Source organism: Streptomyces sp. NPDC050759, from assembly GCF_044456945.1.
Classification (GTDB): domain Bacteria; phylum Actinomycetota; class Actinomycetes; order Streptomycetales; family Streptomycetaceae; genus Streptomyces.
This window is the reverse complement of record NZ_JBITGI010000001.1, coordinates 286989-342407: the sequence shown is the minus strand read 5'-3', so window position 1 is coordinate 342407 and position 55419 is coordinate 286989. Positions and strand designations below refer to the sequence as shown.

At 71.1% G+C, this 55419-nt stretch carries 53 protein-coding genes and 1 pseudogene (2 of these 54 running past the window's edge); 24 read left to right on the top strand and 30 right to left on the bottom strand.

Translation table 11 applies throughout. From position 1 onward, the window contains the following. The 5 genes from ACIBJB_RS01550 to araD all read left to right on the top strand — a co-directional run. Nucleotides 1-764: the final stretch of a sugar ABC transporter ATP-binding protein gene (locus tag ACIBJB_RS01550; protein ID WP_398925363.1), read on the top strand. 826 nt of this gene lie to the left of the window's left edge; only the last 764 of its 1590 coding nucleotides appear in the window; its start codon lies off the left edge, out of view; its stop codon occupies nt 762-764. Beyond that, the gene (locus ACIBJB_RS01545) at nt 761-1780 is read left to right on the top strand and encodes an ABC transporter permease (protein ID WP_398925360.1); all 1020 of its coding nucleotides are present in this window, start codon (nt 761-763) and stop codon (nt 1778-1780) included. The genes ACIBJB_RS01550 and ACIBJB_RS01545 overlap by 4 nt, the downstream gene beginning before the upstream one ends. 65 nt (nt 1781-1845) lie before the next feature. Next, the gene (gene araB / locus ACIBJB_RS01540; RefSeq protein WP_398925358.1) at nt 1846-3558 is read left to right on the top strand and encodes a ribulokinase; all 1713 of its coding nucleotides are present in this window, start codon (nt 1846-1848) and stop codon (nt 3556-3558) included. Nucleotides 3559-3608: 50 nt separating this feature from the next. Continuing rightward, the gene (araA, locus tag ACIBJB_RS01535; protein WP_398925356.1) at nt 3609-5126 is read left to right on the top strand and encodes an L-arabinose isomerase; all 1518 of its coding nucleotides are present in this window, start codon (nt 3609-3611) and stop codon (nt 5124-5126) included. 34 nt (nt 5127-5160) lie between these two features. Beyond that, a complete protein-coding gene (gene araD / locus ACIBJB_RS01530; protein ID WP_398925354.1) occupies nt 5161-5889 on the top strand; it encodes an L-ribulose-5-phosphate 4-epimerase AraD in 729 nt (242 codons plus the stop codon). A 45-nt stretch (nt 5890-5934) separates the two neighbouring features. Here the strand turns inward: araD and ACIBJB_RS01525 are convergent, their stop codons facing one another. Beyond that, nucleotides 5935-7161, bottom strand: coding sequence for a CdaR family transcriptional regulator (locus tag ACIBJB_RS01525; RefSeq protein ID WP_398925352.1), 1227 nt, complete (start codon nt 7159-7161; stop codon nt 5935-5937). Between the two features lie 280 nt (nt 7162-7441). Here ACIBJB_RS01525 and ACIBJB_RS01520 point away from each other — a divergent pair, with 280 nt between their 5' ends. Genes ACIBJB_RS01520 through ACIBJB_RS01505 form a run of 4 tightly spaced genes read left to right on the top strand, consistent with a single transcriptional unit; the run spans nt 7442 to nt 11216 of the window. Next, nucleotides 7442-8380, top strand: coding sequence for a substrate-binding periplasmic protein (locus ACIBJB_RS01520; protein ID WP_398925350.1), 939 nt, complete (start codon nt 7442-7444; stop codon nt 8378-8380). 9 nt (nt 8381-8389) lie between these two features. Then, the gene (locus tag ACIBJB_RS01515) at nt 8390-9139 is read left to right on the top strand and encodes an amino acid ABC transporter permease (RefSeq protein ID WP_398925348.1); all 750 of its coding nucleotides are present in this window, start codon (nt 8390-8392) and stop codon (nt 9137-9139) included. Then, nucleotides 9136-9930 (top strand): amino acid ABC transporter ATP-binding protein, encoded by a 795-nt coding sequence (locus tag ACIBJB_RS01510; protein ID WP_398925346.1) that lies wholly within the window; start codon nt 9136-9138, stop codon nt 9928-9930. The genes ACIBJB_RS01515 and ACIBJB_RS01510 overlap by 4 nt, the downstream gene beginning before the upstream one ends. After that, entirely contained in the window at nt 9927-11216 is a 1290-nt protein-coding gene (locus ACIBJB_RS01505; protein WP_398925344.1) for an NAD(P)/FAD-dependent oxidoreductase, read from the top strand. The genes ACIBJB_RS01510 and ACIBJB_RS01505 overlap by 4 nt, the downstream gene beginning before the upstream one ends. Before the next feature lie 38 nt (nt 11217-11254). Here the strand turns inward: ACIBJB_RS01505 and ACIBJB_RS01500 are convergent. The 3 genes and pseudogenes from ACIBJB_RS01500 to ACIBJB_RS01490 form a co-directional block, all read right to left on the bottom strand. After that, nucleotides 11255-11579, bottom strand: a pseudogene (locus ACIBJB_RS01500) (M24 family metallopeptidase); the annotation flags it as partial. 17 nt (nt 11580-11596) lie between these two features. Beyond that, nucleotides 11597-11941 carry a MazG-like family protein gene (locus ACIBJB_RS01495; protein WP_398925342.1) on the bottom strand — a complete coding sequence of 115 codons (345 nt, stop codon included), beginning with the start codon at nt 11939-11941 and terminating at the stop codon, nt 11597-11599. Nucleotides 11942-11976: 35 nt separating this feature from the next. Further along, nucleotides 11977-12552 carry a DoxX family protein gene (locus tag ACIBJB_RS01490; RefSeq protein ID WP_398925340.1) on the bottom strand — a complete coding sequence of 192 codons (576 nt, stop codon included), beginning with the start codon at nt 12550-12552 and terminating at the stop codon, nt 11977-11979. A 132-nt stretch (nt 12553-12684) separates the two neighbouring features. Between ACIBJB_RS01490 and ACIBJB_RS01485 the strand changes: the two genes are divergently transcribed. Beyond that, nucleotides 12685-13011 carry a nuclear transport factor 2 family protein gene (locus ACIBJB_RS01485; RefSeq protein WP_398925338.1) on the top strand — a complete coding sequence of 109 codons (327 nt, stop codon included), beginning with the start codon at nt 12685-12687 and terminating at the stop codon, nt 13009-13011. A 56-nt stretch (nt 13012-13067) separates the two neighbouring features. Then, nucleotides 13068-14048 (top strand): aldo/keto reductase, encoded by a 981-nt coding sequence (locus ACIBJB_RS01480; protein ID WP_398925336.1) that lies wholly within the window; start codon nt 13068-13070, stop codon nt 14046-14048. 22 nt (nt 14049-14070) lie between these two features. On the opposite strand, the gene ACIBJB_RS01475 is transcribed toward ACIBJB_RS01480, so the two are convergent. From ACIBJB_RS01475 to ACIBJB_RS01460, 4 genes are all read right to left on the bottom strand, one after another. Continuing rightward, the gene (locus tag ACIBJB_RS01475; protein WP_398925333.1) at nt 14071-14760 is read right to left on the bottom strand and encodes an ABC transporter ATP-binding protein; all 690 of its coding nucleotides are present in this window, start codon (nt 14758-14760) and stop codon (nt 14071-14073) included. 54 nt (nt 14761-14814) lie between these two features. Further along, a complete protein-coding gene (locus ACIBJB_RS01470; protein WP_398925331.1) occupies nt 14815-16272 on the bottom strand; it encodes an ABC transporter permease in 1458 nt (485 codons plus the stop codon). 341 nt (nt 16273-16613) lie between these two features. Then, complete coding sequence (locus ACIBJB_RS01465) at nt 16614-17372, bottom strand: SDR family oxidoreductase (RefSeq protein ID WP_398925329.1); 759 nt, start codon at nt 17370-17372, stop codon at nt 16614-16616. 28 nt (nt 17373-17400) lie between these two features. Then, nucleotides 17401-18435, bottom strand: a complete 1035-nt coding sequence (locus tag ACIBJB_RS01460; protein ID WP_398925327.1) for a Gfo/Idh/MocA family protein — start codon at nt 18433-18435, stop codon at nt 17401-17403. A gap of 116 nt (nt 18436-18551) precedes the next feature. On the opposite strand from ACIBJB_RS01460, the gene ACIBJB_RS01455 reads away from it, so the two are divergent. From ACIBJB_RS01455 to ACIBJB_RS01445, 3 genes are all read left to right on the top strand, one after another. Next, complete coding sequence (locus tag ACIBJB_RS01455) at nt 18552-19853, top strand: multidrug effflux MFS transporter (protein ID WP_398925325.1); 1302 nt, start codon at nt 18552-18554, stop codon at nt 19851-19853. Next, entirely contained in the window at nt 19805-20980 is a 1176-nt protein-coding gene (locus ACIBJB_RS01450) for a serine hydrolase domain-containing protein (RefSeq protein WP_398925323.1), read from the top strand. The genes ACIBJB_RS01455 and ACIBJB_RS01450 overlap by 49 nt, the downstream gene beginning before the upstream one ends. Before the next feature lie 219 nt (nt 20981-21199). Continuing rightward, nucleotides 21200-22192: a small ribosomal subunit Rsm22 family protein gene (locus ACIBJB_RS01445; RefSeq protein WP_398925321.1), complete on the top strand. Its 993-nt coding sequence runs from the start codon at nt 21200-21202 to the stop codon at nt 22190-22192. A gap of 21 nt (nt 22193-22213) precedes the next feature. Here the strand turns inward: ACIBJB_RS01445 and ACIBJB_RS01440 are convergent, their stop codons facing one another. After that, nucleotides 22214-22450: a DUF6243 family protein gene (locus ACIBJB_RS01440; RefSeq protein WP_398925319.1), complete on the bottom strand. Its 237-nt coding sequence runs from the start codon at nt 22448-22450 to the stop codon at nt 22214-22216. A gap of 106 nt (nt 22451-22556) precedes the next feature. Here ACIBJB_RS01440 and ACIBJB_RS01435 point away from each other — a divergent pair, with 106 nt between their 5' ends. Both ACIBJB_RS01435 and ACIBJB_RS01430 read left to right on the top strand, forming a co-directional pair. After that, a complete protein-coding gene (locus ACIBJB_RS01435) occupies nt 22557-23189 on the top strand; it encodes a TetR/AcrR family transcriptional regulator (protein WP_398925317.1) in 633 nt (210 codons plus the stop codon). A gap of 91 nt (nt 23190-23280) precedes the next feature. Further along, nucleotides 23281-24018 (top strand): bifunctional DNA primase/polymerase, encoded by a 738-nt coding sequence (locus tag ACIBJB_RS01430; RefSeq protein WP_398925315.1) that lies wholly within the window; start codon nt 23281-23283, stop codon nt 24016-24018. 15 nt (nt 24019-24033) lie between these two features. Here ACIBJB_RS01430 and ACIBJB_RS01425 read toward each other — a convergent pair whose 3' ends face one another. From ACIBJB_RS01425 to efeO, 4 genes are read right to left on the bottom strand one after another with little or no spacing between them, the layout of a single operon-like run. Then, nucleotides 24034-25032, bottom strand: a complete 999-nt coding sequence (locus tag ACIBJB_RS01425) for a hypothetical protein (RefSeq protein ID WP_398925313.1) — start codon at nt 25030-25032, stop codon at nt 24034-24036. Beyond that, a complete protein-coding gene (gene efeU / locus ACIBJB_RS01420; RefSeq protein ID WP_398925311.1) occupies nt 24992-25864 on the bottom strand; it encodes an iron uptake transporter permease EfeU in 873 nt (290 codons plus the stop codon). The genes ACIBJB_RS01425 and efeU overlap by 41 nt, the downstream gene beginning before the upstream one ends. A 3-nt stretch (nt 25865-25867) precedes the next feature. Continuing rightward, entirely contained in the window at nt 25868-27109 is a 1242-nt protein-coding gene (gene efeB / locus ACIBJB_RS01415; protein ID WP_398925309.1) for an iron uptake transporter deferrochelatase/peroxidase subunit, read from the bottom strand. A 10-nt stretch (nt 27110-27119) separates the two neighbouring features. Continuing rightward, nucleotides 27120-28265, bottom strand: a complete 1146-nt coding sequence (efeO, locus tag ACIBJB_RS01410; protein WP_398925307.1) for an iron uptake system protein EfeO — start codon at nt 28263-28265, stop codon at nt 27120-27122. A gap of 157 nt (nt 28266-28422) precedes the next feature. Between efeO and ACIBJB_RS01405 the strand changes: the two genes are divergently transcribed. Continuing rightward, complete coding sequence (locus ACIBJB_RS01405; RefSeq protein ID WP_398925305.1) at nt 28423-29067, top strand: PhzF family phenazine biosynthesis protein; 645 nt, start codon at nt 28423-28425, stop codon at nt 29065-29067. A gap of 12 nt (nt 29068-29079) precedes the next feature. Here ACIBJB_RS01405 and map read toward each other — a convergent pair whose 3' ends face one another. Next, on the bottom strand, nt 29080-29937 hold the full coding sequence (map, locus tag ACIBJB_RS01400; protein WP_398925303.1) for a type I methionyl aminopeptidase: 858 nt from the start codon (nt 29935-29937) through the stop codon (nt 29080-29082). A gap of 58 nt (nt 29938-29995) precedes the next feature. Here map and ACIBJB_RS01395 point away from each other — a divergent pair, with 58 nt between their 5' ends. Beyond that, the gene (locus ACIBJB_RS01395; protein WP_398925301.1) at nt 29996-30226 is read left to right on the top strand and encodes a hypothetical protein; all 231 of its coding nucleotides are present in this window, start codon (nt 29996-29998) and stop codon (nt 30224-30226) included. On the opposite strand, the gene ACIBJB_RS01390 is transcribed toward ACIBJB_RS01395, so the two are convergent. Together ACIBJB_RS01390 and ACIBJB_RS01385 are read right to left on the bottom strand one after the other, a co-directional pair. Then, nucleotides 30227-31525, bottom strand: coding sequence for an MFS transporter (locus ACIBJB_RS01390; protein ID WP_398925299.1), 1299 nt, complete (start codon nt 31523-31525; stop codon nt 30227-30229). A 51-nt stretch (nt 31526-31576) separates the two neighbouring features. After that, nucleotides 31577-32179, bottom strand: a complete 603-nt coding sequence (locus tag ACIBJB_RS01385) for a hypothetical protein (RefSeq protein WP_398925297.1) — start codon at nt 32177-32179, stop codon at nt 31577-31579. A gap of 308 nt (nt 32180-32487) precedes the next feature. On the opposite strand from ACIBJB_RS01385, the gene npdG reads away from it, so the two are divergent. After that, nucleotides 32488-33195: an NADPH-dependent F420 reductase gene (npdG, locus tag ACIBJB_RS01380; protein WP_398925295.1), complete on the top strand. Its 708-nt coding sequence runs from the start codon at nt 32488-32490 to the stop codon at nt 33193-33195. A gap of 60 nt (nt 33196-33255) precedes the next feature. Then, the gene (locus ACIBJB_RS01375) at nt 33256-33435 is read left to right on the top strand and encodes a hypothetical protein (protein ID WP_398925293.1); all 180 of its coding nucleotides are present in this window, start codon (nt 33256-33258) and stop codon (nt 33433-33435) included. On the opposite strand, the gene ACIBJB_RS01370 is transcribed toward ACIBJB_RS01375, so the two are convergent. After that, on the bottom strand, nt 33420-34187 hold the full coding sequence (locus ACIBJB_RS01370; protein ID WP_398925291.1) for a site-2 protease family protein: 768 nt from the start codon (nt 34185-34187) through the stop codon (nt 33420-33422). The two genes, ACIBJB_RS01375 and ACIBJB_RS01370, sit on opposite strands and share 16 nt — an antisense overlap. A 223-nt stretch (nt 34188-34410) precedes the next feature. Here ACIBJB_RS01370 and ACIBJB_RS01365 point away from each other — a divergent pair, with 223 nt between their 5' ends. Further along, nucleotides 34411-37755 carry an AfsR/SARP family transcriptional regulator gene (locus ACIBJB_RS01365; RefSeq protein WP_398925289.1) on the top strand — a complete coding sequence of 1115 codons (3345 nt, stop codon included), beginning with the start codon at nt 34411-34413 and terminating at the stop codon, nt 37753-37755. A gap of 19 nt (nt 37756-37774) precedes the next feature. Here the strand turns inward: ACIBJB_RS01365 and ACIBJB_RS01360 are convergent, their stop codons facing one another. The 6 genes from ACIBJB_RS01360 to ACIBJB_RS01335 all read right to left on the bottom strand — a co-directional run bounded on the left by ACIBJB_RS01360 (nt 37775) and on the right by ACIBJB_RS01335 (nt 45173). Next, nucleotides 37775-38590 carry an ABC transporter permease gene (locus ACIBJB_RS01360; protein ID WP_398925287.1) on the bottom strand — a complete coding sequence of 272 codons (816 nt, stop codon included), beginning with the start codon at nt 38588-38590 and terminating at the stop codon, nt 37775-37777. Continuing rightward, nucleotides 38587-39612 (bottom strand): ATP-binding cassette domain-containing protein, encoded by a 1026-nt coding sequence (locus tag ACIBJB_RS01355; protein ID WP_398925285.1) that lies wholly within the window; start codon nt 39610-39612, stop codon nt 38587-38589. The genes ACIBJB_RS01360 and ACIBJB_RS01355 overlap by 4 nt, the downstream gene beginning before the upstream one ends. A 131-nt stretch (nt 39613-39743) precedes the next feature. After that, nucleotides 39744-40964 carry an MFS transporter gene (locus tag ACIBJB_RS01350; RefSeq protein WP_398925283.1) on the bottom strand — a complete coding sequence of 407 codons (1221 nt, stop codon included), beginning with the start codon at nt 40962-40964 and terminating at the stop codon, nt 39744-39746. A 104-nt stretch (nt 40965-41068) separates the two neighbouring features. Beyond that, complete coding sequence (locus ACIBJB_RS01345; RefSeq protein WP_398925281.1) at nt 41069-42118, bottom strand: endonuclease/exonuclease/phosphatase family protein; 1050 nt, start codon at nt 42116-42118, stop codon at nt 41069-41071. A gap of 223 nt (nt 42119-42341) precedes the next feature. Next, nucleotides 42342-42965, bottom strand: coding sequence for a TetR/AcrR family transcriptional regulator (locus ACIBJB_RS01340; protein WP_398925279.1), 624 nt, complete (start codon nt 42963-42965; stop codon nt 42342-42344). 621 nt (nt 42966-43586) lie between these two features. Further along, nucleotides 43587-45173 carry an MFS transporter gene (locus ACIBJB_RS01335; protein ID WP_398925277.1) on the bottom strand — a complete coding sequence of 529 codons (1587 nt, stop codon included), beginning with the start codon at nt 45171-45173 and terminating at the stop codon, nt 43587-43589. A gap of 181 nt (nt 45174-45354) precedes the next feature. Between ACIBJB_RS01335 and panB the strand changes: the two genes are divergently transcribed. Then, the gene (panB, locus tag ACIBJB_RS01330) at nt 45355-46221 is read left to right on the top strand and encodes a 3-methyl-2-oxobutanoate hydroxymethyltransferase (RefSeq protein ID WP_398925275.1); all 867 of its coding nucleotides are present in this window, start codon (nt 45355-45357) and stop codon (nt 46219-46221) included. An 84-nt stretch (nt 46222-46305) separates the two neighbouring features. On the opposite strand, the gene ACIBJB_RS01325 is transcribed toward panB, so the two are convergent. Further along, on the bottom strand, nt 46306-48348 hold the full coding sequence (locus tag ACIBJB_RS01325) for an NAD(+) synthase (RefSeq protein ID WP_398926797.1): 2043 nt from the start codon (nt 48346-48348) through the stop codon (nt 46306-46308). Nucleotides 48349-48450: 102 nt separating this feature from the next. On the opposite strand from ACIBJB_RS01325, the gene ACIBJB_RS01320 reads away from it, so the two are divergent. After that, nucleotides 48451-48879 carry a hypothetical protein gene (locus ACIBJB_RS01320; RefSeq protein ID WP_398925273.1) on the top strand — a complete coding sequence of 143 codons (429 nt, stop codon included), beginning with the start codon at nt 48451-48453 and terminating at the stop codon, nt 48877-48879. 78 nt (nt 48880-48957) lie between these two features. Here the strand turns inward: ACIBJB_RS01320 and ACIBJB_RS01315 are convergent, their stop codons facing one another. The 3 genes from ACIBJB_RS01315 to ACIBJB_RS01305 form a co-directional block, all read right to left on the bottom strand. Continuing rightward, nucleotides 48958-50898, bottom strand: coding sequence for a protease pro-enzyme activation domain-containing protein (locus tag ACIBJB_RS01315; protein ID WP_398925271.1), 1941 nt, complete (start codon nt 50896-50898; stop codon nt 48958-48960). 171 nt (nt 50899-51069) lie between these two features. Continuing rightward, nucleotides 51070-51672 carry a DUF305 domain-containing protein gene (locus tag ACIBJB_RS01310; protein ID WP_398925269.1) on the bottom strand — a complete coding sequence of 201 codons (603 nt, stop codon included), beginning with the start codon at nt 51670-51672 and terminating at the stop codon, nt 51070-51072. 11 nt (nt 51673-51683) lie between these two features. Next, a complete protein-coding gene (locus ACIBJB_RS01305) occupies nt 51684-52343 on the bottom strand; it encodes a DUF3105 domain-containing protein (RefSeq protein ID WP_398925267.1) in 660 nt (219 codons plus the stop codon). A 339-nt stretch (nt 52344-52682) separates the two neighbouring features. On the opposite strand from ACIBJB_RS01305, the gene glnA reads away from it, so the two are divergent. Beyond that, nucleotides 52683-54044: a type I glutamate--ammonia ligase gene (glnA, locus tag ACIBJB_RS01300; RefSeq protein ID WP_057611816.1), complete on the top strand. Its 1362-nt coding sequence runs from the start codon at nt 52683-52685 to the stop codon at nt 54042-54044. 48 nt (nt 54045-54092) lie between these two features. Here the strand turns inward: glnA and ACIBJB_RS01295 are convergent, their stop codons facing one another. The 3 genes in view from ACIBJB_RS01295 to ACIBJB_RS01285 are tightly spaced (at most 49 nt apart) and all read right to left on the bottom strand, a layout consistent with a single transcriptional unit that may run on beyond the window. Then, on the bottom strand, nt 54093-54527 hold the full coding sequence (locus tag ACIBJB_RS01295; protein WP_398925265.1) for a VOC family protein: 435 nt from the start codon (nt 54525-54527) through the stop codon (nt 54093-54095). A 49-nt stretch (nt 54528-54576) separates the two neighbouring features. Beyond that, nucleotides 54577-55086, bottom strand: coding sequence for a pyridoxamine 5'-phosphate oxidase family protein (locus ACIBJB_RS01290; RefSeq protein WP_398925263.1), 510 nt, complete (start codon nt 55084-55086; stop codon nt 54577-54579). Beyond that, on the bottom strand, nt 55086-55419 hold the final stretch of the coding sequence (locus ACIBJB_RS01285; RefSeq protein WP_398925261.1) for a LuxR C-terminal-related transcriptional regulator. 410 nt of this gene lie beyond the right edge of the window; 334 of the gene's 744 nt are visible here — the last part of the coding sequence; the start codon falls outside the window, past its right edge — the gene reads right to left on this strand; the stop codon is at nt 55086-55088. The genes ACIBJB_RS01290 and ACIBJB_RS01285 overlap by 1 nt, the downstream gene beginning before the upstream one ends.

Here is a 55419-nt window from a genome sequence, read left to right as displayed (position 1 = left end):
GCCCGGTCCTGCTCCAGGCCGAGGGCCTGACCGCGGAGGGCCTCGGACCGGTCGACCTCGACGTGCGTGAGGGCGAGATCCTGGGCGTGGCCGGGCTGATGGGCTCGGGCCGCAGCCGCCTGGTTCACACCATCGCCGGGGCACAGCCCTCGACCGGCGGCCGGATGCTGCTGGGCGGCACGCCCTACCGGCCGCGGGGCGCGGGTGACGGCGTGGCGGCCGGGATCGCGCTGATCCCCGAGGACCGCAAGGAGCAGTCGCTCGTCCTGTTCGCGTCCATCCGGGCGAACGTCGTCGTCTCGGTGCTCAAACGGATCAGCACCCGGGGTCTGCTCGCACCGGGCCGGGAACGCGCCGAGGCCCGGAAGATCACCGAGAACGTCAACGTGCGGATGCAGTCGGTGGAACAGCCGATCGGCTCGCTGTCCGGCGGCAACCAGCAACGCGCCATCTTCGGCCGGGCGTTCGCCGCCGAACCGCGCCTGCTGCTGCTCGACGAGCCGACCCGTGGCGTGGACGTGGGTGCGAAGGCGGAGATCTACAAGCTGATCGACCAGGCGGCTGAGCAGGGCATGGGGATCGTGGTCGCCTCCTCCGAACTGGAGGAGCTGCTGTGGATCTGCCACCGCATCGCGGTGATGAACCACGGCCGGGTGGTCACGGTCATCGACCGGGCCGACGCCACCAAGGAGCGGATCATGACGGCCGCGGCCGGCACCGCCCCTTCCGACAACCACCACGTGACGAACGGAGTTACAGCATGAGCGCGCAGACCACGCTCGCCCCGAACGAGGTCGCGCCGCCGTCCCGTTCGGCCGCATCGACCCTCGCCCGCAGACTCGCCGCCTCCCCGGAGGCCGGCGTGATCATCGCCTGCGTGGTGGTGTTCGTGGCCATCGCCGCCAACGCGGAGACGTACACGGCGGTGGGCAACCTCCAGGTGATGGGCCGCGACCTCTCGCAGGTCGGGATCCTCGCGATCGGCGAGGCGCTGGTCATCCTCACCGGTGGCATCGACCTGTCGGTGGGCGCGCTGGCCGGTCTGGCCGGCATCCTGGCCGGCTGGATGAACGTCAACGAGGGCCTGCCCGCCCCCCTCGCGATCCTGCTCACACTGGTGATCACCGCCGCCGTCGGTCTCTGGCACGGCGTCATGGTCACCCGCCTCAACGTGCCGCCCTTCGTGATCACCCTGGTCACCTACACCGTCGCGCAGGGCACGGCGCTCGCCATCACCAGCGGCTCGCCCATCAACAACCTCGACCCGATGTTCAGCAACCTGAGCCAGTACTACCTCGGCGAAATACCGGTCCCCGCCCTGTTCTTCGTCGGCGCGGCGGCCGTCGCCTGGTTCGTCCTTGAGCGTACCTACGTGGGCCGCCAGATCTACGCGGTCGGCGGCAACAAGGAGGCCGCCCGGCTGGCCGGCATCCCGACCGCGCGCCGGATCACCTCCACCTACGTGGCCAGCGCGGCCCTCGCCGGCCTGGTCGGCGTCCTGGTGATCGGCCGTATGAACGTGGCCGACCCCTCGGTCGGCGCCGGCTGGGAACTGACCGCGATCGCCGCCGCGGTGGTCGGCGGGATGTCACTCTCGGGCGGTGAGGGCCGTATCGCGGGGATCGCGGCGGGCGCGATCCTGCTGGAGTTCATCACCAACGGCCTGCTCGCCCTCAAGGTCAGCCCCTACGACCAGCAGGTCGTCCAGGGAGCGGTCCTCGGCGTCGCCATCCTGCTGGACCGGGCGCGCGCTCGTTACTTCGGCAGGAGCCGGAGTTAGTACGGCGGGCATCGGTAGGGAAGTCGCCCGCGTCCCCAGCTTCTGGAAATCGAACGTAGATCGATATGTCGAACACCTCAGTGTGGAGGAGGCCGCCGGTGAACGCCGGACGAGAGACAGCCGCGCACCCGGAACCCTGTGTCGTAGGAGTCGACTTCGGGACGCTGTCCGGACGGGCCGTGGTGGTCCGCGTGCGCGACGGCGCCGAGTTGGGGACGGCCGAGCACGCGTACCGGCACGCGGTCCTGGACCGGGAGCTGCCGGACGGTACGGGACTGCCCCCGGACTGGGCCCTCCAGGTCCCGTCGGACTACGTCGACGTGCTCCGCCACGCGGTACCGGCAGCGCTCGCGGCAGCCGGTGTGCGCCCCGAGCAAGTGATCGGCATCGGCACGGACTTCACCGCCTGCACGGTGTTGCCGGTGCTCGCCGACGGCACACCCCTGTGCGAGCTGCCCGGGTACGCCTCCCGCCCGCACGCCTACGTCAAACTCTGGCGTCACCACGCGGCCCAGGCCCAGGCCGACCGGATCACCGCACTGGCCGCCGAACGGAAGGAGCCGTGGCTGCCGCGGTACGGCGGGAAGATCTCCTCCGAGTGGGAGTTCGCCAAGGCCCTCCAGGTGCTGGAGGAGGACCCCGAGATCTACGACCGCACCGAGCGGTGGGTGGAGGCGGCGGACTGGATCGTCTGGCGGCTGTGCGGCACGTACGTCCGCAACGCCTGCACCGCCGGCTACAAGGGCCAGCTCCAGGACGGCGCCTACCCCTCCCGTGCCTACCTGGAGGCGCTCAACCCCGGCTTCGCCGACTTCGTGACGGAGAAACTGGAGCAGCCGATCGGCCAACTCGGCGGTCTGGCCGGTGGGTTGACGGCCGAAGCGGCGGCCTGGACCGGACTGCCCGAGGGCATCGCGGTCTGCGTGGGCAACGTCGACGCCCATGTGACGGCACCCGCGGCCGGTGCGGTGGAGCCGGGGCAGATGGTGGCCATCATGGGCACCTCGACCTGCCATGTGATGAGCTCCGACCGCCACGAGACGGTGCCCGGCATGTGCGGCGTGGTCGACGGCGGCATCCTGCCGGGGCTGTGGGGTTACGAGGCCGGGCAGAGCGGCGTCGGCGACATCTTCGGCTGGTTCGTCCGCACCGGATTCCCCGCCGCGTACGCCGAACAGGCCGCCGCCCTCGGCCGCGACGCGCACGAACACCTGACGGCTCTCGCGGCCGGGCAGCGGGTGGGCGAGCACGGGCTGATCGCGTTGGACTGGCACAGCGGCAACCGCTCGGTGCTGGTCGACCACGACCTCAGCGGTGTGATGGTCGGCCTGACGCTCTCGACCCGGCCCGAGGACGTCTACCGCGCGCTGCTGGAGGCCACCGCGTTCGGCACCCGCACCATCATCGAGGCGTTCGAGACGTCCGGGGTGCCGGTCGGCGAACTGATCGTCGCGGGCGGTCTGACGAAGAACGCCCTGTTGATGCAGATCTACGCGGACGTCACCCGCCGCCCCCTCGGCGTCATCGGCTCCGCCCAGGGCCCGGCGCTCGGCGCCGCGATGCACGCCGCGGTGGCGGCAGGGGCGTACCCCGACATCCAGGCCGCCGCCCGGTCCATGGGCAAGGCCGACCGCGGCGTCTACCAGCCGGACCCCGAACGCGCCGCGGCCTACGACCGCCTCTACGCCGAATACCGGCTCCTGCACGACTACTTCGGCCGCGGCGCCAATGAGGTCATGCACCGGCTACGGCGTCTGCGTGCCGAGGTCTCCGCCTGAAGGGTCCCAACTCCGGTCCCCAGCAATCCCGTTCGAAAGGAACCTCCGTCATGACCGCTCCCGAAATACCGTCCACCGGCCAGGAGATCTGGTTTCTCACCGGCAGCCAGGGCCTGTACGGCGAGGAGACCCTGAGCCAGGTCGCCCACCAGGCACGGAAGATCGCCGAACGACTCGACGCGGCCGAGCCGATCCCTCTGCGGATCGTGTGGAAACCGGTGCTCACCGACGCCGACGCGATCCGGCGGCTGTGCCAGGAGGCCTCATCCTCCGACAGCTGCGTGGGGGTGATCGTGTGGATGCACACCTTCTCCCCGGCCAAGATGTGGATCGCGGGCCTGAGCGCGCTGGACCGTCCCGTGCTGCATCTGCACACCCAGTACAACCTGTCGCTGCCCTGGTCGAGCATCGACATGGACTTCATGAACCTCAACCAGGCCGCCCACGGGGACCGCGAGTTCGCCCACATCGAGTCCCGGATCGGCGTCGACCGCAAGATCGTCGCCGGGCACGCGACCGAGCCCCGCGTGATCCGGCGGATCGCCGCCTGGACGAGAGCCGCCGCGGGCCGCCAGGCGGCCCGCACCCTGCGCCTGGCGCGCTTCGGCGACAACATGCGCGATGTCGCGGTCACCGAGGGCGACAAGGTCGAGGCCCAGCTGCGGTTCGGGTTCTCGGTCAACACCTACGCGGTCAATGACCTGGTGGCCGTGGTCGACGTGGTGGAGGACAAGGCGGCCGCCGAACTCGCCGCCGAGTACGTCGAGTCCTACGACGTCGTGCCCGCCCTGCGCCCCGGCGGCATCCGCCACGACTCCCTGCTGTACGCCGCCCGCCAGGAACTGGGCCTGCGCACCTTCCTCACCGAGGGCGGCTTCACCGCCTTCACCACCAACTTCGAGGACCTCGGCGGCCTGCGCCAACTGCCAGGGCTGGCCGTCCAGCGCCTGATGGCCGACGGCTACGGCTTCGGCGGCGAGGGCGACTGGAAGACCTCCGCCCTGCTGCGCACCATGAAGGTCATGGGCGCCGGACAGCCCGGCGGCACCACCTTCATGGAGGACTACACCTACCACCTCGGCCCGGGCACCCCGCGCGTTCTCGGCGCCCACATGCTGGAGGTCTGCCCCTCGGTGGCGGCCGCCCGGCCCCGCTGCGAGATCCACCCCTTGTCGATCGGCGGCCGCGAGGACCCGGTCCGCCTGGTCTTCGACGCGGCCGAGGGCCCCGCCGTCGTCGTCGGCCTCTGCGATCTCGGTGACCGCTTCCGGCTGACCGCCAACGCCGTCGACGTCGTCGGCCCCAGCGAGCCCCTGCCGCACCTGCCCGTGGCCCGGGCGGTGTGGAAGCCGCGCCCCTCACTGGCGGAGTCCGCCGAGAGCTGGCTGCTGGCCGGCGCCCCGCACCACACCGTGCTCAGCTCCGCCGTCGACATCGAGACGCTGACCGACTACGCCGCCATGACCGGCGTCGAGCTCCTCACCATCGACGAACACACCAGCACCGACCGGTTCGCCAAGGAAATCCGCTGGAACGCCGCCTACCACCGCCTCGCCCAGGCCCTGTGACCATGACCGACGGCCGCGTCGAAGGAGCCGAGCGATGACCGTACGAGTCCGCGACGGCCTGCGGGAGGAGGTCCTGAGGGCGAACCTCGCCATCCCGCAGGTAGGCCTGGCGACCCTGACGTGGGGCAACGTCAGCGGAGTCGACCGCGAGGCGGGCGTGTTCGTCATCAAGCCGTCGGGCGTGCCCTACGAGGATCTCGCTCTGGACGACCTGGTGACGGTGAGGCTGTCCGACGGCGCGGTGGTAGAGGGCGATCTACGCCCCTCCACCGACACCGAGACCCACCGCTGCCTCTACCGCGCCTTCCCCTCCATCGGCGGCGTCACCCACACCCACTCCACCCACGCCGTCGCCTTCGCCCAGGCCCGCCGCGACATCCCCGTCCTCGGCACCACCCACGCCGACACCTTCAACGGCCCCATCCCCGTCACCCGCGACCTCACCGCAGAGGAGTGCGCCAAGGACTACGAGTACAACACCGGCGTCGTCATCGTCGACACACTGCACGAAGACGACCGGAAAGCGAGCGAGGTCCCGGCGGCCCTCGTGGCCAACCACGGCCCCTTCACCTGGGGGCCAACCGCCCGCAAGTCCCTGGAACACGCGATCATCTGCGAGGCGGTCGCCGACATCGCCCTCCACACCCTGTCCCTGTCCCCGGCCGCCCCACCGCCCAGCCACCTGCTCGACCGCCACTACACCCGCAAACACGGGCCCGACGCGTACTACGGCAACCCGGAGGTGACCACGCCCTCCGGCTGACCGGGGCCATCGGGTGATCGGGTGATCGGTGATCGGGCCGGAGACTCACCCGCCACCGCCACCGCCACCGCCCCCACCCCCGTCGCCGGCCCCCGTCCCTCCGCCCAACCGATCCGCCAGACACGCCAGATACAACGCCATCGTGGTCCGGTGGTCCCGCAGTGGCCGGCCGGTCGCCTGCTCGATCTTGTTCATCCGGTAGACGACGGTGTTCCGGTGGATGTGCAGGGCCTCGGAGGCGCGGACCAGGTTGAATCCGCTCTCGCACCATGCCGTGATGGTGTCGCGCAGGACCGGCCAGTCCGGCTGGCCGCGCAGGCTCGCGGTGGTGCGTTCGATCAGGCGGTTGCGGGCGGACTGGGACACCGCCGTGAGGGCCTGGTGGACGCGCAGGTCGGTGATCAGGTGGACGGGGGAGTCGCTCGCCACGCGCGCCCCGAGGCGGAGCGCGTCGCAGGCGTCCTGGTAGGAGTCGTGGAGGCCGCTCACGGAGGCGGCCGGTTCGCCGATACCGGCTCGGGCGACGAGACCGTCCTGCGCGGCGATGACGTCGGTGGTCCGCCGGCAGTCGTCCAGCAGGGAGGTCACCGGGCGCCGGTCCGGGAGTCTGCGCAGGACGCCGATCCAGCCGGGAGCCGTGGAGGCGATGATGTCCTGGGGGTCGGCGAAGACCTCGCGGACCGTGCGCAGCAGTTCCGAGCGGACCAGTGCCATGTCCCGGGTGGGCGCCCCCTGGCGGCGGGCGCCCGCGTCGGGGACCCGTACCTCGATGGCGACCGCGACCCGCCGCAGCCGTAGGTCGAAGCCCAGCTCGGCGGCCCGGAACAGCAGGAAGTCGCCCTCCACGACCTGCGGGTCGTACGACGCGACGTCGGCCAGCAGCTTCTCCGCCGCCCGCTCGGCGAGCAGGCGGGAGCGCAGCATCACGGACTCCCTGAGCAGGATCTCCGTCTGGCGTTTGACGAGCAGCCCGAACCGGCGCACCTGCGCGGGCGTCCCGGTGATCCCGACCGTGCCCACGGCCTTTCCGTTCGCGACCAGGGGCAGGGTGACTCCCGGGCGTACTCCGCGCAGTTGCTGTGCCTGGGACGCGTTGTGCGTGGCGGGTTCCTGGGTGCGGACGACCTCGACGGACGCCTCGTGGAAGCTGCCCACCCGGCTGCTGTCGCCGCTGCCGATGACCACGCCGCCCGCGTCGGTGATCAGCACGTTGAAGCCGATGACGGCGGTGGTGTCGGAGGCGATCTCCTGCGCGAGTGACGGGCTCAGCATGAGCGGTTCTCCCGTCGACGGGCATGCCTGGGTGGACGAACCGTACAGGGGATCGATCGAATTCGGCCACAAGTCTGTACGGAGTACACGGTGACGTAACCGAGGCCGGTTCGTAGCGTATGGCCCCAAACGCATCCCCGATCGCATCCGCAATCACCTCCCCGATCCGGATCCCTGGATCTCGATCGCTCGATCCATCCCCCTCACATCCCCGCCGGGGGCACAGCGCGGTGAGTCGGCGGGCTCCCCTCCGCTCCTTCAGCATCGTTACGGAAGGCCCATGCCGATGATCCGTATGCGTCCGCTTGCCGTCGCTCTGTCCGCCACCCTCCTGCTCCTCGGGACCGCCGCCTGCGGCTCCGGTGACGACGGCGGCCCCAAGAACGTGTCGGCGAAGACCGCCGCGCTGGGCACCCTCACACCCGGCGTCATCAAGGTGGCCGTACAGCCGTACGCCCCCTACACCAGCGTCCAGGGCGACAAGATCGTCGGCCTGGACGGCGACATCCTCAACTACGTCGCCAAGAAGCTCGGCCTGGAGGTAAAACCCCAGGTGACGGACTTCGCCGGCATGCTCGCCGGGGTGCAGTCCCGCCGCGTGGACATCACCGTCGGCGGTGTCGCCTGGTCCGCCGACCGGCAGAAACAGGGGCTGTTCACCGACCCGCCCTACTACTCGCCCCCGGCGATGGCCGTCCGCAACGGCAAGACGTACAAGACCGTCGACGACCTCGAGAACCTGAGCCTCGGCACCGTCGAGGGCTATGTCTGGGTCAAGTCGATCCAGTCCGTCCCCGGCGCCAAGCTGCACGCCTACCCCGACGCCAACGGCGTCTTCGACGACCTCGGCGCGGGCCGCGTCGACGTCGGCTTCCTCGACCCGCTCCTCATCATCGCGGCACAGAAGGAACGCCCGGAGCTGAAGATCAGCACCCAGTACCTGACCCCGCCGACCGCCGCCCAGGTCAAGGCGAAGCCCGCGTACGCCTACTTCCAGTCGTACCAGACCGGCTTCTACCTGCCCAAGAAGGCCACCAAGCTGGAGCAGGCGATCTCCGCGCAGATCGACGCCATGTACACGAACGGCGAGATGGCCAAGCTCGTCGAGAAGTACGGCGGCGACCCCGAGCAGTTCCTGAAGCCGGCCGCCGACGTCGCCACCGCGCGCCGCGGCGTGGACCGGCCGCAGGACTGGAACCCGCCGACCATCGCGAAGTGAGGGGACGACATGTCCGGTCTCTTCCAAGTCCCCTGGTCCGACTACCAGTCCGACCTGACCGACGCGCTCTGGCGCACCGTCTCCTACACGGCCGTGAGCTTCGTCGGCGCGGTCCTGCTCGGTCTCGCGGTGGCGCTGCTCCGGCTCAGCAGAGCGTGGCCCGCGCGTGCCGTCGCCGCCGTCTACACCGAGGTGTTCAAGAACGTCCCGCTCCTCGCCATCATCTTCCTCACCTACTTCGGGCTGGCCTCGGCGGGCATCCGGCTGGACGTCTTCACCGCCGGCTGCCTCAGCCTCGTCGTCTTCTACGCCGCCTACCTGTCCGAGATCTTCCGCTCCGCGATCAGCGGCGTGCACGCCGGACAGACGGAGGCCGGGGAGGCGCTGGGCCTGGGCAGGGTGGGAATCTTCGGGCACATCGTGCTGCCGCAGGCCGTACGGCAGGCGCTGCCCGGCACCAACACCATGCTCGTCGACCTGCTGAAGTCCACCTCGCTGCTGGTCACCGTCTCCGCCGCCGAGCTGATGTCCGAGGGGCGGCTCATCACCTCGGCCACCTTCCGGGCCCTGGAGGTGTACCTGGTCATCTCGGCCATCTACTTCGCCCTGTGCTACCCGCTCTCCCAGCTGCTCCTGCTCCTCGAGCGCAAGGTGCGGGCGGGCATCCCCCTCTCCCCGTGGCGGCGACGGCGCCTGAAGGCGGCACGCGCCCTGCTCGCCCCGGCCGTGGAGGCCGACATGAAGGCAGGTGCCGTATGACCGAGTCGGTCACCACCCCGCAGACCACGCCTCGGACACCGACAGAGGCCGTCGTACGGATCAACGGGCTGAGCAAGTCCTTCGACGGCCGCCTCGTCCTCGACCAGGTGGATCTGGAGGTCGACCGCGGCCGGATCGTCAGCGTCATCGGACAGAGCGGCGGCGGCAAGACGACCCTGATGCGCTGCGTCAACCTGCTGGAACGGCCCGACCACGGCACGATCGAGGTCGCCGGAGAGGTGGTGCACAGCGACGGCCGCACGGTCTGCCGCGACCTGCCCCGGCTGCGCCGTACCGTCGGCATGGTCTTCCAGCGGTTCCACCTCTTCCCCCACCTGACCGCCGTGGAGAACGTCGTCCTGGCCCAGCGCACGGCGGGCGTCCCGGAACAGGAGGCGCTGGAGCGTGCCGTCACGCTGCTGCGCCGGGTCGGCGTCGCGCACCGCGCCCTCGGCCGGCCCGAGCAGCTGTCCGGCGGCGAACAGCAACGCGTCGCCATCGCGCGGGCCCTCGCCCTCAAGCCCGAGCTGCTGCTCTTCGACGAGCCCACGTCCTCCCTGGACCCCGAGGCGACCCGGGAGGTACTGAGCGTGATGCGCGAACTCGCCGCGGACGGAATGACGATGCTGCTGGTCACCCACGAACTCCCCTTCGCCCGCGAGGTGTCCGATCACGTCGTCTTCGTCGACGGCGGCCGGATCGTGGAGGAGGGCAGGCCCGAGGACGTGCTCGACAGCCCCTCCCAGGCCCGCACCCGGGAGTTCCTCGCGTCGTACGGAACCGCCTCATGACCGGTACGCCGGCTCTCACCGGTGACGGACCCGTGGTGGTCGTCGGGGGCGGTGTCATAGGACTGTGCACCGCGTACTACCTGGCGGCGGCCGGGCTTCCGGTGGAGGTCGTCGAGCGGCGCGGGCTGGGCTCGGGGGTGTCCCGGGGCAACGCGGGCTGGGTCTGCCTCAGCCACTCGACGCCCGTCCCGTCCCCCGGAGTGCTGCGCTACGCCCTGCGCTCCGTGGGCCGTCCGGACTCGCCGCTCTATCTGCGGCCGCTTCCCGACCCGGCGTTCCTGCGCTGGCTGTGGCGGTTCTGGCGCAGCAGCGCACCGGCCGCCTTCCGGCGGGGCTACGCGGCGATCGCCGACCTCAACCACGACACCTTCGACCTCTTCGACGGGCTGCGCGAGGCCGGGGTGGCCACCACCCTGACCCGGCCCGGCATGGTGCACGCGTTCCTGTCGGCGGCCGAGGCCCGTCATCACCTCGCGCTCCAGCGGGAGATGGCGGAAGGCCACTATCCGATGCCCGACGACATCACCATGGGCGACGAGGCCCGTCTGCTGGACGGCGCGCTCTCATCCAAGGTGCGTGCGGCCTACCTCGTCGAGGGCGAGGGCGTGGTCGATCCGGAAGGGTTCGCCCGCGGACTCGGCGAGGCGCTCGCCGCCGCGGGGGTGAAGGTCCACGAGAACGCGGAGGTCACCGGATTCCGGTTCGGGGCGGGACGGGTGACCGCACTGCAGACCGACCGGGGCGAGATCCCCTGCTCGGCCGTCGTCGTGGCGGCCGGAATGCGGTCCCCGGCGCTGCTGCGCGAGCTCGGACACCGGCTGCCGCTCCAGGCCGGCAAGGGCTACAGCTTCGCGGTGGACCTGGACCCGGCACCCCGGCACACCCTGTACTTCGGCGAGCGCAGGGCCGTCGCCTCACCGATCGGTACCACCACCAGGATCGCCGGCACGATGGAGCTGAGCGGCAACAACAACCGCCTCGACTGGCGCCGGATCGTCGCGGTGGCGCTCGCCAGCCGCCACTACCTGGGCCGGTGGTTCGACGACCCCGACGACCTGGTGAGCCTGATCCGGGACCCCTGGGTCGGCGGCCGGCCCTTCCTGCCGGACGGACTCCCGGTGATCGACCGTGTGCCAGGCCGGGAGAACGTCTTCGCGGCCACCGGCCACGGCATGCTCGGCGTCACCCTGGGCCCTGCCACCGGCCACCGGCTCGCCGAGTACATCCGCACCGGTCGCCGCCCCGAGGTCCTCGCCCCGTTCGGCTTCGACCGGCTGCGCGGCTGAGGGGGCACGGCGGCCGGCGCTCTCACGCCACGATCGCCATCCCGCGATCCGTGGCGGAGCCGCCTCCGCCCTGCCGCCGTGCATGTCACGACGTCCGCGATCCGCACGCCGAAGCGGCCCGGCACACGCACTTCGGGGCCCATCGAGAGGCACAGGCCGGGGACGAGGAAGGTCTCCTCGCCCTCGGTGAGGTACGGCGGCTCGTGTGCGGTGACTCCGATGCCGTGACCGGTGCGTTCGGCGGCGTACTCGCCGTACCCCGCGTCCTCGATCAGCCGGCGTGCCCGCGGTCGACCTCCTGGCACGTCGCGCCGGGGCGACCGCCTCGAAGGCCGCCTGTTGGGCCGTACCGACGAGGTCGTGGCCGACCGGGTGAGGGTTCAGGCCGCCTCGGGGCCCAGTGAACGCTCTGTCACCCGGGTCAGATGGCGGTGGAAGACCTCGCGGGTGTCCGGGGTCAGCGTGCGCAGCGCCACCAAAGCGGTGATCACCACGTCGCACAGCTCACCCTGTACGTCCTCCCAGGTGTGGCTGACGCCCTTGCGCGGGTTCTGGCCGATCGCCCCGATGACCGCCTCGGAGACCTCGCCGACCTCCTCGGAGAGCTTCAGCATGCGCAGGAGGAGGCCTTCGCGACCACCCACGGGCTGATCCGCCTCCAGCCAGGCCCACAGGGCGTCGACGGACTTCCAGAGGTCCGGAGCGGGCATGCCGTGATCACTCATGCGGAGCAGCTTCCCACGGCGTGGGGCCCATTCGACTACTCCCCGAACAACGCCTCCTCCTCGTCGAACAGCGCCGTCTGCGCGTCATCGCCCCCGCTCTCCTTCTCCCGCAGCCGCCGAGCCCGCGTCCCCACCACCGCCGCGGTCACCAGCCCCGTCGCCGCGAGGGCCACCGGCACCATCCATCCCCGGTTGACCGTGTGGCCGAGGGCGTGGTCCAGGGAGATCCGGCCCGGCCCCGTCACCGCCAGGCCCGCCGCCGTGAGACCCAGCGAGGCCGCGTACTCGTAGCCGCCGCCCGCGTTGAAGAAGCCGTTGGGGGCGTGCACCGCGGACGCGCCGGCCATCGCGCCGGCCGCCGCCGCGCCCGCCGCCGGGGTTGCCAGACCCAGTGCCAGCAGGGTGCCGCCGCCCGCCTCGGCCAGCCCCGCCGCCGTGGCGCTCGCCCGGCCCGGCGCGTAGCCGACGGACTCCATGAACTGGCCGGTTCCCTCGAGGCCGCCCCCGCCGAACCAGCCGAGCAGTTTCTGCGCGCCGTGGGCGGCCAGCACACCCCCGGTTCCCAGCCGGAGGAGCAGCAGGCCCAGATCACGTCGGTCGTATGCGGTCACGATGACTCCCAGCACAAGAAGTGGAACGGGACCCCCCTCGCGTTTCCACCGTCGCACCGCTCACACCTGCCCGGAATACTCGCGCGGCCGTTCGGGTGGCGGCCCCGGGGGCGCGGTGTGAGTCTGGCTGGCATGACGATTCAGACCGCCAGACTCAGCGACCCGGCCGTCCGCGCCTTCGTCTCCGCCGTCAACGCCCATGACCGCGAGGCCTTCCAGTCCCTGCTCGCGCCCGGTGCGACCATGGCGGACGACGGCAGCGACCGTGACCTCGACGAGTGGGTCGACCGGGAGATCTTCTCCTCCAACGGCCACATCGATGTCGACAACGAGTCCAACGGCGGCCGTTCCCTCCTCGCCCATTACCGCAACGACGCCTGGGGCGAGATGCGCACCCGCTGGGACTTCACGGTCGGCGAGGACGGCAGGATCTCCCGCTTCGAGACCGGCCAGGCATAAGTTTCCGGTACGGCCCCTTGCCTTCGTGTGCGCTCCAACTCCTAGCGTTCTCAGGCATGGAGATCACACGCACTCTCGGCCGCTCCGCCATCGAGGTCAGCGCACTCGGCTTCGGCTGCTGGGCGATCGGCGGAGAATGGCAGGACACCGACGGCCGGCCCCTCGGGTGGGGCAAGGTCGACGACGAGGAGTCGGTACGGGCGGTCCGGCGCGCCCTCGACCTCGGCATCACCTTCTTCGACACGGCGGACACCTACGGCGCCGGACACAGTGAGCGGGTGCTAGGGCGGGCTCTGGGCAAGCGGCGGGACGACGTGGTCGTCGCCACCAAGTGGGGCAACGTCTTCGACGAGGAGACCCGCACCCGCACCGGCGTCGACGACACTCCGGCCCACGCCCGCCGCGCCCTCACGGCGTCCCTCGACCGGCTCGGCACCGACCATGTCGACCTGTACCAGCTGCACCTGAACGACCTGGACCCCGAGCGCGCGGCCGAACTCCGGGACCTGTGCGAGGAGTTCGTGGGTGAAGGGCTGATCCGCGCCTACGCCTGGAGCACCGACGACCCGGCCCGCGCCGCGGTCTTCGCACAGGGGGAGCACTGCACGGCCGTACAGCACGCGCTCAACGTGCTGCAGGACACGCCCGAAATGCTCGCTCTCTGCGAGGAGTTGGACCTGGCCAGCATCAACCGCAGCCCTCTCGCCATGGGGTTGCTGGCCGGCAAGCGCCAAGGGCCGCAGGACACCGGCGACATCCGCAGCAGGCCCCCGGCCTGGCTCCAGGGCTTCGGCGACGGTACGTCCGCCGACCCGGAGTGGCTGGCCCGCATCGACGCGCTGAGGGAGATCCTCACCAGCGAGGGCCGCACCCTGGCTCAGGGCGCCCTGGCCTGGCTGTGGGCCCGCAGCCCAATGACGATCCCGATCCCCGGCTTCCGGTCGGTGGCCCAGGCGGAACAGAACGCGGGGGCGATGGAGAAGGGGCCGCTCACCGCCGAGCAGCTGACCGAGATCGACAGCCTTCTGGAACGGTGAGCGGCCCCGCCCTGAACGGCTCCTACCCCTGAGCCAACGACTGTTCGGTCAACGTGAGTTGTCCCGCCTTGATGGTCGCGAGGTGGGGTGCCCGGCGGGCGATCGACGAGTCATGGGTGACCAGGATGAACGTCAGCCCGTACTCGTGCCACAGCCCCTCCAGCAGCGCCATGATCTCGTCGCGCATCGACTCGTCGAGGTTGCCGGTCGGCTCGTCGGCGAGCAGCACCTTCGGCTTCTTGACCAGCGCACGCGCGATGGCCACCCGCTGCTGCTGACCGCCGGACAGCTCGGCGGGCGCGTGGGTGAGCCGCTCACCCAGCCCCACCGAGCGGAGCGCCTCCGCAGCCCGCTCACGCCGTTCCGCCGGCTTCACCCCGAGCGGGACCAGCGCCGTCTCGACGTTCTCCTGCGCGGTCAGCGTCGGGATGAGGTTGAACGACTGGAAGATGATGCCGATCTTCTCGGCCCGCAGCCGGGTCAGCCTGGCCTCGCTGATCTTCGCCAGGTCGACGCCGTCCAGTTCGACGCTGCCCTCGGTCGGGCGGTCCAGGCCGCCGATCATCTGCAACAACGTGGACTTGCCGCCGCCGGTGGGGCCCTGGATGACCAACTGGTCACCGTCCTCGATGGTGAGGTCGACGCCCCGCAGCGCCTCCACCGTCTCCTTGCCGCGCGTGTAGCGCTTGGTGACGCCGGTGAGTCTGTACATGAGAACTCCGTAGAGAAGAGGAAGTGGGGAAGGCGACAGCGGTACCGAAAGCCGCTACGACACGCTGCGCAGCGCGTCCGCCGGCCGCATCCGGGACGCCCGCCACCCGCCCATCGCCCCGGCGATCAGCCCGCCGGTCACCGCGAGGCCCACCGCGAGCGCGATGGTGGTCATCGAGACGGGCGCGGTCAGCGCGATCTCCATGGTGTTCTGGGTGGCCTGCTGTCCGGGGCCGCCGCCCCCGCCGGGGCCGCCCGCGCCACCGCCGCCGGTGTTGCCGAGCTGTGCGGTCAGTTTCGGGCTGATCATGGTCACGGCGTACGCGGCCGCGAGGCCCAGGCCGATACCGAGGGCACCGCCGAGCAGGCCGTTCACCATCGATTCGCCGACGACCTGCCGGGTGACCCGGCGGCTCGGCCAGCCGAGTGCCTTCAGGGTGCCGAACTCGCGCACCCGGCGGGAGACCGCCGAAGAGGTCAGAAGGGCCGCGACCAGGAAGGCGGCGACGAGTACGGCGACGGACAGCCACTTGCCGACGCTGGTCGCGAGGTCGGAGGCGGTGGACAGGGACCCGGAGACGGTCTCCGCGAGATCGGCGGAGGTCGTGACGGTCGTACCGGAGATGTTCTTCTGGATCGCCGACTTGACCGAGTCGATCTGCTTGGAGTCGGTGGCCTTGACGTAGATCGTGGTGACCTGGTTCTTGGCGTCGGCCAGCGTCTGCGCCTGCTTCAGCGGCAGGTAGACGTCCGTGGTGGACTCGCTGCTGTCGGGCGTCGCAATGCCGATGATCGTGTACTTGGTGCCGGAGATCTTCAGGGTCCCGCCGACCTTGAGGGAGTTCTCCTTGGCGTACGCCTTGCTGACGACGGCGACCTTCGCGTCGGTCTGCGCGGCGGTGAAGGTCTTGCCGGTGGTGATCTCGGAGCCGGCCAGCGGGCCCAGCGTCTGATCGGTGACGTCCACGCCGGCGACAGAGTAGGAGTTCACGTCGAAGTTGGCGCCGCCGCCCTGGACCTGGGGCGCGGCGGTGCTGCCGCCGCCCGGGCCGCCCTGGCCGCCGTTCCCGGTGTTTCCACCGGAACTCTGCGCCTTGCCCTGGGTGAAGGAGCCGTCGACCTTGGTGACGTTCAGGGTCAGCGCGCCCACCGCGCTCGCCACGCCGCTCTGCTGGGAGACCTTGCTGACCACGCTGGACGCCAGGGCCTGACCGCCCTGGGTTGTCACGCGGTCGGAGCTCTGCGTGTCGTCGCTGTCGTTGGAGTCGGCGTCGAACTGGAAGTTCGGTCTGCCCGAACTTCCGGACGTCGGGGCCGACCTGGCCTTGGTGACGGTCATGTCGGTGCCGAGGCCGTAGAGCGACTTCAGGACCTTGTCCTGAGCCTGAGTCATGCCGGCCGACACCGAGTTGACGGTGATGACCAGCGCGATACCGAGCGCCAGACCCAGAGCGATGACCAGGGCCGCCTTCTTGCGCCGGCCCAGCTCGCGCTTGAGATAGATGCCAAACATCCCGTTCCTCGAGGTTCTTGGCGCCCGCTGTGGGCGCGCCCTCAAGGTAGGGACGCAGCATTGCGGGGCCGTGAGGAAGGGATATGTGCAGGCTGAGAAGGGATGTGCGTGAGCTGAGAATGTGCGCGGCGTCCGTCCACGGACCGGTGCGTACCTCGCGGTCCCACGCGAGATCCACCCCCACCCGGTCCATGGACGGCCGCCGCGCTCCCCCTCGGATGCGGTCATCGGAACGCCACTCCTCAAATGTGAAGCTCTTGTGGAGGGCGCGTGATGAGCATAAGCCGCCAACCGGCCGCAGTGGAGTGGAAGCTTATATTCCGCTTGTGGTAATCGGCTGCTCAGCCACGCCCCACATACGGCATCGCCGTCGCCAGTACGGTCGCGAACTGCACGTTCGCCTCCAGTGGCAGCTCCGCCATGTGCCGCACCGTCCGCGCCACGTCGGCCACGTCCATCACGGGTTCCGGCACGACCTCCCCGTTGGCCTGAAGCGCCCCGGCCCCCATCCGCGCGGTCATGTCGGTCGCCGCGTTCCCGATGTCGATCTGCCCCACCGCGATGCCGTACGGCCGCCCGTCCAGCGACAGCGACTTGGTGAGGCCGGTGAGCGCGTGCTTGGTCGCCGTGTAGGCCACGGAGTGCGGCCGGGGTGTGTGCGCCGAGATCGAGCCGTTGTTGATGATCCGCCCGCCCTGCGGGTCCTGCTCCTTCATCTGCCGGTACGCGGCCTGCGCGCACAGGAACGCCCCGTTGAGATTGGTGTCCACCACATGCCGCCAGGCGTCGTACGGCAGCTCCTCCACCGGCACGCCGCCGGGACCGAACGTCCCCGCGTTGTTGAACAGCAGATCCACCCGCCCGAACCGTTCCACGGCGGCGGCGAACAGCGCGGCCACGTCCTCGGGGAGCGAGACGTCCGTCCGTACGGCGAGACGGGCGCCCTCGGGCACGAGCGCCGCCGTCTCCTCCAGGGTCTCGGTCCGCCGTCCCGCCAGCGCCACCGACCAGCCCGTACGCAGCAGTTCCACGGCGACCGCGCGCCCGATCCCGGAGCCCGCTCCGGTCACCACGGCGCTCTTCACGTTCTTGGTGTCCATGAACCGGCAGCGTAGGTGAGACAGGGGCTCACGCCGGCGTGAGGAGCTCTCCCGGGTAGCGGACGCCGATCCGGTCCCGTATCGCGTCGAGCGTCCGCATCACCGCGAGGGTGCCCTCCAGCGGCACCAGCGGCGACTGGCTCTCACCGGCCCGCAGCGCCCGCATGACCTCGCGTGCCTCGTGCTTGAGGCTGTTGCGGGGCCCGTCGGCCGGGTCGGCGACGAACTCCTCCGGGTCGCGCCCGTCGCGGTGCAGGACGAAGCGGTCCGGGTGGAAGAAGCCGTTCGGGATGTCGATCCGGCCCAGCGAGCCGGTGACCGATGCGATCGTGGCGGTGCCGCCGGTCAGGGAGCAGTGCAGGGAGGCGAGCGCCCCGCTGTCCCAGGACAGCAGTGCGCCCGTCTGCAGGTCCACGCCCTCCTCGGAGAGCACCGCCTTCGCCGTGACGTCCGAGGGCTCCCCGAGCAGCAACTGCGCGAACGACACCGGATACACCCCGAGGTCCAGGAGCGCGCCCCCGCCCTGCGCCGGGTCCCGCAGCCGGTGCGCGGCCGGGAAGGGACCGGCGAGCCCGAAGTCGGCCTGCACGGTACGGACTTCGCCGATCGAGCCGTCGTCGACGAGGGCCTTGAGCCGCCGGACCAGCGGGTTGCAGTACATCCACATGGCCTCCATGAGGAAGCGGTCGTGCTCCTTCGCGAGCGCGACGAGCTCCTCGGCCTCCCGCACGTTCAGCGTGAACGCCTTCTCGCACAGCACATGGCGGCCGGCGCTCAGGCACAGCCCGGCGGCCGCGCGATGCGCCGCGTGCGGGGTGGCGACGTACACGACATCGATGTCCGCGTCCTCGGCCAGGGCGCCCCAGTCGCCGTACGCCCGCCCGATCCCGAACCGCTCCGCGAACGCCTTCGCCGAGGCCTCGGACCGCGAGGCCACCGCGACCACCTCCGCGTCGGGCCCCGCGGCGGAGCCGCTATCGGACAGCGTGACCAGGTCCGCGGTGAACGCCGCCGCGATTCCGCCCGTCGCCAGAATCCCCCAGCGCACGCTCTGCTCCGTCATCCCGGCTCCACCCTCGCTCACGTGACCCTCGCCACCCTGTACGAGCTGAGAGCATAGGTGGCCGGGGGTCCGGGGGGTCCCCCGGGACAATGCAGTACCAGGAGAGGGAGGGGCACATGCCCGAGCAGGGGCACCTTGGGCAGCGATGGCGCGCCGAGCGGGCGGACGTACCGGACGCGGGACCACCGGCGGCCGCCGTCCGCCGCACCGGCCTGCTCGTCACCCTCCTCCTCGGCGGCCTCACCGCCACCCCACCGCTGGCGATGGACATGTACCTCCCCTCGCTGCCGGAGGTCACCGACGCCCTGCACGCGCCCGCCGCCACCGTCCAGCTCACCCTCACCGCCTGTCTGCTCGGCATGGCGCTCGGGCAGCTGGTGGTCGGCCCGATGAGCGACCGCTGGGGCCGCAGGCGTCCGCTGCTCGTCGGTCTCGTCGTGTACGTCGTCGCCACCGCGCTGTGTGCCGTCGCGCCGACGGTGGAGTTCCTGGTCGGCTTCCGGCTGGCGCAGGGTCTCGCGGGCGCGGCGGGCATAGTGATCGCCCGTGCCGTGGTCCGGGACCTGTACGACGGCGTGGCGATGGCCCGCTTCTTCTCCACCCTCATGCTGATCGGCGGGGTCGCGCCGATCGTCGCGCCGCTGATCGGCGGGCAGATCCTGCGGGTGACGGACTGGCGGGGCGTGTTCGTGGTCCTGACGGTCATCGGCGCGCTGCTCGCCGCCCTGGTCTGGGTGCGGCTGCCCGAGACCCTGCCGGCGGCCGAGCGGCACACCGGCGGCGTCGGCGAGGCCCTGCACTCGATGCGCCGTCTCCTCGCCGACCGGCCCTTCACCGGCTACCTGCTCACCGGCGGCTTCGCCTTCGCCGCGCTGTTCGCCTACATCTCGGCGTCCCCGTTCGTGATCCAGGAGATCTACGGCGCCTCCCCGCAGACGTTCAGCCTGCTGTTCGGCGTGAACTCCGTCGGGCTGGTCATCGTCGGCCAGATCAACGGCAAGCTGCTGGTCGGCAGGGTGAGCCTGGACCGGGTCCTGGGCGTGGGTCTGCTGGTCGTGACGGCGGCGGCCGCGGCGCTGCTGCTGATGGCGACGGGGACCTTCGGCGAGGTGGGCCTGGCTCCCGTCGCGGCCGCGCTCTTCGTGCTGATGTCGGCGATGGGCGTCACCCTGCCCAACGCCCAGTCCCTCGCCCTCCTGCGCACCAAACACTCCGCCGGCTCCGCCTCCGCCCTGCTCGGCACGTCCTCCTTCCTCATCGGTGCGATCGCCTCCCCGCTGGTCGGGATGGCCGGGGAGGACACCGCCGTCCCGATGGCGGTCGTCCAACTGGCGGCAGCACTGGTAGCGCTCACCTGTTTCATGGCAATGTGCCGTACTGGGAACAAGCGTGCGACTACGGAGGGAGCGGGGAGCTGAGCGCACCGAGACTGCGCACCGACACACCGGAACGGGCCGGGCTCGACCCCGGGGAACTCCGGCTTCTCGTCCGGGAGTTCCACGCCCTCACCGCCGGCGCACACCCCTGGGCCCCGGGCGCCGTCCTGGCCGCCGGGCGCGGCCCGGTGATCGCCGTGGAGGAGGCGTCGGGCTGGGCCGTCCGCTACGCGTCCTACGACCCCGAAGCCGACGCGGGCGTGGAACTGCCTCCGGAGGCACGCGTCCCCGTCCGGGTGGACACCCCCTTCGACCTGGCATCCCTCACCAAGCTGTTCACGGCCGTGGCCGCGGTCCAGCAGATCGAGCGCGGCACGTTGGGCATAGACGCGCGGGTGGGCGCCTACCTGCCCGACTTCACGGCGGCCGCGACGCACTCCGTCACGGTCCGCGAGCTGCTCACCCACACCTCGGGACTGCGCCCCGAACTCCCTCTTCACGACTGCGGCAGCGACGAGGAGCGCCTGAACCTCCTGCGCGCCGAGCCGCCCATCGGAGTCCCCGGCACCTACACCTACTCCGACCTCAACCCGCTCCTCCTTCAGCACGTCCTGGAACGCATCACCGGCCGCCCCCTCGACGTCCTCGTCCACGAGGGCATCACCCGCCCCCTCGGCATGACGTCCACCCGGTTCGGCCCCTGCCCGGGAGCGGCGGCCACGGAGGACCAGCGCCGACCGTGGGCCAAGGCGGACCGGGGGATGCTGCGGGGCCTGGTCCACGACGAGAACGCGTGGTCGCTGGGCGGAGTGGCAGGCCACGCGGGCCTCTTCTCGACCGCCCGGGACCTCGCGATCTTCTGCCGGACCCTGCTGGCGGGCGGCGCGTACGGCCCCGCCCGCATCCTCGGCCCGGACTTCGTGGAGCTGCTGCTGACCCCACCGGGGCTGGGCTTCGCCATCGACCAGAAGTGGTTCATGGGCGAGCTCGCCGGGCGGGGCGCGGCGGGCCACACGGGCTTCACGGGCACGTCCCTGGTCCTGGACCCGGCGACGGACACCTTCGTCGTCCTGCTGGCCAACACGGTCCACCCACGAAGACGCCCCCCGGACAACAGACCGAGGGCACAGGCGGCGACGAGGGTGGCGCGAGCGGTGAGGGGGGCGTGAGGTTTTTCAGCCCGTCCGGCGTTTGAGGACGAGGCCCCTTCAGGGCCGACGGGGGTCTGGGGGCGCAGCCCCCAGCGGGGCCGAAGGGGCAGCGCCCCTGGGGACGGGACGGGTAGGGGCGGCGGGGGCGAGAAAACCGGCGAGCCCCACGCCCCCCGCACCGGCGGCGAGAAAACCCGCGAAGCGAGACCCCCGCACCGGCCCCCATAGAATCCTCGGGTGACCGCCCCCGCACCCCCGTCCGAAACCCTCCGCACCGCCCTCGCCACCCTCCTCGACGGCCTCCCCCCGAAGCAGGCGGCCCAGGCGGTGGACCGCCTGATCGCCACCTACCGCGGAACCACCCCCACCGACACCCCGATCCTCCGCGACCGCGCGGACGTGGCCGCCTACGCCGCGTACCGCATGCCCGCCACCTTCGAGGCGGTCCACGCGGCCCTGGAGGCATTCGCCGAGGCCACCCCCGACTGGACCCCCAGCGGTCACACCGACGTCGGTGGCGGGACCGGCGCCGCCACCTGGGCCGTCACCGCCACCTGGGCGGGCGACCGCGCGGTCACCGTCCTCGACTGGTCCGACCCCGCGCTCGCCCTCGGCCGCGAGATCGCCACCGCGAACCCGGCCCTGCGCGACGCCCACTGGCAGCGCACCAGGATCGGCAAGGACCTCACCCTGCCCGCCACGGATCTGGTCACCGTCTCGTACGTCCTCAACGAACTCACCCCCGGCGACCGCACCGCCCTCGTGGACACCGCGGCGGCCTCGGCGCAGACCGTCGTGATCGTCGAGGCCGGCACCCCCGCCGGGTACACCCGCGTCATCGAGGCCCGCGACCGGCTGATCGCCGCCGGCTTCCGGATCGCCGCGCCCTGCCCGCACAGTTCCGCGTGCCCGATCGTCGCCGGCGAGGACTGGTGCCACTTCTCGGCGAGGGTCAGCCGGTCGTCCCTGCACCGTCAGGTCAAGGGCGGCTCACTGCCGTACGAGGACGAGAAGTTCAGCTACGTGGCGGCGACCCGACTCCCGGCCACCCCGGCGTCCGCCCGGGTGATCCGCCGGCCGCAGATCCGCAAGGGACAGGTGCTCCTCGACCTGTGCGAGCCCGACGAGCAACTGACCCGCCGCACGGTCACCAAGCGCCACGGCGACCTGTACAAGGCGGCGAGGGACGCGGCGTGGGGCGACCCCTGGCCCCCGTCGGACAGGCCGTAGCCCCGCTCCGCGGTGGCCCGGTCACGACGAGGCTTCCCCCGCCCCTTCCCCTTCCCCTTCCCCTTCCCCTTCCCCTTCCCCTTCCCCTTCCCCTTCCCGCTTGCCCTGGAGTTTCCGCAACAGCTCACGCTTGTCCGCCAGCGGGTCCCGCGCGCCGCCGATCCGGCCGCCGCGGTTGCCGCCGCGCAGGGCCTTGCTGCCGATGTTCCTGCGTGTACCGCCGACTCCGAGCATGCCGCCCGATCCACCTCGTGCCATGACCTGCCCCTTCACTCACCCGACTCGTAACGAGACGTCTCGTCTCGACCGACGCATCCACTCTCCGGCGAGACGCACCGTCTTGTCAACCTGGTAAGTTCGCCCCATGGCCACCCACACCTCCAAGCAGCCCGCCGCCCCCGACACCACCCGTCGCAGCGAGAAGTCCCGCCGCGCCATCTACGACGCCGCCCTCGGCCTCGTCGCCGAGGTCGGCTACCCCAAGACCACGATCGAGGGGATCGCCGCCCGCGCCGGTGTCGGCAAGCAGACGATCTACCGCTGGTGGTCGTCGAAGGCGGAGGTGCTGATGGAGGCCTTCCTCGACCTGAGCGAGCAGGCGGCACGCGAGGCCGGTCCCGAGGAGACGTACACCATTCCGGACACCGGTGATCTCGCCGCCGACCTCAAGGCCGTCCTGCGGCTCACCGTGGACCAGCTCAAGGACCCCCGTTTCGAGGCCCCCTCCCGCGCCCTGGCCGCGGAGGGCGTCGTCAACGAGAAGGTCGGCCGGGCCTTCATGGCCAGGCTCCTCGAACCGTCGCTCCAGTTGTACGTCGACCGGGTGCGCGCCGCCCAGGAGGGCGGCCAGGTGCGCCCCGAGATCGACCCGCGCATCGCCCTCGAACTCTGGGTCTCCCCCCTCGCCCAGCGCTGGCTCCAGTACACCGGCCCGATCACCTACGACTACACCGACACCCTCGTCGACTACGCCCTCCACGGCATCGCACCCCGCTGAGTGCCTCACCTCGGTTCCGGACCCCCCGAAGCCGAGGAAAGTGGGACCATAAGGCATGCTGTTCCGCACGACAGCGAGGCGAGGGTGGTAGATGAGCGCGGAGTCGGGGGGCCTGACCGGCCTGCAGGGCAAACTCTCCCAGTGGCTGCGCGGACGCCGGCCGAAGGAGGCCGCCGCCGGGGACGGAGGCGACCGTGAGGCCCTGCTGCTGGCCGCTGCCTCAGCGGGACTCCCGCTCGCGCCCGCCGCGCATCCCGCCCCCGGGTACCGGTGCTCCTGCGACCGGGTCGGATGCCCTACGCCCGCCCGTCATCCCGTGTCCTTCGCCTGGCAGACCCAGTCGACCACCGACCGCGCGCAGATCGAGCGCTGGGCCCGGCACCAGCCGCAGGCCAACTTCATCACCGCGACCGGCATGGTCCACGACGTCCTCGACGTCCCTCTGGAGGCCGGGCGGGAAGCGCTCGAGCGGCTCCTCGGTGCCGGGATCGAGGTCGGCCCCGTCGCCGAGAGCGACGACGGCCGGCTCCTGTTCTTCACCCTCACCCGCGGCACCCCCGAGGACGAGGACGAGTGGTGGCCGTGCGAACTGGACTGCCACCCCGAGACGGCCGACGAACATCCCGGCCTGCGCTGGCACTGCCGGGGTTCCTACGTCCTCGTACCGCCCGCCCGGCTGCCCGGCGGCCAGGCCGTGCACTGGGTCCGCGGCCTCGAACACCCGCTGCCCGACCCGCTGAGCCTCCTGGAAGTCCTCACCGACGCCTGCTCCCGCCACGTCGGCGGGGAGCCGGACCACGAGACCGCGGCCTGGCCCTCGCGCCGGTAGCGAGCGGGCCGGTCCCTATGACCCCTTCGCGGACGTCAGGCCCTGGATCCGGCCGAGCACGGTGACCTGCTGCCCGTCCGCGCCCTTCGGCGGGTCGACGGCCACCGAGTTGGAGACGATCTCCATCGTCAGGGACTGCTTGATCTCGCCGGTCGTCAGGGCCCGCACGGCATCGTTGGTGGGGATCGAGGTGCCCGGGGCGGCCGTCTGCTTCGTGTAGAGGTGCGTGGCGAAGAACACCAGCGCCCCGCCGTCCGCCGTGCGCAGGGCCAGCGGTTGGTAGTCGCCGCTCGTCATCGGTTCGTCGATGTACTGGGTGACCAGGCCCGGCCGCTTGCCGTCCTTCTCGCGCGCCGCACGCCATGTGCTGGTGTACGCGCCGTCCGCGAAGGTGTCGCCGCCGCTCTTGAGGTAGGTCGCGTACTCCTGGCCCACCTCGCCGGGGGGGACGGCCAGTTCGGGCGAGTTCACGGGCACGGCCTCGGCCCAGCCGTCCGCGTCCTTCTTGAACTGCGGCACCTTGCCCTCGGCCACCAGCGTCAGATACGCCACCTGGAACGGCTCGCCCAGCCCGTCGCGGGTGAACACGAGCAGCCAGCGCGCGGTGCCGCCCTTGTTGCCGGCCGCGTCGGCGACGAACCAGCGCGGCCAGCCCGCCTTCTTCGGGATGGTGTACGTCACGTCCGACAGCTTCAGCGGTGTGTGCGTGGCGTTGCCGCTCGGGCTGTTGACCTTGCCGGCCTTCAGCCGCGCCGCGTCGATGGCGCCGAGCGCACCGGTGACATGGGCGGCGTCCAGCGAGCCGTCGTACGCCTTGTCCGCCGCGTTGTACGCGTTCGTGAACTGCTGGAGCGCCTTGGCGGCCTCCGCCTTGGTCGTCGCGGGAAGCACCTCCCGCTCGCCGTGCACCACCATGCATCCGCTCGCCGTCAACGACAAAGCGGTCACAGAGGCTGCTATCAGTGCGCTCCGGTCAAGCCTGCGGAGCCTTCGAGGGCCGCGATCCCTGCTCATCAGGTGCCTTCACCTTCCCCTTCCCGGAGGCGAACCCTACCGGGGCGAGGAACAGCGCGAGCGTCGGGATCAAGTACAGCAGCCACACCGTGACCTGAAGGACCGTCGGGTCCGGCTGGAAGTTGAACACACCCTTGAGGAGCGTGCCGTACCAGCTGTCCGGCGGGATGGTCTCGCTGATGTCGAAGGCCCTGTTGGTGAGGCCCGGCAGCCAGTCGGCCTCCTGGAGGTCGTGGAAGCCGTACGCCAGCACACCCGCCGCCACGACGACCAGCATGCCGCCGGTCCAGGTGAAGAACCTGGCCAGGTTGATGCGCAGGGCGCCGCGGTAGAACAGCCAGCCCAGGAAGACCGCCGTGGCGATACCGAGGGCCGCGCCGACCAGCGGACGCGGGGTGCCGTCGCCGGCCGCGTGCACCGACGCCCACACGAACAGGGCGGTCTCCAGGCCCTCCCGGCCCACCGCGAGGAACGCGGTGGCGACCAGGGCGGCGGTGCCCATCTGCAGGGCGGCGTCCAGCTTGCCGTGCAGCTCGGACTTCAGGTGCCGGGCGGTGCGCCGCATCCAGAAGACCATCCACGTCACCAGGCCGACCGCGATGACCGACAGGGAGCCGCCGAGCGCCTCCTGCGCCTCGAACGTCAGCTCCTGGGAGCCGAATTCGAGCGCGCACCCGAAACCGAGGGCGAGCGCGACCGCGACGCCGATGCCGATCCAGATGGGCCGCAGGGCGTCCCGGCGGCCCGTCTTCACCAGGTAGGCGATGAGGATGCAGACGACCAGGCTGGCTTCCAGGCCCTCGCGCAGACCGATCAGGTAGTTGGAGAACACGGGTCAGGCCTCCTTGGAGAACAGCGTGCTGCCCCACCAGTCGTCCTTGTCACGGACGCCGGGCGGGACGGCGAAGATCGCCGAACCCACGTGCTGGATGTACTCGTTGAGCGCGTCCGTGGCCAGATGGCGCTGGATCCGGATGAAGCCCTCGCGGACGTCCTTCTGGTACGCGAGGAAGAACAGGCCCGCCTCCAGCCGGCCGAGGCCGTCCGTGCCGTCGGTGAAGGAGTAGCCGCGGCGCAGGATCGTCGCCCCGTGGTTGGAGTCGGGGTGCGCGAGCCGGACGTGCGCGTCGGGCTTCATCGCCGGCAGGAACGGCTTGTCGCGCTCCTTGGCCTTGCCGACCGGGGCGCCCTCGCCCTTGTCCCGGCCGAAGATGTCCTCCTGCTCCTGCAGCGAGGTGCGGTCCCAGGTCTCGATGTGCATACGGATGCGGCGGGCGACGAGATAGGAGCCGCCGTTCATCCAGCCGGGACCGTCGGCCCAGACGAACTTCTTCAGCCGGTCCGTCTCGGTGCCCGCGATGTTGCGGGTGCCGTCCTTGAAGCCCATCAGATTGCGCGGGGTCTGTTCGTCGGGCGTCGTCGAGGACGTCTTGCCGAAGCCGAGCTGCGACCACTTGATGACGACCTTGCCGAAGCCGATCCGGGCCAGGTTGCGGATCGCGTGCACGGCGACCTGCGGGTCGTCCGCGCAGGCCTGGACGCACAGGTCGCCGCCGCTGCGGTTCTTGTCGAGGTTGTCACCGGCGAACTGGGGGAGGTCGACGAGCGCCTCGGGCCGCTGGTCGGCCAGGTCGAACTTCCCGAAGAGGGACGGGCCGAAGCCGATCGTCAGCGTCAGCCGCGACGGCTTGAGTCCGAGCGCCTCCCCGGTGTCGTCCGGCGGCGCCTCGGCCAGGCCGCCGTACGCCCCTTCGCCGACCGCCTTGCCCGCGGTCATCCGCCGCGCGGCCGCCGTCCAGTCCTTGAGCATCTGCACGAACTCGGCGCGGTCCTCGGTCGTCACGTCGAACGCGGCGAAGTGCAGCCGGTCCTGCACGGGGGTGGCGATGCCCGCCTGGTGGGCGCCGTGGAACTCGACCGCGGCCCCGGCCGAGGCCCCGGCCGGTTCGATGTCGTCGCCGGTCCGGGTCATCGCGACCGCGCCACCGGCAGCGGCGGCACCGAGCGCGAGCCCGGCCCCGCCCCAGCCGATCAGCGCACGGCGCGAGGGAGCCGTGGATTTCTCTTCGTCCGTCATGATCCCCGCCTCAGGAAGACTTGGTGACGACGGCGGCGGCGAGCTTGGACAGCGGCTCCGCGAGCGCGTTCACACCGTCCGACAGCTGCTTGCGACCGGCGTCGCCGACCTTGTCGTACGAGGTGAAGTCGTACGACGTCTTGTCGGCGCGGTACTTGTCAAGGAGCGTGTTCAGCGCGGCGAACTGCTTGTCGAGCTCGGTGACCAGGGCCGCGTCGTTCTCCTGGGCGACCGGCTTCAGCAGCTCGTACGACTTCTCGGCGCCCTCGACGTTGGCCTTGAAGTCGACGAGGTCGGTGTGCGAGTAGCGCTCCTCCTCGCCGGTGACCTTGCCGGTGGCGACCTCGTCGAGGAGCTCCTTGGCGCCGTTGGCCATCGAGGTCGGGGTGATGTCCGCCTTGCCGACCCGGTTCTGCCAGTCGGTGAGGTCGGTGATCAACTGGTCGGCGAGGGTCTTGTCCCCGGCGGTGATCTTCTTGTCCTGCCAGAGGGACTTCTCGAGCCGGTGCCAGCCGGTCCACTTCTGCCCGCCCTCAAGGCCGTCGGCCCGCACATCGACCTTCGGGTCGATGTCCCCGAAGGACTCGGCGACCGGCTCGGTGCGCTCCCAGCCGATCCGGGAGGGGGCGTAGGCCTTCTTGGCGGCCTCGAGGTCGCCGGCCTTGACCGCGGCGGCGAAGGTCTTCGCGAGCGGCAGGGTGGCGTCGGCCTGCTCCTGCGCGTACTTGCGGTACGCGGCGACGGCCGCGTCGAGGCGCGGATCGCGCTTGGCCACGGTCCCGCCGGTGGCCTTGACCTCCTGCCGGATGCCGTCGCCCTTCATGCCGGGTTTGCAGGCGATCGTGTAGTCACCGGCCTTCACCTCGGCGGTGACCTTCTGCTTGGTGCCGGGGCCGATGTTCTCGCGCTCGGTGACGATCCGGTCGTCCGGGAAGAGGACGTAGACCTCGGTGACCTTGGAGCCCTTGTTCTCGATGGCGAGCTCCACGTGCCCGGCCGGGAACGCCTTCTTGGAGACCTCGCACTTGCTGTCGGTCGCGGTCACGTCGATGACGCGGTCGCTGTCGCCCGAGCTTCCCTTCTCCGTGCACCCCGTGACGGCGGTCAGGGCCGCCACGGCGGTGAAGGTGACGACGGACAGTCTGGCGGCGCGCATACGAGCTCCTGAGGGTTGGATAGGCTCGCCTAACTTATCTGAGGCTTATCTATGTATGGCCCAAAGCAATCGCCAAGTAAAGGTCAAGGGAGATTCAAACGTTCCGCTCCGGGGGCACGTGGAGGTGCGGGACCTGCTCGGATGCTTCAATTCCCCCGTGAGTGACTACGACGTGCTGCGCGTCTTCTGCGCGCCGAACGGCGGCTACGGCAATGAGCTGGGCGTCGTCCGCGAGGGGTCCGTGATGCCGGACCGGGACGAGCGGCAGGCGTTCGCCGCGAAGCTCGGGTTCAGCGAGACCGTGTTCGTCGACGATCCCGAGCGCGGGGTCATCGACATCTACACCCCGTCCGTGCGGCTGGCGTTCGCCGGGTATCCCTGTGTCGGGGCGGCCTGGTTGCTCGACGTGCCCGAACTCGTCACGCGCGCCGGGGTCGTCGGTACCCGGCTCGACGGGGAGTTCAGCTGGATCGAGGCGCGGGCCGAGTGGGCGGCGCCGCGGACCTTCCGCCAGTACGGCACCGCCGCCGAGGTGGACGATCTGACGGTCCCGGCGGCCGGGGACTGGGTGTACGCCTGGGCCTGGGAGGACGAGGCCGCCGGGCGGATCCGGGCCCGTGGCTTTCCCGGCCGGGGCGACGGTGTCGAGGAGGACGAGGCCACCGGGGCCGCGGCCCTCCAGCTCACCCACGAACTCGGCCGGGCGCTGAACATCGTCCAGGGCGCAGGCTCCCAGATCCTCACGGCTCCGCAGCCGGGCGGATGGGTCGAGGTGGGAGGCCGGGTCTTCCTGGAGCGCTGAGGCCCACGCCGGCTACGGCAGCGTCAGGATCTCCGCCCCCGTCTCCGTCACCACCAGCGTGTGCTCGAACTGTGCCGTCCGCTTCCGGTCCTTCGTGACGACCGTCCACCCGTCGTCCCACATGTCGTACTCGTGCGTCCCGAGCGTCAGCATCGGCTCGATCGTGAACGTCATGCCGGGCTGGATGACCGTCGTCGCGTGCGGGCTGTCGTAGTGCGGGATGATCAGGCCGCTGTGGAAGGACGAGTTGATGCCGTGGCCCGTGAAGTCCCGGACGACTCCGTAGCCGAAGCGCTTGGCGTACGACTCGATGACCCGGCCGATGATGTTGATCTGGCGGCCCGGCCTGACCGCCTTGATCGCGCGGGCCAGGGACTCCCGGGTCCGCTCGACCAGCAGCCGGCTCTCCTCGTCGACGTCACCCACCAGGTACGTCGCGTTGTTGTCGCCGTGCACCCCGCCGATGTACGCCGTCACGTCGAGGTTGATGATGTCGCCGTCCCGGAGCACGGTGGAGTCCGGAATGCCGTGGCAGATCACTTCGTTGAGGCTGGTGCACAGGGACTTCGGGAAGCCCCGGTAGCCGAGCGTCGACGGGTAGGCGCCGTGGTCGCACATGTACTCGTGCGCCACCTTGTCCAGTTCGTCGGTGGTCACCCCGGGCGCGATCAGCTTCGCGGCCTCCTCCATCGCCCGCGCCGCGATACGGCCGGCGACCCGCATCGCCTCGACGGTCTCCGGAGTCTGCACCTCCGGACCCTTGTACGGCGTCGGCGCGGGCTTGCCGACGTACTCGGGGCGACGGATGTTTCCGGGCACGGAACGGATGGGGGAGAGTTCCCCGGGCACGAGCAGCGACTGGCCAGACATGCCGACGAGTCTATCCAGCGCCGTTGGGGGAACATGTCGGTGGCGAGAGGAGCAGGTCATGCCCTTGTTCAAGAAGCGCGCGGGCGGCAAGCCGGGCGAGTGGTACTACTGCCTGGAGCACAAGAAGGTCGAGGAGGGGCCCCAGTGCCCGGCCAAGGACCGGTTCGGGCCCTACGCGAGCCGCAAGGAGGCCGAGCAGGCGATGGAGACGGCCCGCGAGCGCAACCTCGAGTGGGAGAACGACCCCAAGTGGCACGACGCCCCGGCGGGGGGCCCGGAGGACGACTGATCACACCTGGGCCGCGGCTCTCTGGTCCCGCACCTGTGCCGCGTGCTTGTCCGTGCGGGCGTCGTAGGTCATCAGTTTCGGCAGGCACAGAGCCAGCAGACCCACGGCCCCCGCGCACAGCACCCCGCCCGACCAGACGGACGTCCGTATGCCCCACCAGGCGGCGAAACCACCACTGCGGACCTGGCCGACGGTCGGGCCCACGGAGTACGACAGCAGTTCGATCCCGGCGAGCCGACCGCGCAGTTCGTCCGGGATCGTCTGGTTCCACATGATCCCCCGGAAGATCCCGCTGACCATGTCGCAGGCTCCGGCCACGGTCAGGAACAGCAGCACCAGCCAGACGTTGCTCATGGTCCCGGCCGCCGCGATGGCCAGGCCCCAGAGGGCGGCCGACAGCACCACCATCCGGCCGTGCCGGTGGATCCGTGACGTCCAGCCACTGACCAGGCTCACCAGCAGCGCCCCGAGCGGGACACTCGCGTACATCAGGCCCAGCGACCACTCGGCGTCCAGGTCGTCCGCGAGGAACGGCAGCAGGGCCAGCGGCATCGCCAGGAACATCGCGGCGAGGTCGACGGCGTAGGTGCCGAGGAGTTCCTTGCGGCCCCAGGCGTACCGCGCGCCCTCCGCGATGGCCTTCAGCGAGGGCTTGGCCGCCTCGTGGGAGGCGGGGGAGGCCGCGATCCGTACGACGAGGGCGACGGAGACGGCGAAGGTCAGCAGGTCCGCGCCGTAGGCCCAGCCGAGGCCCGCGTAGGCCACCACCACGCCCGCCAGCGCCGGGCCCGCGACCCCCCCGACCGTCCAGCGGAACGAGTTCAGCGAGGCCGCCGCCGGCAGGTGGTCGTGGGCCACGATCCGGGGCCAGAGGGAGTCGAGGGCGGGGCGCTGCACCGAGACCAGGGCGGAGGACAGGGCGGCGACGACGTACAGCGGCCACACGGCGGGGTGCGGCAGTAGGGCGTTGAGCAGCAGGGCCGCGCTCAGCAGGCCCTGCCCGGCCTCCGTCCACACGATCAGCTTCCGCTTGTCCCACGCGTCCGCGAGCGCGCCGCCGTACAGCCCGAAGACGAGGAGGGGGAGCAGTTCCACGGCTCCGATCGCGCCCACCGCCGCCGCCGAGTCCGTCAGGTCCTTCAGTTGCACCGGCAGTGCCACGAAGGTCAGGAAGCTGCCGAAGTTCGAGATCAGACCCGCGTACCACAGCCGCCGGAAGTCCCGGGACGCCCGCCAGGGGGCGAGGTCGGGGAGCATGGCGCGAAGGCCGGAGGGGGGTTCGGGGGCGTCGTCGGTCACGACCGGTCATGGTCGGCGGAGGCCTCCCGGTCCGGCAACTGCTTTTCGCGGCTACCAGCGGGCGGGAGGCGGCGCGGTCAGCTGGTCGGCCAGTCGCGACAGCCGGTCCCGGAACCGCCGCCGGCCCCTGGGCGCGGGGACGGCGTTCTCCCCGGCCGCCGCGCTCACCAGGTGCTGCACGGTGTCCAGGTCGAGGTCCGTGCCCTCCGGTACGGCCAGCGACTCGTGGGCCATCGCGGCGAGTTCGCCCTCGCCGGGACCGAGGGAGAGGACCGTCGCGCCGGCCCGCCGGGCGTCGTTCACCTGCTCCAGAAGCGGGGCGCCCGGCCGGTCCGGGGACACCACCAGCAGGGTCTCGCCCCGCCGGGCCGCCGCGAGCCGGCCGGGGCCGACCGACAGGTGCGCGGGGTCGGTGGGGCGTGCGTCGTGGCGTACGAGGGTGGGGGCCAGTTCCGGTGTGCCCGACCAGGCGGCCTCGTCGACCAGATGGGCCGCCAGGTGCCACGGCTCGTACTCCGGCGTGCCGACCAGGAGCAGCCCTCCGCCGTGCGAGACCACCGACCCCCGCAGTACGCCCGCGAAGCGTCGCGTGGCCCCCAGCCACTCGGTCCCGGCGAGCACTTCGCGCAGCAGCGCGACCCGTACGGCGTCCATGGGGCGGCATCCTGCCGCAAGCGGACGTCCGTGACCGGTGGTTCACCCCGAATTCGCCCGAACCGGGCAGAGAGACACCGAGGGCGACGGCCTGTCGGCGCCGACACGCACCCGCCGACGGCCTCTCCGCCGCCTGCTGCGAGCCGGTCCGGACCGGGGGATCCGACCTGGCCCGGGTCGACGCCCCGCCCGTCGGGCGCCGCGACGAGGCCGGGGACATCGGTGCCTGTGAGCGGATCACCTTCGGGCGGGTGCCGGTGACCCGGGTCACCGGCCGGGGCGATCGGGGCGGACGTAAAGTCGGGCCCATGACCTCTACCGACAGTGCTGCACAGAAGGCTCCCGCCAAGGACCCCTGGGACCTTCCCGACGTCTCAGGACTCGTGGTCGGCGTGCTCGGCGGGACCGGGCCGCAGGGCAAGGGCCTCGCCTACCGGCTCGCCCGCGCCGGGCAGAAGGTGATCATCGGCTCCCGGGCCGCCGAGCGCGCCCAGGCCGCCGCCGACGAACTCGCGCACGGGGTCGAGGGCGCCGACAACGCCGAGACCGCGCGCCGCAGCGACATCGTGATCGTCGCCGTGCCGTGGGACGGCCACGGCAAGACCCTGGAGTCGCTGCGCGAGGAACTCGTCGGCAAGCTCGTCGTCGACTGCGTCAACCCGCTCGGCTTCGACAAGAAGGGCGCCTACGCGCTGAAGCCGGAGGAGGGCAGCGCGGCGGAACAGGCGGCGGCCCTGCTCCCGGACTCGCGGGTCACCGCCGCCTTCCACCACCTGTCGGCCGTGCTGCTCCAGGACCCGGAGGTCGAGGAGATCGACACCGACGTCATGGTGCTCGGCGAGGAGCGGGCCGACGTGGAGATCGTGCAGGCGCTGGCCGGCCGCATCCCCGGCATGCGCGGCATCTTCTCGGGCCGGCTGCGTAACGCCCACCAGGTGGAGTCGCTGGTCGCCAACCTGATCTCGGTCAACCGGCGGTACAAGGCGCACGCGGGGCTGCGGGTCACGGACGTGTGAGCGGATGGGGGACACTGGACGCCGTAGCGCAGCAGTGTCCCCCGACAGGAGCCCGATCCCATGCCCCGCCTCGCCCTCTACGCCCTCGCCGTCTGCCTCCTCGCCGTCGCGGCGGCGGTCGTCTCCTTCGTACAGGGCAGCTGGCTGGGGATCGTGTGGGTGCTGCTGGCGGGGCTGTCGTCCAACATGTGCTGGTACTACGTCAAGCGCGGCAAGGCCGACGCCTACCAGAAGCGGTAGAGGCTCCAGCCGATCGACGCCTCCGCCTCGCTGACCCCGAGGCCGTTCAGGACCGAGTGGACCAGGTCGAAGAACACGCTGTTGACCTGCGGCACCCACAGCAGCGCGAACACGAACAGCAGGCCGAAGGGGGCGAAGGGCTCGATCTGGCGCTTGACGCCGTGCGAGAGCCAGGGCTCGATGACGCCGTAGCCGTCCAGGCCCGGGACGGGCAGGAAGTTCAGGATCGCGGCGGAGACCTGGAGCAGGGCGAGGAAGGCCAGCGCGAAGCGGAACTCCAGCGGGACGCCGTCGAGGGCGTCCAGCCAGAACGGGGCCGTGCAGGCGATGGCGAACAGGACGTTCGTGAGGGGGCCCGCCGCGGAGATCAGGCTGTGCCGCCAGCGGCCGCGGATCCTGTCGCGTTCGATGAACACCGCGCCGCCGGGCAGGCCGATACCGCCCATGATCACGAAGATGACGGGGAGCACGATGCTGAGCAGCGCGTGGGTATAGGCGAGAGGGTTGAGGCTCAGGTAGCCCTTGCTGCCCACGGTGATGTCGCCGCTGTGCAGGGCGGTGCGGGCGTGGGCGTACTCGTGCAGACAGAGGGACACGACCCAGGCGCCGGTCACGAACAGGAAGACGGCGATGTCCGTCCGCTCGGCGAATCCCGTCCAGGTGGCCCAGCCCGTCACCGCCGTCACGGCGACGATCCCGAGGAAGACCGGGCTGATCCTCCGGTCACTGTGGCGGGTGGTGGCGGTGGTCATGGGGCTCCCTGAACTGGACCTGCGCGCGGTGGGACGGCCCGACGGTACCGGGCACAGGTGAAAACGTCTTGGGGTGGGGCGGAGGTTCCGTGTAGACCGGACAGTTGCCGCCGTGTGGCCGCGACCGGCCCCCACCGTCCCACCCCCGGCCCGACAACCCGGCCCGGCACTTCGACACCCCGCTGAAGCAACCCCGTGACCGGCCCCGACCTCACCGGAGACAATGGACCCCGTGCGCTATCGCATCCTCGGCACCACCCAGGCACTCCGTCCCGACGGTACGTCCGTCCCGGTCGGCGGCACGCGGCTGCGTGCGCTGCTGACCGTTCTCGCTCTGCGGCCCGGCCGTACCGTCCCCGTGAGCCTGCTCGTGGACGAGGTGTGGGGTGACGACCCGCCGGCCGACGCGACCGGCGCGCTGCAGGCGCTGGTCGGGCGGCTCAGGCGCGCGCTCGGGGCGGACGCGGTCGCCTCGGTGGAGGGCGGCTACCGGCTGACGGCGGGGCCGGACGACATCGACCTGCACCGTTTCGAGCGGCTCGCCGGTGACGGCGTGCGGGCGCTGGCCGACGGTGACCCCGCGAAGGCGGCCGTGGTCCTGGACGACGCCCTCGCTCTGTGGCGGGGTCCGGCCCTGGCCGATCTGCCCGACCGTACGGCCGAGGCGGCGCGCGCCGAGGCCCGCCGGCTGGACGCCCTGCGCGCCCGCCACACCGCCGCGCTCGCCCTCGGCCTCGCCGACCAGTCCCTCCCCGAACTGACCGCCCTCTGCGACACCCACCCCCTCGACGAGCCCCTCCAGGCCCTCCGCCTGCGCGCCCTGCGCGACACGGGCCGCACGGCGGAGGCGCTGGCCGCGTACGAGTCCGTACGACAGCTGCTCGCGGACCGGCTGGGCGCGGACCCGGGGGCCGAACTGCGGGCGCTGCACGGGGAGTTGCTGCGGCCGGAGCCATCCGCTGCGGACGGAAAGGGCGAAAACGGCGGACAGCGCGGCCAGGTGTCCGCCGTCGCAGCGGGCGATCGTGAATCCGCCGCCCCCACCCCGCCCTCCGGCAACCTCCGTGCCCGTCTCACCTCCTTCGTCGGCCGGGAGGCCGACATCGAGGCCATCCGCGAGGACCTCGCGACCGCGCGGCTCGTCACGCTGCTCGGGCCGGGCGGGGCCGGCAAGACGCGGCTCTCGCAGGAGGCCGCCGAGGCCGTGGGGGACGTGGTGCGGGACGGGGTGTGGCTGGCCGAGCTCGCCCCGGTGGACGACCCGGACGCCGTGCCCGAGGCCGTGCTCACCGCCGTCGGCGCCCGCGAGACCGTGCTGTACGGCGCCGGTGCCGAGGCGATGCGTGCCGCCGGGAGCGAGCGGCTCGACGACCCCGTCGAGCGGCTCGCCGAGCACTGCGGCCGGCGCAGCATGCTGCTGATCCTCGACAACTGCGAGCACGTGGTCGACGCGGCCGCCCGTCTGACGGAGACGCTCCTGGAGCGCTGCCCCGGGCTGACCGTCCTGGCCACCAGCCGTGAACCCCTGGGCGTGCCGGGGGAGTTGCTGCGGCCCGTGGAGCCGCTGCCCGAGCCGGTCGCGCTGCGGCTGCTCGCCGACCGGGGGGCCGCGGCCCGGCCCGGATTCCGGGTCGACAGCGACGAGGGGACCGCGGCGGCCTGCGCGGAGATCTGCCGGCGCCTCGACGGGCTGCCCCTCGGTATCGAGCTCGCCGCCGCCCGGCTACGGATGCTGACGCCACGTCAGATCGCCGACCGGCTCGACGACCGCTTCCGGCTGCTCACCTCCGGCAGCCGTACCGTGCTGCCCCGCCAGCAGACCCTGCGGGCCGTCGTCGACTGGTCCTGGGACCTGCTCGACGAGGAGGAACGGGACGTCCTGCGGCGGCTGTCGGTGTTCGCCGGCGGCTGCGACCTGGCCGCCGCCGAGGCCGTGTGCGGGCCCGCCGCACTGGACGCGCTCGGCTCGCTCGTCGACAAGTCCCTTGTGGTGGCCGCTCCTTCGGGGGACGGCGAGATGCGCTACCGGCTCTTGGAGACGGTCGCCGAATACGCCGGCGAGCGCCTCGACGAGACGGACGGCTCGCGCGCCGAGGCCGAGCGCGCGCATCTGGCGTACTACCGCGAACTCGCGCGCACCACCGACCCGTTGCTGCGCGGCCCCCGCCAACTGGCCGCCATCGAGCGCCTGGAGCGCGAGTACGAGAACCTCCGCACCGCCCTGCGCCGGGCCGTCGCCGACCGCGACGAACAGGAGGGGCTGTGCCTGGTGCTGTCGCTGGCCTGGTACTGGCAGATGCGTGACCTGCGCATCGAGGCCCGCAACTGGTCCCGCGACGTCCAGGGCCTCGGCCCCGACCCCTTCACCGAGCCGGTCCGCCCCGCCGCGCCGGTGTGGGAGCGCTGCACGGACACCCCGCCACCGTGGACCGGCGAGGTGCTGGAAGAAGCCCGGCGCGGCGCGCACCTCGTCCATCTCGCCTGCATGGACACCGAGTTGGACGCCTGGCAGAACCAGCACGCGCAGGCGAAGCTGCGGGCCATCGCCGCCACCTACGAGCCCGGCATGGCACAGACCTGCCGGATGCCGGGCTCCCTGTGGTTCTTCGCCATCATGCTCACCGGGGACATGGAGCGGCTGCGGAAGGTCATCCAGGCGACCGTCGACACCTGCCGGGCCACCCCGGGTTACGACTGGGAGCTCGCCGCCGCCCTCCAGTGGCGGGCCAACCTGCTCGCCAACCGCTCCGACTGGGCCGGCGACGCCATCCAGGACGCCGAGGAGGCGCTGGAGATCTACGATCGGCTCGGCGACCTGTGGGGCACCGCCGAAGCGCTCTCGGCACGCGCCGAAGCCCATGAGCGCAAGGGTGAATGGCATGCGGCCGCGGCCGACTACGAGCGGGCGCTCGAGCGGGCCGAACAACTCGGCGCCCGCGCCCAGAGGTCCGTGCTCAACGCCCGGCTGGGCAGCGCGCTGCTGGAGACGGGGGAGGCCGAGCGCGGCGAACTCCTGCTGCATGAGGTGATCGCCGACCGGGACGGCGCCCGCAACGAGGCGATGCCGGCCGCCCGGATGTTCCTCGCCGGCCGGCTCGGCCTGACCGGCCGCATTCCCGAGGCGCGCGAACAACTCCAGCTGCTGCGCCAGCAGTTCGGCATCGCTCACTTCGTCATCTTCGACGCCTTCATCCTCGGCTCGGAGGCCTGGCTGGAGGCCGTGGACGGCTGCTACGAGAAGTGTCTGACCCTGACCCGCCGGGCGCTGGAGAAGTCCGAGGACCCGCTGGCCCTGACCATCGCCCCGCATATGCGCACCATGTACCTGCACACCGCGGGGCTCGCCCTCGCCGGGGCCGACGGCGGCGCCCGCGCCCACGACGGAGCCCGCTGCCTCAGGGCCGGGGACGCGCTGCTGCCGGCCGGCCACGTCCCGACGACCGTCGAGCGCAGCGTGCGCGGCAGGGCCGAGCAGGAGCTGCGCGCGGTCCTCGGCGACGCGGCCTACGAGTCGGCGTACGCGGAGGGCGGCGGCCTCTCCCCCCGGGAGGCCGCCGCCCTGGTGTGACGCGCACCGGCGCCGAACTTCAGTTCTTCGTACGGAACTTGTGGATGGCGTACGGCGCCGCCACCGCCGTGATCGCCGCCGACCAGCCGAGCGTGACCCACAGGTCGTGGGCGACCGGGCCACCCACCATCAGCCCGCGGGCCGCGTCGGCGAGCGCGGACAGCGGGTTGTAGTCGGTGAAGTGCTGGAGCCAGCCCGGCATGGAGTTCGTCGGTGCGAAGATCGAGGAGCCGAACTGGAGCGGGAACAGCACCAGGAAGCCCATCGCCTGCACGGACTGCGCGTTCTTCAGGATCACGCCCAGGGTGAGGAACACCCACATGATCGAGGAGGCGAACACGGCGGACAGACCGACCGCCGCGAGCAGACCGCCCCAGTGGTGGATGTCGAAGCCGACCAGGACGGCGACGATCATCAGCACGGTGGTCGCGAACAGCATCCGCAGCAGTTCCACGGAGATCTTCGCGAACAGCACCGAGCCGCGTCCGATCGGCAGGGACCGGAAGCGGTCCATGACACCGGAGTTGAAGTCCTGGCTGAAGCCGGTGCCCACGCCCTGGGACAGGGTCATGCTCATCATCGCGATCATGCCCGGGATGACGTACTGGACGTATCCGTCCTGCCCGCCGCCCAGGGCCTGTCCGATCGAGCCGCCGAAGACATAGACGAACAGCAGGGTGAAGACGACCGGCATCAGGATGGCGTCGAACATCGACTCCGGGTCCTGCCGGATCCACAGCAGGTTGCGGCGGACGAGGGCGCCGGTGTGCCGGAGGTGCCCGCGCAGCGGGATCCGGGCGTCGGCGTCGATCGTGGTGGCGGTTGCGGCGCTCATACGGCGACCTCCTCGCGGGATTCGGTGGGGACGGTGTCCTGCGGGGCACTGGCGCGGTGGCCGGTGAGGGACAGGAACACCTCGTCCAGGCTGGGCAGTTCGGTGGTGATGGAGGAGAGCGTGATGCCACGCGCGGTGACCGCGCCGACCACGGCGGTCAGCTGCTCGTCGCTGAGGATCGGGACGATGACGGTGCCGCTCGCGGTGTCCACGGTGCTGGTGGCGATCCCGGTGATGCCGAGCTCGTCGATCCACCCGGCGAGCGGCTGCAGCTGCAGCGGATCGACGGGGCGTACCCGCAGCGAGCGCCCGCCGACCTTCGCCTTGAGCTCCTCGATGGCGCCGTCGGCGATGACCTTGCCGTGGTCCACCACCGTCAGCTCGGAGGCGAGCTGCTCGGCCTCCTCCATGTACTGGGTGGTCAGCAGGACGGTCACGCCCTCCCCGACCATCCGCTTGACCTCGTCCCACACCTCGTTGCGGGTGCGCGGGTCGAGACCGGTGGTCGGCTCGTCCAGGAAGAGCACCTGGGGCCGGCCGATCATCGAGGCGGCGAGGTCGAGCCGGCGCCGCATACCGCCGGAGTAGGTGCTCGCCGGCCGCTTCGCCGCGTCCGTGAGCGAGAACCGCTCCAGCAGCTCGTCGGCCCGGGTGCGGGCCTCCTTGCGGGGCAGGTCGAGCAGCCGCCCGATCATGTAGAGGTTCTCCCAGCCCGGCAGCTTCTCGTCCACCGAGGCGTACTGCCCGGTGAGCCCGATGACCCGTCGCAGCTGACGGGGCTGCCGCACGGCGTCGTAACCGGCGACGGTGGCCTGCCCTGCGTCCGGGGCGAGAAGGGTGGACAGAATGCGTACGAGGGTGGTCTTGCCGGCGCCGTTCGGCCCGAGCACACCCATCACGGTGCCCTCGCGCACGTCCAGGTCGACGCCGTCCAGCGCCTTGGTCTCGCCGTAGTGCTTGACCAGCCCCCGCACGGAAACGGCGGAGTCCCCGCTCTTGGGGTTCTTGTCGATTCGCGTCATACCGAGGACAGTGCCAGCCCCCACCGACAAACCACCGACAGGTCGCCTACACGGGCCTACAGGTTGCCGACAGAGCAAAAAAGAGGGGGCGCCCGGCGTTCACCGGGCGCCCCTTCTCGTCGTACGACCCCTCAGTACCGCACGGCTTCCGCCTGCTCCGGCAGATGGGTCGCGACCACGCGCTCCCGACCGGGCGACACGTCCACGCGCCGCCGGTCCACGACCGCGGCCACCGCGGCGACCCCGAGACCGAGCACGGCCAGGGCGGCGCCCGTCAGTGCCGGGGACGTCACGCCGAGGCCCGCGGCCAGGGCGAGGCCGCCGATCCAGGCGCCGCCGGCGTTGGCCAGGTTGAAGGCGGCCTGGTTGGCGGAGGAGGCCAGGGAGGGGGCGGCCGAGGCCTTCTCCATGACCATCAGCTGGAGCGGGGAGCCGGTCACGAAGGCCGCCGTGCCCAGCAGCACGACCGCCACGGCCGCGCTCCACTGCGTCGACATCAGCACCGGGAACAGGGCCAGGACCACGACCAGCGAGGTCAGACCGCCGAACAGGGTGCCGCGCAGCGAGTGGTCGGCGAGCCGTCCGCCGACCAGGTTGCCCGCCGTCGCGCCCACGCCGAACAACGCGAGCAGCAGCGTCACGTTGGAGTCGGCGTAGCCGGCGGCGTCCGTGAGCATCGGCGTGATGTAGCTGTACGCGGCGAACAGCGCGCCGAAGCCCGCGACCGTCGTGCCGAGCGCCAGCCAGACGGGCACCGACTTCAGGGCGACCAGTTCGCGGCGCAGGCCCACCGCGGGGGCGTGCGCGTGGTCGTGCGGGATGAGGAGCGCCAGGGAGGCTATCGCCGCCAGGCCGATCGCGCTGACGCCGAGGAAGGTCGCGCGCCAGCCCAGGTGCTGGCCCATGAGCGTGGCGACCGGCACGCCCGCGATGTTGGCGAGGGTCAGGCCGAGGAACATCAGGGACACCGAGCGGGCCTTGCGCTCCGGCGCCACCATGCCGGTGGCGACGACCGCGCCCACCCCGAAGAAGGCACCGTGCGGCAGTCCGCTCAGGAAGCGGGCCGCGAGCAGCCAGTGTTCGCCGGGGGCGAGGGCGGAGAGCGCGTTGCCGGCCACGAACAGGCCCATCAGGCCGATGAGGACCGTACGGCGGGACATCCGGGCGGTGACCGCGGCGAGCAGCGGGGCGCCGATCACCACGCCCAGCGCGTACGCCGAGACCAGATGGCCGGCGGTGGGGATCGAGATGCCCAGGTCGTCCGCGACGTCGGGCAGCAGGCCCATCATCACGAATTCGGTGGTGCCGAGACCAAAAGCGCCGACGGCCAGTGCGAGCAGGGCCAAGGGCATGAAGAGCCGAGCCTTTCAGGGGAGAGCGGAGTTCCGTACCTAGCTTATGTTCAAGTACGGAACAAATGCTCCCGGGCCCGGTATTCCAAGGGGCCTCCGGCGGGTTACGACGAGGTGGCGAGGTCCACACGAGCCGCGACCGGCAGATGGTCGCTGCCGGTGGCGGGCAGCGTCCACGAGCTCACCGGCTCCACGCCCTGCACCATGATCTGGTCGATCCGCGCCATCGGGAACGACGCCGGCCAGCTGAACCCGAAGCCGCTGCCCGCCGCGCCCTGCGTGGAGCGCATCTGGGAGGTGACGGCGTTGAGCGCGCGGTCGTTCATCGTGCCGTTGAGGTCGCCGAGCAGGATCTTGCGGGGCAGCTTCTCGTCGGCGATGGCCTCGCCCAGCGCGTCGGCGCTCTTGTCGCGCTGCCGGGCGGTGAACCCGGCCTCCATCTTCACCCGCACGGACGGCAGGTGGGCGACGTAGACCGCGACCTGCCCGTCCGGGGCGGCCACCGTGGCCCGCATGGCCCGGGTCCAGCCCAGCTTGATGTCGACGGCCTTCACGCCGGTCAGCGGGTCCTTGCTCCACAGCCCCACGGTGCCCTCGACCGCGTGGTACCTGTACGTCGACGCCAGCGCCTTCTCGTACACCGGCACCGCCGAGGCGGTCAGCTCCTCCAGGGCGACCACGTCCGCGCCGGACGCGGCCACGTCCCGGGCGGTGCCGGACGGGTCGGGGTTGTCGGCGTTGACGTTGTGGGTGGCCACCGTGAGGTCGCCGCCGGTGGCGGACTTGTCGGAGAGCAACCCGCCGAAGAGGTTCAGCCACACGGCCGCCGGGAGCAGCACCGCGATCAGCGCGGTCGCGGACCTGCGGAGGAAACCGAGCAGGAGCAGCACCGGGACGAACACGCCCAGCCAGGGCAGGAAGGTCTCGATGAGACTGCCGAGGTTGCCGATACGGTTCGGGATCTGCGCGTGCAGCAGCATCACCAGGGCCACGAGCACCGCGAGGGTGGCCAGGACGAGCCCGCGGCGCCAGATCCTCCGGTCACCGCGCCAGCCGGAGACCAGCCGTCCGAGCAGGCGCCGGAACCGGTCTCTCCGGCGCTCGGGTCCCGAGCCGCCTTCCGCCGTTTCCGTCACGTATGCCTGCTGCGCCATACCGTCGCCTCACTACCTGCCGTGCACGCCGTTCGCCCCGATGCCGTGGGGTCTCGGACACCCCGTACGACCCTAGGGGATGATCGGCCTCCGTCTCGTCGTCCCATGACGACCGTACGGGGGCGATGACGTACAAGTCGCCTTCCCGAGTTCCCTGTCCCGGCAGTGAAAGCGCCCTCTGTGACGAAACGCGCACATGGCGGCCGCGGGGTCCGGACGGGCTCTAGGAACTGACGGGGCGTAGGCCCTCGAGGACGGTGTCGACGATCTGTTCCGAGAGGCCCTCCGGCAGCGCGGCGTCGGGGTGCATGATGGTGCGGAAGAGCATGGGGCCGATGAACAGGTCGTTGACCAGCTCGACGTCGATGTCCGAGCGGAGTTCGCCGTTGGCCTGCCCCCGGCGCAGGATGTCGACCTGCTTGCGGCGCCGGGGCGCGACGACGATCGCGTGGTAGGCGTCCCACACCTTCGGGCTGCTCTTCATCTGGGCGAAGACACTGTGCAGCAGCGCCGAGGAACGGGTCATCAGCCCGCGCTGCCGCAACTGCTCGAGCAGCGCCACGAGATCGTCGCGCATCGAGGTGCCGGGCAGTTCCGCGTCCGGGGGCTCGGCGGTGCGCACGACGTCGACGAAGAGCTCCTCCTTGCCGTTCCAGCGGCGGTAGATGGTGGCCTTGCCGACGCCCGCGGTACGGGCGATGCGCTCGATGGACAGTTCGGCGAGCGGCACGCCGTCCTCGAGCAGCTTGATGACGGCCTCGATGATGGACCGCTCCACGGCCTCACTGCGGGGCCGGCCCCGTACGGGCCCCGTCTGCCTGCGCTGACTCTCGGCGAGGCCGCTCACGTCCCTTGGTCCTCTCGGTGTGATGGGGTGCTGCTCCCTGCCCTACGGCCGTACACGGGGCGGTGTCCGGCCGTTGCCCGCGACGGTGACCTCCTCAGGTGCGGCCCCGGCTGGCCGATCCAGCCGGCCGGCGCCCTCCCCGTACACCTGGCACGCCGGCGTGGCCGGTCGACCGGCCGTCGGCTGCCCGGCGCCGCGGCTTCTGACGGCCGTCCGCCTGGCGTTGCGGCTTCCGGCGGTCTTCCGCCCGGCGCCGCGGCTTCCCGGGGCCTTTCGACCGGTCCGGCGGCCTGGCCGGGCCGGTCGGCCGTCCCTCCGCCGCCACTTCCCGCGGCCTTCCGACCGGGTCCGGCGGCCCGGCCGCGTCGGTGGACCGTCGCTCCGCCGCCCGGCGTTGCGGCTTCCGGCGGTCTTCCGCCTGGCGTTGCGGCTTCCCGCGGCCATCCGACCGGGTCCGGCGGCCCGGCCGCGCCGGTCGACCGTCCCTCCGCCGCCCCGCGCTGCGGCTGCCGACGGCCGTCCGCCCGGCGCCGCCGCTGCCCGCAGCCTTCCGACCTGGTCCGGGGGCCCGGCCCCGCCAGGCCGCCCACGGTCACCGTCACCTCCCGCCGCCCCGCCGGGTCACTCGCTCGCCGGTACCAACTCCTGTTCCTCCTGTCCCTGCTGAGGCTCCGTCGGGCGGCCCGGCAGGAACAGGGCCACCACGAGGGCGCCGACCAGGGCCACGCCCGCTCCGCACAGCGCGGTGACGTGCATGGCGTGCAGGAAGGCGTCGTTGGCCGGGCCGACCAGGGCGTCGCCCCGGGGGCCGAGCTTCGCGGCGACGCCGAGGGTGGCCTCGATGGACTCGCCCGCGGTGTGCCGTACGCCTGCCGGAACCGACCCGAGATGGGGCTCGATGCTGTTGCGGTAGGCCGTGGAGAGCACCGAGCCGAGGACGGCGATGCCGAGCGCGCCGCCGACCTGCCGGAAGGTGTTGCTGAGCGCGGACGCGGAGCCGGCCTTCTCGCGCGGCAGGGCCTGCATGATGACGACGCTGGTCGGCGTCATGATGTGCGCCATGCCCGTGCCCATGAGGAAGAAGATCACCTCGAGGAGCCAGATCGGCGTGTCCGCCTCCAGCCCGGCGAACGCGACCAGCATCGCGGCGATCAGCAGCATGCCGCCCGTGGTCGTCGCCCGGTTGCCGAAACGGTCCACGACCAGCCGGGCGCGCGGCGCGAAGATCAGCTGCGCGGCGGCCAGCGGCAGCATCAGCAGACCGGTCTGCAGCGGCGAGTAACCCCGCACGCTCTGGGTGTAGAAGACGGAGAAGAACGTCACGCCCATCAGCGCGAAGAACACCAGCCCTATGGCGCCGATCGCGGCCGAGAAGACCTTGTTCTTGAAGTAGGTGACATCGATCGACGGATGGTCGCTGCGCTTCTCGAACACCACGAAGGCGACGAGCACGGCGAGACCGGCACCGATGGTGGCCAGCACGGTCGCGTCCGTGAAGTCGGCGAGCTGACCGCCCTTGATGATGCCGTAGACGAGCAGGACCAGGCCGATGACCGACAGCACCACACCGACGGGGTCGAGCCGGCCGGGGTTCGGGTCACGGGAGTCGGGCACCAGCCACAGCATCAGCCCGAGGGCGAGCACCACGATCGGCACGTTGATGAGGAAGACGGAGCCCCACCAGAAGTGGTCGAGGAGTACGCCGCCGGTGATCGGCCCGATGGCGATGGCGAGTCCGACGCCGCCCGCCCAGATGCCGATGGCCTTGGGCTGCTCCTCGCGCTCGAAGACGTTCATCAGGACGGCGAGCGTGGCCGGCATGACGAACGCCGCGCCGAGGCCCATCAGCGCGCGGAAGACGATCAGCTGGACCGGCGATCCGGAGAAGGCGGCGAGGGCGGAGCCGGCGCCGAACACGACCAGACCGCCCAGCAGCACCTTTTTGCGGCCGAGCCGGTCGCCGAGCAGGCCCGCGGTGAACAGGAGGCCCGCGAAGACCAGGGTGTAGGCGTTGATCGCCCACTCCAGCTCGCTCTGGGTGGCGCCCAGGCCGGTCGGCGCGGGGGTCGAGATCGTCTTGATCGCGACGTTCAGGATCGAGTTGTCGAGCACCACGATCAGCAGGCTCAGCATCAGTACGCCGAGGATCGCCCAGCGGCGCCGGTGCACCGCTTCCGGTACCCGTGAGTCAGGGACTGCGGTAGTCATGCCGTCGAGCCTAGCGCCATTACGATACGGGACCGTCTCGTATCGTAATTCTTTACCGAGACCTTACGTGCCTGAACGGTCACATCCACGACCTCTGGCCCTGACTGGCACGAGGTGCCACCATGGAGGGGATCCGGGGACGCCGTGAGGGCGCCTCGAGATGACGTAAGGAGCCGTTGCAATGACGCAGCTTTCGGCTGCCCACACCAAGCCCTCCGACGGCAGCAAGGCGCTGTACGGGGGGAAGGGCACCCGCCGCATCACTGTTCGGGACATCGCCCTCGCCAAGGAGCGCGGCGAGAAGTGGCCCATGCTCACCGCCTACGACGCGATGACCGCGTCCGTCTTCGACGAGGCCGGCATCCCGGTCATGCTCGTCGGTGACTCGGCGGGCAACTGCCATCTCGGGTACGAGACCACCGTGCCCGTCACGATGGACGAGATGACCATGCTGTCGGCGGCCGTCGTACGGGGCACCTCGCGCGCCCTGATCGTCGGCGACCTGCCCTTCGGCTCCTACCAGGAGGGCCCGGTGCAGGCGCTGCGCTCGGCGACCCGGCTGGTCAAGGACGCGGGCGTCGGCGCCGTGAAGCTCGAGGGCGGCGAGCGCTCCCACGAGCAGATCCGTCTCCTCGTGGAGTCCGGCATCCCGGTCATGGCGCACATCGGTCTGACCCCGCAGTCCGTCAACGCCATGGGCTACCGCGTCCAGGGCCGCGGCGAGGAGGCGGCCCAGCAGCTGCTGCGCGACGCGAAGGCCGTTCAGGACGCGGGCGCGTTCGCCGTCGTCCTGGAGCTGGTCCCGGCGGAGCTCGCGGCCGAGGTCACCCGGGTCCTGCACATCCCGACGGTCGGTATCGGCGCGGGCCCCGAGACCGATGCGCAGGTCCTCGTCTGGACCGACATGCTGGGTCTCACCGGCGGCCGCGTGCCGAAGTTCGTGAAGCAGTACGCCAACCTGCGCGAGGTCATGGGCAACGCCGTGAAGGCCTTCGCGGAGGATGTCGTCGGCGGCACGTTCCCGCTGGAGGAGCACTCCGTCCACTAGGGCCGAAGGCCCGTCAGAGCCACAGTGGCACCACGCGCCCCGCCGATCTTCCCCCGTCGGCGGGGCGTCCTCCGTCCAGGAGAACTACCTGGACCCTGCCTGGTCGAACCGCTCCAGATCCCGCAGCCAAGCCTTCGCCGAACTGTCCGACGGCGCCCGCCAGTCACCGCGGGGCGACAGCGAACCGCCGGCCGAGACCTTCGGCCCGTTGGGCATCGCCGACCGCTTGAACTGCGCGAACGCGAAGAAGCGCTTGCAGAACACCTCCAGCCACCGCCGGATCTCGGGCAGGTCGTACGTCCCGCGCTTGGCCTCGGGGAAGCCCGGAGGCCAGGCACCGGCATCGACGTCGTGCCAGGCGTGCCAGGCGAGGAAGGCGATCTTCGACGGCCGGAAGCCGTAGCGCAGCACATGGAAGAGCGTGAAGTCGTGCAGCGCGTACGGGCCGATCTTGGACTCGGTGGACTGCATCTCCTCGCCCGGTACCAGCTCCGGGCTGATCTCGGTGTCGAGGATCGCGGCGAGGATGTCGCCGGTCTCCGCGTCGAACTGCTCGCTGCTGATGACCCAGCGGATCAGATGCTGGATGAGCGTCTTCGGCACACCGGAGTTGACGTTGTAGTGGCTCATCTGGTCGCCCACGCCGTACGTGGACCAGCCGAGCGCCAGCTCGGAGAGATCGCCGGTGCCCAGCACGATGCCACCGCGCTGGTTGGCCAGCCGGAACAGGTAGTCGGTGCGCAGGCCCGCCTGGACGTTCTCGAAGGTGACGTCGTACACCGGCTCGCCGGAGGCGAAGGGGTGGTCCATCTCCTGGAGCATCAGCCGCGCGGTCGGCGTGATGTCCAGCTCGGCCGCGGTGACGCCGAGGGCCCGCATCAGGCGGTGGGCGTTGTCCTTGGTGTGGTCGCTGGTGGCGAAACCGGGCAGCGTCCAGGCCAGGATGTCGCTGCGCGGGCGGCCCGCGCGGTCCATCGCGCGGGCGGCGACGATCAGCGCGTGCGTGGAGTCGAGGCCCCCGGACACCCCGATGACGACCTTCGGACCGCCGATCGCCGCGAGCCGCTGCTGGAGGCCCGCGACCTGGATGTTGTAGGCCTCGTAGCAGTCCTGGGCGAGCCGGTCGGCGTCGGCCGGCACGAACGGGAAGCGCTCCAGGCGGCGCTTGAGACCCAGGTCGCCCGTCGGCGGGTCGAGCGGGAACGACACCGTCCGGAAGTCACCGGTCCGCACCTGATGGGTACGCCGGTTCTCGTCGAACGTGCCCATCCGCATCCGCTCCTGCCGCAGCAGGTCCAGGTCCACGTCGGCCACCGCGTACTCGTCGCCGAGCGGGAACCGGGTCGTCTCGGCCAGCAGCACGCCGTTCTCGTAGACCATGGCCTGGCCGTCCCAGGACAGGTCGGTCGTCGACTCGCCGAGTCCGGCCGCCGCGTAGACGTACGCGGCGAGACAGCGCGAGGACGCCGAGCGGCACAGCAGTTTGCGGTCCTCGGCCCGCCCGACCGTGATCGGGCTGCCGGAGAGGTTGACCAGGACGGTCGCACCGGCGAGGGCCGCCTCCGCGCTGGGCGGCACCGGCACCCACATGTCCTCGCAGATCTCCGCGTGCAGCACGAGCCCGGGGACGTCCTCGGCGGCGAACAGCAGGTCCACGCCGAACGGCACGCTGTGGCCGCCGACCCGGATCGATCCGCCGCGCTCGTCGGCGCCGTCGCCGATCTGCCGACGCTCGTAGAACTCCCGGTAGTTGGGCGGGTACGCCTTCGGTACGACACCGAGGACCCGCCCGCGGTGCACGATCACCGCGCAGTTGTAGACCCGGTTGCGGTGGCGCAGCGGAGCGCCGACGACCAGCACCGGGAGCAGGTCGGCCGACCCGGCCACCACCTGGGCGAGCGCCGCCTCGACCTCGTCGAGCAGCGCGTCCTGGAGCAGCAGGTCCTCGATGGAGTAGCCGCACAGCCCCATCTCCGGGAAGACGGCGACGGCGACCCCCTCGTCGCCGCACCGGCGCGCGTGCCGCAGAACCGCTTCGGCGTTGGCGGGCGGGTCCGCGATGACGGTGTGACCCGTACACGCGGCGACGCGTGCGAACCCGTGCTGATAGATCGACCAGAAGTTCAAGGCAGACACGCGATCAGTGTAATCGTCAGAGCGACGCGATAGGGGAGGGGGCTGGGCCCCGCCCCTTGCCGGATGGTCTTGGCCTTGCCTTCAATGAGCGGCATGACCGGCATAAGTGGTATGAGCGGCACGCGGGACGACGGCCCGGGCCGTGCGGCGGGATGGGGCTGGTTCCTGGCCTGGCTCCTGGTGGGAGCGTGCGCCGGCATCGGCCTCGCGGCGATCCTGACGGTGGGCGTGGTCTTCGTCGTACTCGCCGCGGTGGCCGCGGTGTTCCTGCTCCGCAGGGGTCCTGGACGCGCTGTCGTGGGCGGCGTCTCGGGAGTGGCCCTGCCGCTGTTCTACCTCGCGTACCTGAACCGGGGCGGTCCGGGGGAGGTGTGCCACGCGGTGCCGGGCGGGCAGTCCTGCACCGACGAGTACACGCCGGTTCCGTTCCTCGTCGCCGGGGCGCTCGTGCTGGTGGCGGGCTGCGTGATCCACGTGATGGCCGGCCGCCGCGGGCGAGCGGACCGCGTGTCGGGAAGCTAGCCGGGCGGGACACGCGCGAGGGCCCGGCCCCGAGGGTTCTCACCTTCGGGACCGGGCCCCTGTGGACGCGCGTCCGGATCAGTGCCGGCCGAACGACTGCACGTAACCGTTCGCGGGCGTACCCACGCCGGTGACGTCGTCGTATCCCTTCACCGCGGACAGCGAGCTGTCCTTGCCGAGGCTGCGGACCGAGACGGTCAGACCACCGCTGGCGTCATAGCCGTTGACGAAGTCGGTGCGGGCCACCGCGAGTCCGGACCCCGTGGGGTTGTCCGTGACGTCGTGGAAGACCTTCGAGCCGTACTTCGCGTAGATCGACGGGTTGGCGAAGCCGATCGCCTTGCCGCCCCGCGCCTGCTGGGAGAGCGCCTGCACGGCCGCGATCACCGGCGAGGCCAGCGACGTGCCGCCGATGCGGTACTCGCTGTACTGCTGCGAGCCGTCGGGGAAGGTCTGCGTCTGCCCCACCAGGAAACCGGTGTTGGGGTCGGCGATCGCGGAGATGTCCGGGACGACACGGTTGCCGGCGGCGTTGTTGGCCGTGGCGAGCGCGTTCGGGACGACACCCTTCTGGTAGAAGGGCTCGGCGACCGTCTTGCTGGTGCCGCCGCCCGCACCGGAGGTGAACGCGCCGGGGAAGTTGGTCCAGCTCTTGCCGTCCGCGGACAGCACGGCCTTCTCGGTGCCCCAGCCGGTCTCCCACAGGTACTTGTCGCCCTTGCCGACGGCGAGCGAGGTACCGCCGACCGCCGTCACCCACGCCGAGTTGGCCGGGGTGTCGACCTGCTTCGTCCCGGTGTTGGCGACCTCGTCGCCGTTGTCACCGGAGGAGAAGTAGAAGCCGATGCCCTCGACCGCGCCGAACTGGAAGACCTGGTCGTAGGCGGCCGCGAGATCCGGCGTCTGGTTGGCCTCGATGTCGCCCCACGAGTTGGAGACGATGTCGGCCAGGTGGTTGTCGACGACCTTGCTGAGCGAGTCGAGCAGATCGTCGTCGTAGCAGGACGCGGCGCCCACGTACGTGATGTTCGCGTCCGGCGCGACCGCGTGCACGGCCTCGACGTCGAGGGTCTCCTCGCCGTACCAGCCGGCCGCCCCGCACTCCTCGGTCTTCGTGTAGTTCTTCGGCAGGACCTGCTTCAGCTGGCCGCTGGAGTAGGCCGCGTCGCCGTTCTTCTTCGCGTACGTGGCCGCGTCGAAGGCGATGGTCGGGGAGGCGTAGGCGTCGGTGATGGCGACGCGCACTCCCTTGCCGGTGTACGTGCCCGCGCCGTAGGCGGCGCGCAGCTGCTTGCCGGTGTAGCCCTTGATCGCGTACGGGACCTTCGAGCCGTAGGCCGTGGGCAGCGTGCTCGCGGTGTTCGAGCCGTAGTACGAGGAGAACGGCCCGGCGTTCTTGAACACGGCGTCCGGCGGCGGCAGTTGGTCCTTGCTGCTCGCCTTGTGCGGCGCGTTGTCCAGGCCCGTGACGGTCAGGACGGCACCGTCGAGGGCGGCCGGCGCGGAGGCGGCCTTGGCCGGGGCGTGGTAGGTCTTCGAGCCCTTGGTGTAGTTGTGCAGCTGGGTCCCGAAGGCCTTCTCGACGGCGGCCACGTCACCGCTGACGGCGACGTAGTGCTCGGTGACGTCCGTGACCTTCAGTCCGGCGGACGTCAGCCAGGACTTGACGGCAGCGACCTGGGCGGCGGTGGCGCCGAAACGCTGCTTCGCCTGCTGCGCGCTCAGGTACTTGCCGTACGACGCCGAGCTCGGGTCGGCCACGGACTTCGCGTAGGCGGCGAGCCCGGTGGCGTCCTTGCCTGCGAGGTAGACCCGGGCGGAGACCTTGGAACTGTCCGCGGTGGCGCCCTTGTCGGCCTTGGCCGTGGCCCACGCGGGCTTGGTCCCGGCCAGCGTGTCCCGGTTCGGGCTGTCCGCGGCGTGGGCCGCGGGTATGCCGAGCGCCAGCGCGCCCGCGAGCATGGGCAGTGTCGCCGCCATGCTCACTCCGGCGCGCACCTTGGCGCGATTGGATCTCATGGAACCCCCTGTGCGGTTCGTCGCGAGTGATCACTCGACCGTCGTCACTCTTTCGATGAACCGTTCATGCCAGGGGAATGCGAATCCCAAGAAGAGCCCAATTAACCTAATGACAAAGCCATTTGAGGATCAAGACGCTGCGGAAACCGAGGGATAACCCCATGTGACCCTCTAGGAACGCGCTTTCGCGCCCCGCTCCTCCAACATGCCCGCCATCAGGTCGATCTCCGACTGCTGTGCGTCGACCATCCCCTGCGCGAGCCGCTTCTCCACACCGACCGTGCACCGCTCGACACAGCCCTTCGCCATGTGGATGCCGCCCCGGTGATGGTCCGTCATCAACTGCAGATAGAAGATCTCGGCCTGCTTGCCGTTCAGCGTGCCCAGCTTCTTCATCTCGCTGTCGGTCGCCATGCCCGGCATCAGCGAACCCTCGCCCGCCGACGGCATGTCACCCATGTCCATCCACGTCATCGGCGGATCCGCCGACACCTTCGGCAGCTCCCACAGATCCAGCCAGCCCAGCAGCATCCCGCGCTGGTTGGCCTGCGTCTGCGCGATGTCGTAGGCGAGCCGCCGCACCTCGACGTCCTTGGTGTGGTCGCGCACGATGTACGACATCTCGACGGCCTGCTGGTGGTGTACGGCCATGTCACGCGCGAAACCGGCGTCCGCGGACCCGGCGGACGGAGTGTCGGCCGAGCCGTCGTCCTCGGCCACGGCGTAGGTGATCGCGCCGGCCGCGACGAGCACGCCCGCCACGGCCACGGCCACTCCCGCGGACCTCACTGCGACAGACCGCTCGTGCACGCCGCGCCCGGCTCGGGCGTCTGCGCGCCCTGCACGAACTTCTCGAAGAACTTGTCGACGTTCGGGTCGCTCGCCCCCGTCACCGTCCGCTGGTGGCCCCACGCCGACAGCATGATCGGGTCCTTCTGCTGGTCGTCGGGGCTCATCAGCGTGTACGGCGTCTTCTTCACCTTCGCCGCGAGCGCCTCGATGTCGGCCTTCTTGGCCTTGGCGGTGTACGTCACCCAGACCGCGCCGTGCTCCAGCGAGTGCACGGCGTTCATGTTGTTGAGCGCCTTGGTGTAGACGTCGCCGTTGCAGTTCATCCAGACCTGGTTGTGGTCACCGCCGACCGGCGGCTCCATCGGGTAGTCCACCGTCTTGGCGACATGGTTGCGGCCCAGCGTGCCCTTCCAGGTCTTCACACCGTCCGAGCCCGTGACGAAGTGACCCTTTCCCTTGCCGTCGGCCGCCGTGCCGTCGTCGGACTGGGACTGCACCAGCACGATGCCGCCCACGACCAGACCGGCGACGACGACCACGCTCGCGGCGATGGTGAGGATCCGGTTGCGGCGCTCTCTGGCCTGTTCGGCGCGCCGCATCTCCTCTATGCGCGCCTTGCGTGCCGAGGCGGTGTTCTTCTTGGCGGAACCCATGAGGTGTGTCCTTCTGGGGGAAAGGGGCGGGTCGGACGGTGACGATCGGTCTGCTGATCGTAGTGGGGCGGGGGTGACTTCTCGCAGGGAGCCCACAGGAAACCCGGGCGCGGGGCGAGACGGGAAGGGCCGGGCATTACGTATGTCGGTCCGAGCAGGCAAGATGGGCGGCAGAGCAGTACATCCGCCGCACGTGAGGCGTTCACTCCCGGGTCGCCGGGACGATCAAGGTCGGCAACGCGCACGAAATGCTGCTGTGGTGTGATGCTCAGGTGCCCGACCGCCTCCTGCGGGACACGGAGACAGGCGGCCTGACCAGCAAGGATGGGGAAGCGGAAGATGGACAAGCAGCAGGAGTTCGTGCTCCGGACCTTGGAGGAACGCGACATCCGGTTCGTACGTCTGTGGTTCACGGACGTGCTGGGCTTCCTCAAGTCCGTGGCCGTGGCCCCGGCGGAGCTGGAGCAGGCCTTCGACGAGGGAATCGGGTTCGACGGCTCCGCGATCGAGGGCTTCGCCCGCGTATACGAGTCCGACATGATCGCCAAGCCGGACCCGTCGACCTTCCAGGTCCTGCCGTGGCGGGCCGAGGCCCCCGGTACGGCCCGGATGTTCTGCGACATCCTCATGCCGGACGGCTCCCCGTCCTTCGCGGACCCCAGGTATGTGCTGAAGCGCGCTCTGGCCCGCACCTCCGACCTGGGCTTCACGTTCTACACCCACCCGGAGATCGAGTTCTTCCTGCTGAAGGACCGCCCGCTGGACGGCTCGCGCCCCACCCCGGCCGACAACTCCGGCTACTTCGACCACACCCCCCAGAACATCGGCATGGACTTCCGCCGCCAGGCGATCACCATGCTGGAGTCGATGGGCATCTCGGTCGAGTTCTCCCACCACGAGGGCGCCCCCGGCCAGCAGGAGATCGACCTCCGCTACGCCGACGCGCTCTCCACGGCGGACAACATCATGACGTTCCGCCTGGTCATGAAGCAGGTGGCGCTGGAGCAGGGCGTCCAGGCGACCTTCATGCCGAAGCCGTTCTCCGAGCACCCCGGCAGTGGCATGCACACGCACCTCTCCCTCTTCGAGGGCGACCGCAACGCGTTCTACGAGTCGGGCGCGGAGTACCAGCTCTCCAAGGTCGGCCGCTCCTTCATCGCGGGCCTGCTCAAGCACGCGGCGGAGATCGCCGCCGTGACGAACCAGTGGGTGAACTCGTACAAGCGCATCTGGGGCGGCTCGGAGCGCACCGCGGGCGCCGGCGGCGAGGCCCCCTCGTACATCTGCTGGGGCCACAACAACCGCTCCGCCCTGGTCCGCGTCCCGATGTACAAGCCCGGCAAGACCGGCTCTGCCCGCATCGAGGTCCGCTCCATCGACTCCGGCGCCAACCCGTACCTGGCGTACGCCCTGCTCCTGGCCGCCGGCCTCAAGGGCGTCGAGGAGGGCTACGAGCTCCCGCCGGGCGCCGAGGACGACGTCTGGGCCCTCTCCAACTCCGAGCGCCGCGCCATGGGCATCGAGCCCCTGCCCCAGAACCTGGGCGAGGCCCTCACCCTGATGGAACGCAGCGACCTGGTCGCCGAGACCCTGGGCGAGCACGTCTTCGACTTCTTCTTGCGCAACAAGCGCCAGGAGTGGGAGGAGTACCGCAGCGAGGTCACCGCGTTCGAGCTGCGGAAGAATCTGCCGGTGCTTTAACGGTTCCTGCCGAAGGGGGCGCGGCGGACCGCGCCCCCTTCGGCGTTGCTACCGCGCCGCCAGCTGGGCCAGTACCTGGTGCAGGGGCTCCGTCTCGCGGCGCTTGTACTCCTGGATCGCCCAGCCGTTGCCGTCCGGGTCCTTGAAGTACATGAAGGTGGCGCCGTCCTGCGGGGCGAACTGGACCGGTTCGCTCACGTCGAGGCCGCGGGAGGTGAGTTCCTCGTACGCCGCCTTCGCGTCCGTCACGCACAGTTGCATGCCGTGATACGTCCCGGGCTGCGGGGTTCCCGTCGGGACCTGGAGGCCGTCCACGAGGGCGATGGAACAGCCGGAGCCGGGCGGGGTGAGCTGGACGATGCGGACGCCCTCCATCACCTCGCCGTCCAGGTCCACGTGGAAGCCGACCTTGTCGCGGTAGAACTCCTTGGCGCGATCCACGTCCGTGACCGGCAGCAGGATGACTTCGAGGCTCATGTCCATGGCGTGACTCCCTTGTCGACGTCAGTACGGAGGGCCGTTCGGGCCGTTCTCAGAAGCGCCACCGCGTCTGGCTGAACGGCTGTCCCTTACCGAAGCCGAAAACCGTGCGCGGCGCCACCGCATACACGACGGCATGTCCGGGCCCGTGATGGAAGTAGCCGTCCCTCACCTCGAAGCGCCAGAAGTCGCCGTACTTCGCCTCCCATGCGGCGGCCAGCTCCCGGAGACGGGTGTCGTCGGACACCCGCACCGCCTCGCCCTCCACCACCAGGTCGTAGCCCTTGTCCCAGATGTTGGTGCCGGTCGTCAGCGTCACGTGCGCGTTGTGCGCGAGGTTCTTCGCCTTGCGCTCCTCGGGGCCGGTGCAGAAGTGCAGCGCCCCGTGCGCCCACACGGCGGGCAACGGCGTGACGTGCGGGCGCCCGTCGGGTCGTACCGTCGAGATCCAGAACAGTTCGGCGGCGGCCAGCAGCGACTCGGCGTCGGCCCAGGAGTGCGCCGTCGCGTCGGGGTCGCTGTAGCGGGGGTCGAGATGCGTCTCGGGTTCCTGCTCGGTCATCACAGAGCCTCCGGCTCGGGGAACACCCGGGCCACCGCGGCGGTCCGGCTCGACACTCCCAGTCTGCCGAAGGCGTTCTCCAGATGCTTGCGAACGGTGCTGGGGGACACGACGAGTTGTGCGGCGATCTGCGCCGTGCCCATGCCGAGGGCCACGCAGCGCAGCACGTCCAGTTCGCGGTGGGTGAGGCGGACGGGCTGCCTGCGGCGGCGGGCGGCGTCCTTGTAGAGCTCGTACAGGTGCGGGGCCAGCATCCGCAGCGTCGTCATCTCGTGGTCGGTGAAGGCCTTCCCGTCCTCCCGGAAGAGCTGGAAGACCCGGGTGCGGTTCGGC

Coding starts and splice junctions, on each gene's coding strand:
- ACIBJB_RS01545 (WP_398925360.1), top strand. CDS start 761: ATGAGCGCGCAGACCACGCTCGCCCCGAACGAGGTCGCGCCGCCGTCC.
- araB (WP_398925358.1), top strand. CDS start 1,846: ATGTCGAACACCTCAGTGTGGAGGAGGCCGCCGGTGAACGCCGGACGA.
- araA (WP_398925356.1), top strand. CDS start 3,609: ATGACCGCTCCCGAAATACCGTCCACCGGCCAGGAGATCTGGTTTCTC.
- araD (WP_398925354.1), top strand. CDS start 5,161: ATGACCGTACGAGTCCGCGACGGCCTGCGGGAGGAGGTCCTGAGGGCG.
- ACIBJB_RS01525 (WP_398925352.1), bottom strand. CDS start 7,161: ATGCTGAGCCCGTCACTCGCGCAGGAGATCGCCTCCGACACCACCGCC.
- ACIBJB_RS01520 (WP_398925350.1), top strand. CDS start 7,442: ATGCCGATGATCCGTATGCGTCCGCTTGCCGTCGCTCTGTCCGCCACC.
- ACIBJB_RS01515 (WP_398925348.1), top strand. CDS start 8,390: ATGTCCGGTCTCTTCCAAGTCCCCTGGTCCGACTACCAGTCCGACCTG.
- ACIBJB_RS01510 (WP_398925346.1), top strand. CDS start 9,136: ATGACCGAGTCGGTCACCACCCCGCAGACCACGCCTCGGACACCGACA.
- ACIBJB_RS01505 (WP_398925344.1), top strand. CDS start 9,927: ATGACCGGTACGCCGGCTCTCACCGGTGACGGACCCGTGGTGGTCGTC.
- ACIBJB_RS01495 (WP_398925342.1), bottom strand. CDS start 11,941: ATGAGTGATCACGGCATGCCCGCTCCGGACCTCTGGAAGTCCGTCGAC.
- ACIBJB_RS01485 (WP_398925338.1), top strand. CDS start 12,685: ATGACGATTCAGACCGCCAGACTCAGCGACCCGGCCGTCCGCGCCTTC.
- ACIBJB_RS01480 (WP_398925336.1), top strand. CDS start 13,068: ATGGAGATCACACGCACTCTCGGCCGCTCCGCCATCGAGGTCAGCGCA.
- ACIBJB_RS01475 (WP_398925333.1), bottom strand. CDS start 14,760: ATGTACAGACTCACCGGCGTCACCAAGCGCTACACGCGCGGCAAGGAG.
- ACIBJB_RS01470 (WP_398925331.1), bottom strand. CDS start 16,272: ATGTTTGGCATCTATCTCAAGCGCGAGCTGGGCCGGCGCAAGAAGGCG.
- ACIBJB_RS01465 (WP_398925329.1), bottom strand. CDS start 17,372: ATGGACACCAAGAACGTGAAGAGCGCCGTGGTGACCGGAGCGGGCTCC.
- ACIBJB_RS01460 (WP_398925327.1), bottom strand. CDS start 18,435: ATGACGGAGCAGAGCGTGCGCTGGGGGATTCTGGCGACGGGCGGAATC.
- ACIBJB_RS01455 (WP_398925325.1), top strand. CDS start 18,552: ATGCCCGAGCAGGGGCACCTTGGGCAGCGATGGCGCGCCGAGCGGGCG.
- ACIBJB_RS01440 (WP_398925319.1), bottom strand. CDS start 22,450: ATGGCACGAGGTGGATCGGGCGGCATGCTCGGAGTCGGCGGTACACGC.
- ACIBJB_RS01435 (WP_398925317.1), top strand. CDS start 22,557: ATGGCCACCCACACCTCCAAGCAGCCCGCCGCCCCCGACACCACCCGT.
- ACIBJB_RS01430 (WP_398925315.1), top strand. CDS start 23,281: ATGAGCGCGGAGTCGGGGGGCCTGACCGGCCTGCAGGGCAAACTCTCC.
- ACIBJB_RS01425 (WP_398925313.1), bottom strand. CDS start 25,032: ATGAGCAGGGATCGCGGCCCTCGAAGGCTCCGCAGGCTTGACCGGAGC.
- efeB (WP_398925309.1), bottom strand. CDS start 27,109: ATGACGGACGAAGAGAAATCCACGGCTCCCTCGCGCCGTGCGCTGATC.
- efeO (WP_398925307.1), bottom strand. CDS start 28,265: ATGCGCGCCGCCAGACTGTCCGTCGTCACCTTCACCGCCGTGGCGGCC.
- map (WP_398925303.1), bottom strand. CDS start 29,937: ATGTCTGGCCAGTCGCTGCTCGTGCCCGGGGAACTCTCCCCCATCCGT.
- ACIBJB_RS01395 (WP_398925301.1), top strand. CDS start 29,996: ATGCCCTTGTTCAAGAAGCGCGCGGGCGGCAAGCCGGGCGAGTGGTAC.
- ACIBJB_RS01385 (WP_398925297.1), bottom strand. CDS start 32,179: ATGGACGCCGTACGGGTCGCGCTGCTGCGCGAAGTGCTCGCCGGGACC.
- npdG (WP_398925295.1), top strand. CDS start 32,488: ATGACCTCTACCGACAGTGCTGCACAGAAGGCTCCCGCCAAGGACCCC.
- ACIBJB_RS01375 (WP_398925293.1), top strand. CDS start 33,256: ATGCCCCGCCTCGCCCTCTACGCCCTCGCCGTCTGCCTCCTCGCCGTC.
- ACIBJB_RS01370 (WP_398925291.1), bottom strand. CDS start 34,187: ATGACCACCGCCACCACCCGCCACAGTGACCGGAGGATCAGCCCGGTC.
- ACIBJB_RS01365 (WP_398925289.1), top strand. CDS start 34,411: ATGGACCCCGTGCGCTATCGCATCCTCGGCACCACCCAGGCACTCCGT.
- ACIBJB_RS01360 (WP_398925287.1), bottom strand. CDS start 38,590: ATGAGCGCCGCAACCGCCACCACGATCGACGCCGACGCCCGGATCCCG.
- ACIBJB_RS01355 (WP_398925285.1), bottom strand. CDS start 39,612: ATGACGCGAATCGACAAGAACCCCAAGAGCGGGGACTCCGCCGTTTCC.
- ACIBJB_RS01350 (WP_398925283.1), bottom strand. CDS start 40,964: ATGCCCTTGGCCCTGCTCGCACTGGCCGTCGGCGCTTTTGGTCTCGGC.
- ACIBJB_RS01345 (WP_398925281.1), bottom strand. CDS start 42,118: ATGGCGCAGCAGGCATACGTGACGGAAACGGCGGAAGGCGGCTCGGGA.
- ACIBJB_RS01335 (WP_398925277.1), bottom strand. CDS start 45,173: ATGACTACCGCAGTCCCTGACTCACGGGTACCGGAAGCGGTGCACCGG.
- panB (WP_398925275.1), top strand. CDS start 45,355: ATGACGCAGCTTTCGGCTGCCCACACCAAGCCCTCCGACGGCAGCAAG.
- ACIBJB_RS01320 (WP_398925273.1), top strand. CDS start 48,451: ATGACCGGCATAAGTGGTATGAGCGGCACGCGGGACGACGGCCCGGGC.
- ACIBJB_RS01315 (WP_398925271.1), bottom strand. CDS start 50,898: ATGAGATCCAATCGCGCCAAGGTGCGCGCCGGAGTGAGCATGGCGGCG.
- ACIBJB_RS01305 (WP_398925267.1), bottom strand. CDS start 52,343: ATGGGTTCCGCCAAGAAGAACACCGCCTCGGCACGCAAGGCGCGCATA.
- glnA (WP_057611816.1), top strand. CDS start 52,683: ATGGACAAGCAGCAGGAGTTCGTGCTCCGGACCTTGGAGGAACGCGAC.
- ACIBJB_RS01295 (WP_398925265.1), bottom strand. CDS start 54,527: ATGGACATGAGCCTCGAAGTCATCCTGCTGCCGGTCACGGACGTGGAT.
- ACIBJB_RS01290 (WP_398925263.1), bottom strand. CDS start 55,086: ATGACCGAGCAGGAACCCGAGACGCATCTCGACCCCCGCTACAGCGAC.